General features: G+C 59.7%; 62 protein-coding genes and 1 tRNA gene (1 of these 63 only partly in view). 50 read left to right on the forward strand and 13 right to left on the reverse strand.

Features of this window, described 5'->3' with window-relative positions; translation table 11 throughout:
- Positions 1–164: 164 nt before the first annotated feature.
- Complete coding sequence (locus tag GZH79_RS03315; protein ID WP_211641948.1) at positions 165–665, reverse strand: DUF892 family protein; 501 nt, start codon at positions 663–665, stop codon at positions 165–167.
- A gap of 140 nt (positions 666–805) precedes the next feature.
- On the opposite strand from GZH79_RS03315, the gene GZH79_RS03320 reads away from it, so the two are divergent.
- The 11 genes from GZH79_RS03320 (at position 806) to rpoC (ending at position 15,130) form a co-directional block, all read left to right on the forward strand.
- Positions 806–1,774 carry a hypothetical protein gene (locus tag GZH79_RS03320; protein ID WP_211641819.1) on the forward strand — a complete coding sequence of 323 codons (969 nt, stop codon included), beginning with the start codon at positions 806–808 and terminating at the stop codon, positions 1,772–1,774.
- Between the two features lie 62 nt (positions 1,775–1,836).
- Positions 1,837–1,912 (forward strand) — tRNA-Trp (locus tag GZH79_RS03325).
- A gap of 22 nt (positions 1,913–1,934) precedes the next feature.
- Positions 1,935–2,846 carry a hypothetical protein gene (locus tag GZH79_RS03330; RefSeq protein ID WP_211641820.1) on the forward strand — a complete coding sequence of 304 codons (912 nt, stop codon included), beginning with the start codon at positions 1,935–1,937 and terminating at the stop codon, positions 2,844–2,846.
- Between the two features lie 55 nt (positions 2,847–2,901).
- Positions 2,902–3,099 carry a preprotein translocase subunit SecE gene (secE, locus tag GZH79_RS03335; protein WP_211641821.1) on the forward strand — a complete coding sequence of 66 codons (198 nt, stop codon included), beginning with the start codon at positions 2,902–2,904 and terminating at the stop codon, positions 3,097–3,099.
- Between the two features lie 203 nt (positions 3,100–3,302).
- Positions 3,303–3,836: a transcription termination/antitermination protein NusG gene (gene nusG, locus GZH79_RS03340; protein WP_211641822.1), complete on the forward strand. Its 534-nt coding sequence runs from the start codon at positions 3,303–3,305 to the stop codon at positions 3,834–3,836.
- A gap of 105 nt (positions 3,837–3,941) precedes the next feature.
- Positions 3,942–4,367 carry a 50S ribosomal protein L11 gene (gene rplK / locus GZH79_RS03345; protein ID WP_211641823.1) on the forward strand — a complete coding sequence of 142 codons (426 nt, stop codon included), beginning with the start codon at positions 3,942–3,944 and terminating at the stop codon, positions 4,365–4,367.
- Entirely contained in the window at positions 4,367–5,065 is a 699-nt protein-coding gene (gene rplA, locus GZH79_RS03350; RefSeq protein WP_211641826.1) for a 50S ribosomal protein L1, read from the forward strand. Before rplK ends, rplA begins: the two co-directional genes overlap by 1 nt.
- A 398-nt stretch (positions 5,066–5,463) precedes the next feature.
- Entirely contained in the window at positions 5,464–5,976 is a 513-nt protein-coding gene (gene rplJ / locus GZH79_RS03355; protein WP_211641828.1) for a 50S ribosomal protein L10, read from the forward strand.
- 71 nt (positions 5,977–6,047) lie between these two features.
- A complete protein-coding gene (gene rplL / locus GZH79_RS03360) occupies positions 6,048–6,422 on the forward strand; it encodes a 50S ribosomal protein L7/L12 (protein ID WP_211641830.1) in 375 nt (124 codons plus the stop codon).
- 238 nt (positions 6,423–6,660) lie between these two features.
- Positions 6,661–10,800, forward strand: a complete 4,140-nt coding sequence (gene rpoB / locus GZH79_RS03365) for a DNA-directed RNA polymerase subunit beta (protein ID WP_211641832.1) — start codon at positions 6,661–6,663, stop codon at positions 10,798–10,800.
- A gap of 70 nt (positions 10,801–10,870) precedes the next feature.
- Positions 10,871–15,130, forward strand: a complete 4,260-nt coding sequence (gene rpoC, locus GZH79_RS03370; RefSeq protein WP_211641833.1) for a DNA-directed RNA polymerase subunit beta' — start codon at positions 10,871–10,873, stop codon at positions 15,128–15,130.
- 243 nt (positions 15,131–15,373) lie between these two features.
- Here rpoC and GZH79_RS19185 read toward each other — a convergent pair whose 3' ends face one another.
- The 8 genes from GZH79_RS19185 to GZH79_RS03405 form a co-directional block, all read right to left on the reverse strand.
- Positions 15,374–15,499 carry a hypothetical protein gene (locus GZH79_RS19185; RefSeq protein WP_283094777.1) on the reverse strand — a complete coding sequence of 42 codons (126 nt, stop codon included), beginning with the start codon at positions 15,497–15,499 and terminating at the stop codon, positions 15,374–15,376.
- Positions 15,500–15,523: 24 nt separating this feature from the next.
- Positions 15,524–16,432: a DUF6692 family protein gene (locus GZH79_RS03375; RefSeq protein WP_211641835.1), complete on the reverse strand. Its 909-nt coding sequence runs from the start codon at positions 16,430–16,432 to the stop codon at positions 15,524–15,526.
- 296 nt (positions 16,433–16,728) lie between these two features.
- Positions 16,729–17,370, reverse strand: a complete 642-nt coding sequence (ribB, locus tag GZH79_RS03380; protein WP_211641838.1) for a 3,4-dihydroxy-2-butanone-4-phosphate synthase — start codon at positions 17,368–17,370, stop codon at positions 16,729–16,731.
- Positions 17,371–17,384: 14 nt separating this feature from the next.
- On the reverse strand, positions 17,385–17,870 hold the full coding sequence (locus GZH79_RS03385) for a flavin reductase family protein (protein ID WP_211641839.1): 486 nt from the start codon (positions 17,868–17,870) through the stop codon (positions 17,385–17,387).
- Complete coding sequence (locus tag GZH79_RS03390; RefSeq protein ID WP_211641841.1) at positions 17,857–19,134, reverse strand: amidase; 1,278 nt, start codon at positions 19,132–19,134, stop codon at positions 17,857–17,859. The genes GZH79_RS03385 and GZH79_RS03390 overlap by 14 nt, the downstream gene beginning before the upstream one ends.
- On the reverse strand, positions 19,131–20,561 hold the full coding sequence (locus tag GZH79_RS03395; RefSeq protein ID WP_211641843.1) for an amidase: 1,431 nt from the start codon (positions 20,559–20,561) through the stop codon (positions 19,131–19,133). Before GZH79_RS03395 ends, GZH79_RS03390 begins: the two co-directional genes overlap by 4 nt.
- Before the next feature lie 11 nt (positions 20,562–20,572).
- Positions 20,573–21,655, reverse strand: coding sequence for a pyrimidine utilization protein A (gene rutA, locus GZH79_RS03400; RefSeq protein WP_211641845.1), 1,083 nt, complete (start codon positions 21,653–21,655; stop codon positions 20,573–20,575).
- A gap of 157 nt (positions 21,656–21,812) precedes the next feature.
- Positions 21,813–22,562 (reverse strand): GntR family transcriptional regulator, encoded by a 750-nt coding sequence (locus tag GZH79_RS03405; protein ID WP_211641846.1) that lies wholly within the window; start codon positions 22,560–22,562, stop codon positions 21,813–21,815.
- Between the two features lie 74 nt (positions 22,563–22,636).
- Here GZH79_RS03405 and GZH79_RS03410 point away from each other — a divergent pair, with 74 nt between their 5' ends.
- The 6 genes from GZH79_RS03410 (at position 22,637) to GZH79_RS03435 (ending at position 29,791) form a co-directional block, all read left to right on the forward strand.
- Positions 22,637–23,881 carry an MFS transporter gene (locus tag GZH79_RS03410; RefSeq protein ID WP_211641847.1) on the forward strand — a complete coding sequence of 415 codons (1,245 nt, stop codon included), beginning with the start codon at positions 22,637–22,639 and terminating at the stop codon, positions 23,879–23,881.
- A gap of 140 nt (positions 23,882–24,021) precedes the next feature.
- Entirely contained in the window at positions 24,022–25,116 is a 1,095-nt protein-coding gene (locus tag GZH79_RS03415) for a substrate-binding domain-containing protein (protein WP_211641848.1), read from the forward strand.
- A gap of 3 nt (positions 25,117–25,119) precedes the next feature.
- A complete protein-coding gene (locus GZH79_RS03420) occupies positions 25,120–26,721 on the forward strand; it encodes a sugar ABC transporter ATP-binding protein (RefSeq protein WP_211641850.1) in 1,602 nt (533 codons plus the stop codon).
- On the forward strand, positions 26,718–27,716 hold the full coding sequence (locus GZH79_RS03425) for an ABC transporter permease (protein WP_249218960.1): 999 nt from the start codon (positions 26,718–26,720) through the stop codon (positions 27,714–27,716). The genes GZH79_RS03420 and GZH79_RS03425 overlap by 4 nt, the downstream gene beginning before the upstream one ends.
- A gap of 163 nt (positions 27,717–27,879) precedes the next feature.
- Positions 27,880–29,175 (forward strand): amidase, encoded by a 1,296-nt coding sequence (locus GZH79_RS03430; protein ID WP_211641852.1) that lies wholly within the window; start codon positions 27,880–27,882, stop codon positions 29,173–29,175.
- A 16-nt stretch (positions 29,176–29,191) separates the two neighbouring features.
- Complete coding sequence (locus tag GZH79_RS03435) at positions 29,192–29,791, forward strand: malonic semialdehyde reductase (RefSeq protein WP_211641853.1); 600 nt, start codon at positions 29,192–29,194, stop codon at positions 29,789–29,791.
- Positions 29,792–29,825: 34 nt separating this feature from the next.
- Here the strand turns inward: GZH79_RS03435 and GZH79_RS03440 are convergent, their stop codons facing one another.
- Entirely contained in the window at positions 29,826–30,452 is a 627-nt protein-coding gene (locus GZH79_RS03440) for an isochorismatase family protein (protein ID WP_211641855.1), read from the reverse strand.
- Positions 30,453–30,751: 299 nt separating this feature from the next.
- On the opposite strand from GZH79_RS03440, the gene GZH79_RS03445 reads away from it, so the two are divergent.
- Genes GZH79_RS03445 through GZH79_RS03480 form a run of 8 tightly spaced genes read left to right on the forward strand, consistent with a single transcriptional unit; the run spans position 30,752 to position 39,007 of the window.
- Positions 30,752–32,347: an ABC transporter substrate-binding protein gene (locus GZH79_RS03445; protein WP_249218961.1), complete on the forward strand. Its 1,596-nt coding sequence runs from the start codon at positions 30,752–30,754 to the stop codon at positions 32,345–32,347.
- Between the two features lie 40 nt (positions 32,348–32,387).
- Positions 32,388–33,341, forward strand: a complete 954-nt coding sequence (locus tag GZH79_RS03450; protein ID WP_211641857.1) for an ABC transporter permease — start codon at positions 32,388–32,390, stop codon at positions 33,339–33,341.
- Positions 33,338–34,231, forward strand: coding sequence for an ABC transporter permease (locus tag GZH79_RS03455; RefSeq protein WP_211641858.1), 894 nt, complete (start codon positions 33,338–33,340; stop codon positions 34,229–34,231). Before GZH79_RS03450 ends, GZH79_RS03455 begins: the two co-directional genes overlap by 4 nt.
- A complete protein-coding gene (locus GZH79_RS03460; protein ID WP_211641859.1) occupies positions 34,218–35,261 on the forward strand; it encodes an oligopeptide/dipeptide ABC transporter ATP-binding protein in 1,044 nt (347 codons plus the stop codon). The genes GZH79_RS03455 and GZH79_RS03460 overlap by 14 nt, the downstream gene beginning before the upstream one ends.
- Entirely contained in the window at positions 35,258–36,229 is a 972-nt protein-coding gene (locus tag GZH79_RS03465) for an ABC transporter ATP-binding protein (RefSeq protein ID WP_211641862.1), read from the forward strand. The genes GZH79_RS03460 and GZH79_RS03465 overlap by 4 nt, the downstream gene beginning before the upstream one ends.
- Positions 36,226–36,687 carry a RidA family protein gene (locus GZH79_RS03470; RefSeq protein WP_211641864.1) on the forward strand — a complete coding sequence of 154 codons (462 nt, stop codon included), beginning with the start codon at positions 36,226–36,228 and terminating at the stop codon, positions 36,685–36,687. The genes GZH79_RS03465 and GZH79_RS03470 overlap by 4 nt, the downstream gene beginning before the upstream one ends.
- Positions 36,688–36,741: 54 nt before the next feature.
- Positions 36,742–37,647, forward strand: coding sequence for an N-carbamoyl-D-amino-acid hydrolase (locus GZH79_RS03475; protein ID WP_211641865.1), 906 nt, complete (start codon positions 36,742–36,744; stop codon positions 37,645–37,647).
- Positions 37,648–37,651: 4 nt separating this feature from the next.
- Positions 37,652–39,007 carry an amidase gene (locus GZH79_RS03480; RefSeq protein ID WP_211641867.1) on the forward strand — a complete coding sequence of 452 codons (1,356 nt, stop codon included), beginning with the start codon at positions 37,652–37,654 and terminating at the stop codon, positions 39,005–39,007.
- Here the strand turns inward: GZH79_RS03480 and GZH79_RS03485 are convergent.
- Both GZH79_RS03485 and GZH79_RS03490 read right to left on the reverse strand, forming a co-directional pair.
- On the reverse strand, positions 38,967–39,719 hold the full coding sequence (locus GZH79_RS03485) for a hydratase (protein WP_211641868.1): 753 nt from the start codon (positions 39,717–39,719) through the stop codon (positions 38,967–38,969). The genes GZH79_RS03480 and GZH79_RS03485 overlap by 41 nt on opposite strands.
- Positions 39,703–40,356: an aspartate/glutamate racemase family protein gene (locus GZH79_RS03490; protein ID WP_249218962.1), complete on the reverse strand. Its 654-nt coding sequence runs from the start codon at positions 40,354–40,356 to the stop codon at positions 39,703–39,705. Before GZH79_RS03490 ends, GZH79_RS03485 begins: the two co-directional genes overlap by 17 nt.
- 508 nt (positions 40,357–40,864) lie before the next feature.
- Between GZH79_RS03490 and rplB the strand changes: the two genes are divergently transcribed.
- The 6 genes from rplB (at position 40,865) to GZH79_RS03520 (ending at position 44,397) form a co-directional block, all read left to right on the forward strand.
- On the forward strand, positions 40,865–41,707 hold the full coding sequence (rplB, locus tag GZH79_RS03495) for a 50S ribosomal protein L2 (protein ID WP_211641869.1): 843 nt from the start codon (positions 40,865–40,867) through the stop codon (positions 41,705–41,707).
- A gap of 1 nt (position 41,708) precedes the next feature.
- Entirely contained in the window at positions 41,709–41,987 is a 279-nt protein-coding gene (rpsS, locus tag GZH79_RS03500; protein ID WP_008236480.1) for a 30S ribosomal protein S19, read from the forward strand.
- A gap of 3 nt (positions 41,988–41,990) precedes the next feature.
- Positions 41,991–42,371: a 50S ribosomal protein L22 gene (rplV, locus tag GZH79_RS03505; RefSeq protein WP_211641870.1), complete on the forward strand. Its 381-nt coding sequence runs from the start codon at positions 41,991–41,993 to the stop codon at positions 42,369–42,371.
- Positions 42,371–43,087: a 30S ribosomal protein S3 gene (gene rpsC, locus GZH79_RS03510; RefSeq protein WP_211641871.1), complete on the forward strand. Its 717-nt coding sequence runs from the start codon at positions 42,371–42,373 to the stop codon at positions 43,085–43,087. The genes rplV and rpsC overlap by 1 nt, the downstream gene beginning before the upstream one ends.
- Before the next feature lie 12 nt (positions 43,088–43,099).
- Positions 43,100–43,513 carry a 50S ribosomal protein L16 gene (gene rplP / locus GZH79_RS03515; RefSeq protein ID WP_056038998.1) on the forward strand — a complete coding sequence of 138 codons (414 nt, stop codon included), beginning with the start codon at positions 43,100–43,102 and terminating at the stop codon, positions 43,511–43,513.
- A 263-nt stretch (positions 43,514–43,776) separates the two neighbouring features.
- Entirely contained in the window at positions 43,777–44,397 is a 621-nt protein-coding gene (locus GZH79_RS03520; RefSeq protein WP_211641872.1) for a TIGR02466 family protein, read from the forward strand.
- Here GZH79_RS03520 and GZH79_RS03525 read toward each other — a convergent pair.
- Positions 44,378–45,058, reverse strand: coding sequence for a hypothetical protein (locus tag GZH79_RS03525; protein WP_211641873.1), 681 nt, complete (start codon positions 45,056–45,058; stop codon positions 44,378–44,380). The genes GZH79_RS03520 and GZH79_RS03525 overlap by 20 nt on opposite strands.
- Before the next feature lie 210 nt (positions 45,059–45,268).
- On the opposite strand from GZH79_RS03525, the gene rpmC reads away from it, so the two are divergent.
- The 19 genes from rpmC to rplQ form a co-directional block, all read left to right on the forward strand.
- Complete coding sequence (gene rpmC / locus GZH79_RS03530; protein WP_211641874.1) at positions 45,269–45,478, forward strand: 50S ribosomal protein L29; 210 nt, start codon at positions 45,269–45,271, stop codon at positions 45,476–45,478.
- A gap of 3 nt (positions 45,479–45,481) precedes the next feature.
- Positions 45,482–45,712, forward strand: coding sequence for a 30S ribosomal protein S17 (gene rpsQ / locus GZH79_RS03535; protein WP_211641876.1), 231 nt, complete (start codon positions 45,482–45,484; stop codon positions 45,710–45,712).
- Positions 45,713–45,795: 83 nt separating this feature from the next.
- Positions 45,796–46,164 (forward strand): 50S ribosomal protein L14, encoded by a 369-nt coding sequence (gene rplN / locus GZH79_RS03540; RefSeq protein WP_056038981.1) that lies wholly within the window; start codon positions 45,796–45,798, stop codon positions 46,162–46,164.
- Positions 46,165–46,166: 2 nt separating this feature from the next.
- A complete protein-coding gene (rplX, locus tag GZH79_RS03545) occupies positions 46,167–46,472 on the forward strand; it encodes a 50S ribosomal protein L24 (protein WP_211641882.1) in 306 nt (101 codons plus the stop codon).
- The gene (rplE, locus tag GZH79_RS03550; RefSeq protein WP_211641885.1) at positions 46,472–47,035 is read left to right on the forward strand and encodes a 50S ribosomal protein L5; all 564 of its coding nucleotides are present in this window, start codon (positions 46,472–46,474) and stop codon (positions 47,033–47,035) included. The genes rplX and rplE overlap by 1 nt, the downstream gene beginning before the upstream one ends.
- Positions 47,036–47,056: 21 nt before the next feature.
- Complete coding sequence (rpsN, locus tag GZH79_RS03555) at positions 47,057–47,362, forward strand: 30S ribosomal protein S14 (RefSeq protein ID WP_211641887.1); 306 nt, start codon at positions 47,057–47,059, stop codon at positions 47,360–47,362.
- A gap of 18 nt (positions 47,363–47,380) precedes the next feature.
- A complete protein-coding gene (gene rpsH, locus GZH79_RS03560; RefSeq protein WP_211641954.1) occupies positions 47,381–47,773 on the forward strand; it encodes a 30S ribosomal protein S8 in 393 nt (130 codons plus the stop codon).
- A 10-nt stretch (positions 47,774–47,783) separates the two neighbouring features.
- Positions 47,784–48,317, forward strand: a complete 534-nt coding sequence (gene rplF, locus GZH79_RS03565) for a 50S ribosomal protein L6 (RefSeq protein ID WP_211641889.1) — start codon at positions 47,784–47,786, stop codon at positions 48,315–48,317.
- 1 nt (position 48,318) lies between these two features.
- Positions 48,319–48,678, forward strand: coding sequence for a 50S ribosomal protein L18 (gene rplR / locus GZH79_RS03570; protein WP_211641890.1), 360 nt, complete (start codon positions 48,319–48,321; stop codon positions 48,676–48,678).
- A 135-nt stretch (positions 48,679–48,813) separates the two neighbouring features.
- Positions 48,814–49,416 carry a 30S ribosomal protein S5 gene (gene rpsE / locus GZH79_RS03575; protein WP_211641891.1) on the forward strand — a complete coding sequence of 201 codons (603 nt, stop codon included), beginning with the start codon at positions 48,814–48,816 and terminating at the stop codon, positions 49,414–49,416.
- Between the two features lie 13 nt (positions 49,417–49,429).
- The gene (rpmD, locus tag GZH79_RS03580; RefSeq protein ID WP_211641894.1) at positions 49,430–49,618 is read left to right on the forward strand and encodes a 50S ribosomal protein L30; all 189 of its coding nucleotides are present in this window, start codon (positions 49,430–49,432) and stop codon (positions 49,616–49,618) included.
- A gap of 185 nt (positions 49,619–49,803) precedes the next feature.
- Complete coding sequence (locus tag GZH79_RS03585) at positions 49,804–50,016, forward strand: DUF1127 domain-containing protein (RefSeq protein WP_211641895.1); 213 nt, start codon at positions 49,804–49,806, stop codon at positions 50,014–50,016.
- 211 nt (positions 50,017–50,227) lie between these two features.
- Positions 50,228–50,710, forward strand: coding sequence for a 50S ribosomal protein L15 (gene rplO / locus GZH79_RS03590; RefSeq protein ID WP_211641896.1), 483 nt, complete (start codon positions 50,228–50,230; stop codon positions 50,708–50,710).
- A 127-nt stretch (positions 50,711–50,837) separates the two neighbouring features.
- The gene (secY, locus tag GZH79_RS03595) at positions 50,838–52,178 is read left to right on the forward strand and encodes a preprotein translocase subunit SecY (protein ID WP_211641956.1); all 1,341 of its coding nucleotides are present in this window, start codon (positions 50,838–50,840) and stop codon (positions 52,176–52,178) included.
- Complete coding sequence (locus GZH79_RS03600) at positions 52,175–52,822, forward strand: adenylate kinase (protein WP_211641897.1); 648 nt, start codon at positions 52,175–52,177, stop codon at positions 52,820–52,822. Before secY ends, GZH79_RS03600 begins: the two co-directional genes overlap by 4 nt.
- Before the next feature lie 206 nt (positions 52,823–53,028).
- On the forward strand, positions 53,029–53,397 hold the full coding sequence (rpsM, locus tag GZH79_RS03605; protein ID WP_211641901.1) for a 30S ribosomal protein S13: 369 nt from the start codon (positions 53,029–53,031) through the stop codon (positions 53,395–53,397).
- A 12-nt stretch (positions 53,398–53,409) separates the two neighbouring features.
- Positions 53,410–53,802 carry a 30S ribosomal protein S11 gene (gene rpsK, locus GZH79_RS03610; RefSeq protein WP_211641905.1) on the forward strand — a complete coding sequence of 131 codons (393 nt, stop codon included), beginning with the start codon at positions 53,410–53,412 and terminating at the stop codon, positions 53,800–53,802.
- A gap of 108 nt (positions 53,803–53,910) precedes the next feature.
- Positions 53,911–54,927, forward strand: a complete 1,017-nt coding sequence (locus tag GZH79_RS03615) for a DNA-directed RNA polymerase subunit alpha (protein ID WP_211641906.1) — start codon at positions 53,911–53,913, stop codon at positions 54,925–54,927.
- Between the two features lie 115 nt (positions 54,928–55,042).
- A protein-coding gene (gene rplQ / locus GZH79_RS03620) for a 50S ribosomal protein L17 (protein WP_211641907.1) crosses the window boundary here: on the forward strand, positions 55,043–55,413 show its 5' portion. The gene runs 49 nt beyond the window's last position; the window shows 371 of its 420 coding nt (coding positions 1–371); it begins with the start codon at positions 55,043–55,045; the stop codon falls past the right edge of the window.

Consider the following 55,413-nt stretch of genomic DNA (forward strand, 5'->3'; position numbering starts at 1 on the left):
ACTGCTTGCCTAGGGCCTGGCTCAGGCCACGCCCCAGACACGCTGACAACACAAAAGGCCGCTTCCCAAAAGGAAGCGGCCTTTTTGCGAAAAGGTGCGCGGACATAAAACAGGGCCGCACAGTGATGTGCGGCCCCATGCCGTCGGTCAGTCGGTCAGATCGCTTAGCTGGCGGCGGCCTTGTTCACGCCGCCTTTTGTCGCGATTTTGGTCATGTGGCGGTCGCCGTCGTACGTGTTGTCGAGGCATTTTTCCAGAACCGCAGCGTCACCATCCAGACCAAGACGATTGGCAAAGGCCACCAGCGTGCCATAGCCAGCCAGCGCATAGTGAACCATGCGCTGATATTGTGGGATGATCGCCGCATCGCGCACGTCATCATCGGCGATGTCGTCCGACAGGCCATGCGCGCGGGCTTCTTTGACCAGGCCTTCCATGCCCTTGCAGTGTTCGGCGCTGGGGTTGATTCCATGATCGTTGCAGAGCTTTTCCAGTTCTGCGATTCCGTCTGAAATGCCTTTGCCGCCTGCAATCAATGCTTCTGAAAGCTCTTGATCAGTTGCAGCGCGGCCCAGTTCGTTCACAACGGAAAGCGACTGTGTGTTCGCGCTCCACATATCTTGAAGTTGATCGAGGTAAATATCCTTGAGGCTGGTCATTGCCATGTCAGTCGTCCTTTTATTGTTCGGCTTACAACTGTCGTGCTGCGATGATGTTCCACCCGGCGGAAAAGTCGTTCCAATTTTGTCTGTCTTTCGCCGCATTGGCCGATTAGCGTTTGTGCAACGCAAGGTGGAGCAAACTGTTGACGCATCCGGTGCAAACCCCGGTCGCCGCCGTTTTCATGGTGGAACCTGGACATTATGAATGGCCAGCGGTTCTGTTGGCGGCATCTTTGCGTGCCTTTGCTTTGGATGATATCCACCTGTACGGCTACTGTCGGGCTGAATTGATCGACCAGCTGCATCCCCGTACGCTGAAGTTCTTTGACGCAAATGGTGTGACGCTTCGGCCGATTTCCCCCCAGTTCGCGGTTCCGTATCCTCAGGGCAACAAACTATACGCTTGCGCCGATGATCGACCGCAGCCTGCAACCATGTTGTTCGATACGGACATGTTCATGCTGCAACCCGCACGGTTGTCCGAAACACTGGTGCCGGGTTACGTATCTGGACGACCGACGGGCAACTGGATGTGGGGCACCGGACCGCAGGATTGGGCACCCGCCTATGCCAGCGTTGATCTGCCACTGCCCCGCACCCGTATGTCACGCCCCGATGGGACGTTCACCTGCCCGTCGATTTCTGCGGGGTTCGTCGCCTATTCTGACAGTGAATTCGGCGCGATCTGGCGCGATGTGGCGCTGGTGATCGAAAACAAGCGTCTGGCGCGCGGGATCTATCCAACGCTGGACCAGATCAGCCTGCCGGTCGCTGCCGAACTGATCGGCCTGCGGCTGAATATGATCGACGTCAAATGGAACAAGGCTGGCAAGATTACAGCGCAGGCCATTCGCGGCGTTATCAGTTATCATTATCAAAAGGCTGAAACGCTGCTAAACCTGCCGGTCAAATGGCTGGCGGACAGACTGCTGGTCGAATTTTCAGATTTCCAGAATGTCGAGGAATTGCTTGATTTTTATGGGCGCGAGGCGGCGCGACCTGCCGCTGTGGTCCACAATGATGGGTGGAAGAAAACCATCCTTGCCGCACAGCAGCGGGCTGACAGCGTGACCCACGCGCAGGCCATCGGTCTTCATAAGCAGGATGTGTGACGATGCGGGTCAAACCCCCCTTGATCCCGCTGCGGTCCTCGGTTACCTCGTGCCTTGGACGTAGGGGTATAGCTCAGTTGGTAGAGCGGCGGTCTCCAAAACCGTAGGTCGAGGGTTCAAGTCCTTCTGCCCCTGCCAGTCCAATCAAAGGTGACACGATATGTCCCATCCCCCGTTTCAAGTTGTTTTCCATATCGGCGCGCACAAAACAGCGACGACGCATTTGCAGCATTCGATTGGCAATGTCAGCGACAAACTGGCCGAAGCGGGCGTGCAGTTTTTTGGTCCACAGTCCCTGCGCGCGCCCGGTAAGCGGCTGGAAGCGCGGTTCGATCTGCCGTTCAACCCGCGCAAATTCAACGCTGATCCGCGGCCATCTGATGTGGTGCTGGACGAAATGTTGCAGGGCGGCGACCGTCTGGTGCTGTCAGAAGAAAACTATATCGGCGTGCTGTTTGACAAATCGACCGATGGACCGATGCACCGTATCGGTTATCCGCTGTATGCGACGGCGGGTGAACGGCTGATGGCGCTGGCGCAAAAGATCGCGCCGGACGGCATAGATGTTTGTCTGGGCGTGCGTGAACCGGCTGGATTCCTTAATTCGGCCTATGGTCAGGCGTTTCTGGCGGGACATTTCATCCCCGTGGAAAAGTTCAAGAATCAGAACCCGCTAAGTGCCGTGGACTGGGCAGAGCTGGTCGCGCGCCTGCGTCTGACGCCGGGTGTGCGGACCATCACGGTCTGGCGTCAGGAAGATTACCATCTGTGCTATGACCAGATTTTGAACGTCATGCTGGGCGATGCCGCGCGCCATGTGGTGCCGATCCGACGGTTGGTTAATCCGGGCCTGTCGGCAGCGGCTGTCGCACGGGTGCTGGAAATGCGGCGCGCCGGTCTGGATGGACCGCTGGCGCATCAGGCCCGGACCGAATTTCCGATCGGCCCGACGCACCCCGCCTATCAGGCATTTGACGCCGAAGAACGGGCGTTGTCGGTCGAATTCTATCAGGCACAGATCAATACGCTTGACGCGATGAACGGCGTAACGCTGCTGCGTCCGCAGGGTTGAACTGGATCGCGTCACGGCGTATGTCGCACAGGTCTGACATGCAGGAACAACGTTCATGGCCACGAACCCCGTCAAGTTCATCAATGAAACGCGCGCCGAAATCGCCAAGGTCGTATGGCCGACACGCCGCGAAGTCGTATTGACCACGATCATGGTGTTCATCATGGCGGCGTTGCTGGCGACGTTCTTTAGCCTTGTGGATCTGGGCATCCGTCAGGGACTGCAAGTCGTTCTGACCTACTTCGGCAGTTGAACCTAAGGGCGCGCTATAAACTGCGCCCCGGCCCTTGAATTCAACGCAAGCGGGCGGTAATAGCCGCGAAGCGACCGGGATGGCGTGCGGCGAATCGAGTTGCACGCCAAAATTTATTGTCCCGGCGGGTGGCGCGGATCATCCGAAGTTTTTGACCATTGGCGGCGGGTGCGCGACGCCGCGAACACGAGGTGACGAGGAACATGGCGAAACGTTGGTATTCGGTTAGCGTTCTTTCGAACTTCGAAAAGAAGATCGCAGAACAGATTCGTCAAAAAGCTGCCGAGCAGGGTCTTGAAGATCAGATCGACGAAGTGTTGGTCCCGACCGAAGAGGTCATCGAGATCCGCCGCAACAAAAAAGTAACGACCGAACGTCGTTTCATGCCCGGTTACGTGCTGGTGCATATGGAACTGTCGGACGAAGCTTATCATCTGGTGAACTCGATCAACCGGGTCACCGGTTTCCTGGGGCCGCAGGGCCGCCCGATGCCGATGCGCGATGCCGAAGTGCAGGCGATCCTTGGTCGCGTGCAGGAGGGCGAAGACAGCCCGCGCACGCTGATCCACTTCGAGATCGGTGAAAAGGTCAAGGTCAACGACGGTCCGTTCGAAGACTTCGACGGCATGGTCGAAGAAGTCGATGAAGAACATCAGCGCCTGAAGGTGACGGTGTCGATCTTTGGCCGGGCGACCCCGGTCGAGTTGGAATTCACTCAGGTCTCTAAACAGGGCTGAGTGCGTCAGACGTGGGAGCCGCAGCGCGGCGAACCACGGCAAGTCGCCCCGCAGGGGGCATTGTAGGGCGGGACTGGTCCCGCCGCTGAAAAAAGGAGAGGCCAGATGGCCAAGAAAGTAGTCGGCACGCTGAAGCTGCAAGTGCCCGCAGGCAACGCAAAGCCAAGCCCGCCCGTCGGTCCGGCATTGGGTCAGCGCGGCATCAACATCATGGAATTCTGCAAGGCGTTCAACGCCAAGACAGCGGACATGGAAAAAGACGCACCTTGCCCCACCGTGATCACGTATTACGCGGACAAGTCGTTCTCGATGGAAATCAAGACGCCCCCCGCGTCCTATTACATCAAGAAAGCCGCAAAGCTGACATCCGGGTCCAAAACCCCCGGCAAGGCGACTGCGGGTTCCATCTCTGGCAAGCAGGTGCGTGAAATCGCCGAAGCCAAGATGAAAGACCTGAACGCAACGTCCATCGAGGGCGCAATGCTGATCATCGCGGGTTCCGCCCGCTCCATGGGCATCGAGGTGAAGTAATGGCAAAAGTCGGTAAGCGCACTGCGGCAGCTCGCAGCCAGTTCGAAGGCAAATCCAACGTAACGGTCGAAGAGGCCGTGTCGCTGGTCAAATCCAACGCCAAGGCAAAATTCGACGAAACCATCGAAATCTCGATGGTTCTGGGTGTCGATCCGCGTCACGCAGACCAGATGGTCCGTGGCACCGTGACCCTGCCCAACGGCACAGGCAAGACAGTCCGCGTCGCCGTGTTCGCCCGTGGCGAAAAGGCTGACGAAGCCACCGCAGCCGGTGCAGACATTGTCGGCGCCGAAGATCTGATGGAACAGGTTCAGGCCGGTAACATCAATTTCGATCGCTGCATCGCGACGCCCGACATGATGGGCATCGTCGGTCGTCTGGGCAAGATTCTGGGCCCACGCAACCTGATGCCGAACCCGCGCGTCGGCACTGTCACGCCGGACGTGAAGCAGGCCGTCGAAGACGCCAAGGGCGGTCAGGTCCAGTTCAAGGCCGAAAAAGCCGGTGTCGTCCATGCCGGAATCGGCAAGGCCAGCTTTGATGCCAAGCAGCTCGAAGAAAACCTGAAGGCTTTCGTCGACGCAGTATCCAAGGCACGTCCGTCCGGTGCCAAGGGCACCTATATGAAAAAGGTCTCGCTGACCTCGACCATGGGTCCGGGCGTGTCCGTCGATATCGCATCGGCCACGGGCAACTGATCATCGTCTGAACTGATCGCAGGGGCGGTTCCGAAAGGGGCCGCCCTTTTGCGTACCGGGTATTGGGGTGTTTTCGATCCTTTGTGTCAGCCGGTTGACGTTTTGCCGGGCCTGCCATGCGCGATATTCCGCGCGGTGGGGTTTTCTTTTCCCGATCTCCACCCTAAAGAGACTCTTGCAAGTCAGCGCATGATTCGTCGTGCGCTGTTTTGTTTCGTCCGAGACGGTGGGTTGGCCTATGGCCGTTAATTCCTGCCCGAGGCGGGTTACGACCGGATCGGCTGAGGCTCTCCTCGGTTTTACCCGGCTCATCCCGTGATTGCGGACCTCGACTGTCGGGCGGTTCGCCGCACGGCAAAATTGAGCCGGGGGGAAACCCCCAAATTTGGAGTGAAACTGTGGATAGAGCACAAAAAGAAAAACTGGTCGAAGAGCTCGGCCAGATCTTTGAAAGCTCTGGCGTCGTTGTGGTTGCCCACTACGAAGGCATGACAGTTGCCGAAATGCAGGACCTGCGCGCTTCGATGCGTGAAGCAGGCGGGTCCGTACGCGTTGCCAAGAACAAGCTCGCCAAGATCGCCCTTGAAGGCAAACCCAGCGCTTCCATTGCTGAGTACCTGACGGGGATGACGGTTCTTGCCTATTCCGAAGACCCTGTCGCTGCGGCGAAAGTGGTCGATGGATACGCCAAAAAGAATGACAAGCTGGTCATTCTTGGTGGTGCCATGGGCGAAACCGCACTGGACCTAGAAGGTGTGAAAGCCGTTGCCGGGATGCCAAGCCGCGAGGAGCTTATCGCTTCCATCGTGGGTTGTATCGCAGCACCTGCCAGCAACATCGCCGGGGCCATTGGCGCACCTGCTTCGAACATCGCGAGCATTCTTTCGACCATCGAAGAGAAAGCTGCATAAGCAACCTGAACCGCCTTGGGGCTTGAATGCCCTGACGTTGGAACACACTTAAGAAAACGGAAAGAAGTCAAATGGCTGATCTGAAGAAACTGGCAGAAGACATCGTTGGTCTGACCCTGCTGGAAGCACAAGAACTGAAAACCATCCTCAAGGACGAGTATGGCATCGAGCCCGCCGCTGGTGGCGCTGTGATGATGGCTGGCCCCGCTGCCGGTGCTGGCGAAGCTGCCGAAGAAAAGACCGAATTCGACGTCGTTCTGAAGAACGCCGGCGCACAGAAGATCAATGTGATCAAAGAAGTGCGCGGCATCACCGGTCTGGGCCTGAAAGAAGCCAAGGATCTGGTCGAAGCCGGTGGCAAGGTCAAAGAAGGCGCGTCCAAAGCGGAAGCCGAAGAGATCAAGGCAAAGCTGGAAGCAGCTGGCGCCGAAGTCGAACTGGCCTAAGCCGCGTTGCGGGTTTTCCCGCACTGATAAACAAGGCTGGACCTGCCGCGTGCAGGTCCAGCCGCACCTGTCTTAAAGGTTGGTCAGCGTAAATGACCCCCCTTTTGGGTAGGTGAGGTGATCGAGAGGCCTTCGGTGGGACGAAGGCCGGGAATAGATCGCTTGCTCCCGGTCATAAGCATCCGTTTCGCAGCCCGGGCGAAACGAGAGGCGACAGACAGATAAGGTGACACCACACATGGCTTCCTCCTTCCTCGGCCAGAAGCGCCTGCGTAAGTACTACGGCAAAATCCGCGAAGTCCTTGAAATGCCGAACCTCATCGAGGTTCAGAAATCTTCCTATGATCTCTTCCTGCGCTCTGGCGAGGGTGAAGCGCCGCTCGACGGCGAAGGCATCATGGGCGTGTTCCAGTCGGTTTTCCCGATCAAGGATTTCAACGAAACAGCCGTTCTTGAATTCGTCAAGTACGAGCTGGAAAAGCCGAAGTACGACGTCGAAGAGTGTCAGCAGCGTGACATGACCTACAGCGCACCGCTGAAGGTGACATTGCGTCTGATCGTGTTCGATATGGACGAAGATACCGGTGCGAAGTCCGTCAAGGACATCAAGGAACAGGACGTGTTCATGGGCGACATGCCCCTGATGACGCAGAATGGCACATTCATCGTGAATGGCACCGAACGTGTGATCGTGTCGCAGATGCACCGCTCTCCCGGCGTGTTCTTCGACCACGACAAGGGCAAGACGCACAGCTCGGGCAAGCTGTTGTTCGCCTGCCGGATCATCCCCTATCGCGGATCGTGGCTCGATTTCGAATTCGATGCAAAAGACCTGGTGTTCTGCCGGATCGACCGTCGCCGCAAACTGCCGGTGACGACGCTGCTGTATTCGCTGGGCCTTGATCAAGAAGCGATCATGGATGCCTATTACAACACCGTCGATTTCAACCTCGACAAAAAAGCGAATGCCTGGACGACCAAGTTCTTCCCGGAACGCGTCCGCGGCACCCGTCCGACCTATGACCTGATCGACGCCAAAACCGGCGAAGTGATTGCAAAGGCAGGTGAAAAGGTCACACCCCGCACGGTCAAGAAACTGATCGAAGACGGCAACGTGTCCGAACTGCTGGTCCCCTATGACCACATCGTGGGCAAATTCGTGGCCCGCGACATCATCGACGAAGACACGGGCGCGATTTTTGTCGAAGCCGGTGACGAACTGACGCTGGAAATGGACAAGGCGGGCGATGTCATCGGTGGCACGCTCAAGGATCTGGTCGACGCTGGCGTCACCACGATCCCCGTTCTGGACATCGATAACATCAATGTCGGCGCCTACATGCGCAACACGATGGCGGCAGACAAGAACATGAACCGCGAAACCGCGCTCATGGATATCTACCGCGTCATGCGTCCGGGCGAACCGCCAACCGTGGACGCCGCATCGGCCCTGTTCGATACGTTGTTCTTTGACAGCGAACGCTATGACCTGTCCGCCGTTGGCCGCGTGAAAATGAACATGCGTCTGGACCTGGACGCCGAAGACACGCAGCGCACGCTGCGCCGCGAAGACATCGTCGCCTGCATCAAGGCGTTGGTGGAACTGCGCGACGGCAAGGGCGACATCGACGACATCGACCACTTGGGTAACCGCCGCGTGCGGTCCGTGGGCGAACTGATGGAAAATCAGTATCGCGTCGGTCTGCTGCGCATGGAACGCGCGATCAAGGAACGCATGTCATCGGTCGAAATCGACACCGTCATGCCGCAGGACCTGATCAACGCAAAACCTGCTGCCGCTGCCGTGCGTGAATTCTTTGGTTCGTCCCAGCTGTCGCAGTTCATGGACCAGACGAACCCGCTGTCCGAAGTGACGCACAAGCGTCGCCTGTCGGCGCTTGGGCCGGGCGGTCTGACCCGCGAACGTGCCGGTTTCGAAGTGCGCGACGTCCACCCGACCCACTATGGCCGGATGTGTCCGATTGAAACGCCCGAAGGACCGAACATCGGTCTGATCAACTCGCTTGCGACGTTCGCACGGGTGAACAAGTACGGCTTTATCGAAACGCCCTACCGCAAGGTGACGGACGGCAAGGTGACGGACGAAGTGTCCTATATGTCCGCAACCGAAGAAATGCGGCACACCGTGGCGCAGGCCAACGCGAACCTGACTGCAGAAGGCGGTTTCGAAAACGAACTCGTTTCGACACGCAAGAACGGCGATTACACCCTGTCGCCGCGTGAAAACGTCGACCTGATCGACGTGTCGCCGAAACAGCTGGTGTCTGTTGCGGCTTCTTTGATCCCGTTCCTGGAAAACGACGACGCCAACCGCGCGCTGATGGGGTCCAACATGCAGCGTCAGGCCGTGCCGCTGCTGCAAGCAGAGGCGCCGCTGGTCGGCACCGGTATCGAAGAAGTGGTGGCGCGCGATTCGGGTGCCGCCATCATGGCGCGCCGGGCTGGCATCATCGACCAGGTCGATGCTGCCCGTATCGTGGTCCGGGCGACGTCCGATCTGGAACTGGGCGACGCAGGCGTTGACATCTACCGCATGCGCAAATTCCAGCGGTCGAACCAGAACACCTGCATCAACCAGCGTCCGCTGGTAAAAGTGGGCGATCACGTCCAGAAGGGCGAAGTCATCGCAGATGGCCCGTCCACCGACATGGGGGAACTGGCGCTTGGCAAGAACGTCGTCGTCGCCTTCATGCCGTGGAATGGCTACAACTACGAAGACTCTATCCTGATTTCCGAACGCATCACGCGTGACGACGTCTTTACCTCGATCCATATCGAGGAATTCGAAGTCGCCGCCCGTGACACCAAGCTTGGGCCAGAAGAAATCACGCGCGACATTCCGAACGTCGGCGAGGAAGCCCTGCGCAACCTTGACGAAGCCGGTGTCGTTTATATCGGTGCAGAAGTCGGACCGGCAGACATTCTGGTGGGCAAGATCACCCCCAAGGGTGAAAGCCCGATGACCCCCGAAGAAAAGCTGCTGCGCGCGATCTTTGGTGAAAAGGCATCCGATGTCCGTGACACGTCGCTGCGTCTGCCGCCGGGTGATTTCGGTACGGTCGTCGAAGTGCGTGTGTTCAACCGCCACGGTGTGGAAAAGGACGAACGTGCGTTGCAGATCGAACGTGAAGAGGTCGAACGCCTGTCCCGCGACCGCGACGACGAACTCGCGATCCTGGACCGCAACATCTATGCCCGTCTGCACGACATGATCATGGGCAAAGAAGTCGTCAAAGGCCCCAAGGGGATCAAGGCTGGCACAATTGTCAGCGATGAAACGCTGGACGGTCTGTCCCGTGGCCAGTGGTGGCAGCTTGCCCTGAAAGACGAAGCAGACGCCCAGATCGTCGAAGCCCTGAACGAGCAATACGAGGTGCAGAAGCGCACGCTCGACGCCCGTTTCGAGGACAAGGTCGAAAAGGTCCGTCGTGGCGACGATCTGCCGCCGGGCGTCATGAAGATGGTCAAGGTGTTCGTCGCGGTAAAGCGCAAGCTGCAGCCGGGCGACAAGATGGCCGGACGTCACGGCAACAAGGGTGTGATTTCCAAGGTGGTCCCGATGGAGGACATGCCGTTCCTTGCGGACGGTACGCCGGTCGATTTCTGTCTGAACCCGCTGGGCGTGCCGTCGCGCATGAACGTCGGTCAGATCCTTGAAACCCACATGGGTTGGGCCGCACGCGGTCTGGGTATCCAGATTGATGAGGCACTGGGCGATTATCGCCGCAGCGGCGACATGACCCCGGTCAAGGAAGCGCTGCGCATCGCCTATGGTGACGACGTCTATGACGAAGGTTTCGAGGGGATGTCCGAACAGGACATGCTGGAAGCCGCCGGCAACGTCACACGCGGCGTCCCGATCGCGACACCCGTCTTTGACGGCGCGAAAGAGGCGGACGTGAACGACAGCCTGAAACGGGCCGGGTTCGACACGTCGGGTCAGTCGATCCTGTTCGACGGCCGCACCGGTGAACAGTTCAGCCGCAAGGTGACGGTGGGTGTGAAATACCTGCTGAAACTGCACCACCTGGTCGACGACAAGATCCACGCCCGTTCGACGGGGCCGTACTCGCTTGTCACGCAGCAGCCGCTGGGTGGTAAGGCACAGTTCGGTGGTCAGCGCTTCGGCGAGATGGAAGTCTGGGCACTCGAAGCTTACGGCGCGGCCTACACCCTGCAGGAAATGCTGACGGTGAAATCCGATGACGTCGCGGGCCGGACCAAGGTCTACGAAAGCATCGTCAAGGGCGAGGACAACTTTGAGGCCGGTGTGCCCGAGTCGTTCAACGTGCTTGTCAAAGAAGTCCGGGGCCTCGGCCTCAACATGGAACTCCTGGATGCGGAAGACGGGGAATAGGCCCTTGCCCTAGGGGCGGCGACACGCCGCCCCATCCCACCTTACCGCACCCCAATTCAAGGAATTGAAGATGAACCAGGAACTGACAAATAACCCGTTCAACCCGGTCGCTCCGGTGAAAACGTTTGACGAAATCAAGGTGTCATTGGCATCGCCCGAACGGATCCTGTCGTGGTCCTTTGGCGAGATCAAGAAGCCGGAAACCATCAACTACCGCACGTTCAAACCCGAACGTGACGGTCTGTTCTGCGCGCGGATCTTTGGCCCGATCAAAGATTACGAATGCCTGTGCGGCAAATACAAGCGCATGAAATACCGCGGCGTCGTCTGCGAAAAATGCGGCGTCGAAGTCACGCTGCAAAAGGTGCGCCGCGAGCGGATGGGCCATATCGAACTGGCAGCACCCGTCGCGCACATCTGGTTTCTGAAATCGCTGCCCAGCCGCATCGGTCTGATGCTGGACATGACGCTGCGCGATCTGGAACGCATCCTGTATTTCGAAAACTACGTCGTGATCGAACCCGGTCTGACGGACCTGACCTACGGCCAGTTGATGACCGAGGAAGAGTTCAACGATGCGCAGGACGCTTATGGCGTTGACGCGTTTCAGGCGAACATCGGTGCCGAAGCCATCCGCGAAATGCTGGCGCAGATCGACCTTGAAGCAGAGGCAGAGCAACTGCGCGCCGATCTGAAAGAAGCGACAGGCGAACTGAAGCCGAAAAAGATCATCAAGCGGTTGAAAATCGTCGAAAACTTCATCGATTCCGGCAACCGTCCGGAATGGATGGTGCTGACCGTGATCCCCGTCATTCCGCCAGAACTGCGCCCGCTGGTGCCGCTGGATGGCGGTCGTTTCGCGACGTCCGACCTGAACGATCTGTATCGCCGCGTCATCAACCGCAACAACCGTCTGAAGCGGCTGATCGAATTGCGCGCACCTGACATCATCGTCCGCAACGAAAAGCGGATGCTGCAGGAATCCGTCGATGCGCTGTTCGACAACGGTCGTCGTGGCCGGGTCATCACGGGGGCCAACAAGCGTCCGCTGAAATCGCTGTCTGACATGCTCAAAGGCAAGCAGGGCCGTTTCCGTCAGAACCTTTTGGGCAAGCGCGTCGACTTTTCGGGCCGGTCCGTCATCGTGACAGGTCCGGAACTGAAACTGCACCAGTGCGGCCTGCCGAAAAAGATGGCGCTCGAACTGTTCAAGCCGTTCATCTATTCGCGGCTCGAAGCCAAGGGTTTGTCGTCCACCGTCAAGCAGGCCAAAAAGCTGGTCGAAAAGGAACGTCCCGAGGTTTGGGATATTCTGGATGAAGTGATCCGCGAACACCCCGTCATGCTGAACCGTGCGCCGACGCTGCACCGTCTTGGCATTCAGGCGTTCGAACCAGTCCTGATCGAAGGCAAGGCAATCCAGCTTCACCCGCTGGTCTGTTCGGCCTTCAACGCTGACTTTGACGGCGACCAGATGGCTGTTCACGTCCCGCTGAGCCTTGAGGCGCAGCTGGAAGCCCGCGTTCTGATGATGTCCACGAACAACGTGCTGTCGCCCGCCAATGGCGCGCCGATTATCGTGCCGTCGCAGGATATGATTCTGGGTCTGTACTACACCACGATCATGCGGCAGGGCATGAAGGGCGAAGGCATGTCCTTTAGCGATATCGACGAAGTCGAACACGCCCTGACCTCTGGTGAGGTGCATCTGCACGCCAAGATCGAAGCGCGGATGTCCCAGATTGATGACGAAGGTAACGAAGTCGTCCAGCGGTTCGAAACCACGCCCGGCCGTCTGCGTCTGGGCGCGTTGCTGCCGCTGAACGCCAAGGCGCCGTTCAGCCTGGTCAACCGTCTGCTGCGCAAGAAAGAAGTGCAGCAGATCATCGATACCGTCTATCGCTACTGCGGTCAGAAGGAATCGGTCATCTTCTGCGACCAGATCATGACGATGGGCTTCCGCGAGGCATTTAAGGCCGGCATCAGCTTTGGCAAGGACGACATGGTCGTGCCGGATACCAAATGGGCGCTGGTCGACGAGACCCGCAACCTGGTCAAGGATTTCGAACAGCAGTACATGGACGGTCTGATCACCCAAGGTGAAAAGTACAACAAGGTCGTGGATGCCTGGTCGAAAGCCAACGACAAGGTCACCGACGCCATGATGTCCACCATCAGCCAAGCCGGCACAGACGCCGACGGGTCCGAAGCGGAACCCAACAGCGTTTACATGATGGCGCACTCCGGTGCCCGTGGGTCGGTCACGCAGATGAAACAGCTGGGCGGGATGCGCGGTCTGATGGCCAAACCGTCGGGCGAGATCATCGAAACGCCGATCATCTCGAACTTCAAGGAAGGCCTGACCGTTCTTGAATACTTCAACTCGACCCACGGTGCCCGTAAGGGTCTGTCGGATACGGCGTTGAAGACTGCGAACTCTGGTTATCTGACGCGGCGTCTGGTGGACGTCGCACAGGATTGCATCATTCGCGAAATCGACTGCGGCACCGAACGCGCGATCACGGCAGAAGCCGCCGTGAACGACGGCGAGGTCGTATCGTCGCTGGCGGAACGTGTACTGGGCCGTGTCAGTGCCGACGACGTCCTGCGTCCGGGCACGGACGAGGTTCTGGTCGAAGCCGGTGAACTGATCGACGAACGCAAGGCGGACATGATCGACGTTGCTGCCATCGCCAAGATGCGCATCCGGTCGCCCCTGACCTGCGAAGCCGAAGACGGTGTCTGCGCAACTTGCTACGGGCGTGACCTTGCACGTGGCACGCGTGTGAACATCGGTGAAGCTGTCGGCATCATCGCCGCGCAGTCAATCGGTGAACCCGGCACCCAGTTGACGATGCGGACGTTCCACATCGGCGGTGTGGCGCAGGGTGGCCAGCAGTCCTTCCTCGAAGCAAGCCAGCCCGGCAAGATCGAATTCCGCAACGCCGCATTGCTGGCGAACACGGCAGGCGATCTGGTCGTGATGGGGCGGAACATGGTCATTGCGATCGTGGACAGCAACGGTGTCGAACGCGCGACGCACAAGGTGGGTTACGGGTCAAAGGTGTTCGTCACCGAAGGCCAGGACATTCACCGTGGCGACAAACTGTTCGAATGGGATCCATACACCCTGCCGATCATTGCCGAAAAAGCCGGTCGCGTGAAATACGTCGATCTGGTCAACGGGATCGCGGTTCGCGAAGACACCGATGATGCGACGGGCATGACCCAGCGCATCGTGTCCGACTGGCGCGCGGCCCCCAAGGGTAACGAACTGGCACCGAAAATCATCATCGCCGACAGCAACGGCGAACCGGTGATGAAGGATGACGGGAACCCCGTCAGCTATGCCATGTCGGTTGATGCTGTTCTGTCCGTCGAAGACGGCGAAGACATCCAGGCCGGTGACGTCGTCGCGCGCATTCCGCGCGAAGGCGCCAAGACCAAGGACATTACCGGTGGTCTGCCGCGTGTGGCCGAATTGTTCGAGGCACGTCGCCCGAAGGATCACGCCATCATCGCGGAAATCGACGGCTATGTCCGGTTCGGCAAGGACTACAAGAACAAGCGCCGCATCGCGATTGAATCGTCCGACGATCCGGACGTAAAGGTCGAATACATGGTGCCCAAGGGCAAGCACATCCCGGTGGCCGAAGGCGACTTCGTCCAGAAGGGTGACTACATCATGGACGGCAACCCGGCCCCGCACGATATTCTTGCGGTCATGGGCGTCGAAGCGCTGGCAGACTACATGATCGACGAGGTGCAGGACGTGTATCGCCTGCAGGGTGTGCGCATCAACGACAAGCACATCGAAGTCATCGTGCGTCAGATGCTGCAAAAGTGGGAAATTCAGGACAGCGGTGACACCGTTCTTCTGAAAGGCGAAACCGTCGACAAGGCGGAATTCGACGAAGCCAACGAAAAGGCGATTTCCCGCAACGGCCGTCCGGCAACGGGCGAACCGATCCTGCTGGGCATCACCAAGGCGTCGCTGCAAACCCGCAGCTTTATCTCTGCCGCGTCGTTCCAGGAAACCACGCGCGTGCTGACCGAAGCATCGGTCATGGGCAAGCGTGACAAACTGGTCGGCCTGAAAGAGAACGTCATCGTGGGTCGTCTGATCCCCGCCGGGACCGGCGGTGCGACCAGCCGGATGCGCAAGATCGCATCCGACCGCGACAACGTCGTGATCGAAGCGCGCCGGGAAGAGGCCGAACAGGCCGCAGCCCTTGCAGCACCGGTGCAGGAACCCGTGGCTGACGACGTGGTCGGTGGGGACGAGTTCGACACCATGATCGTCGATACGCCCGAAAGCCGTGACGAATAAACGATATTGGCGATGCGCCAATGGGCCCCCGGATCATGTCCGGGGGCCCTTTTCGTTTGGGTGCCATGACGATCCGCGCGCGGCTAACCGCACCGCCGCAGTGGGCCGCTGCCTGACACGCCCCGACGCGGCTGGCAGACTTTCGCGGTGTCTGTTCATGCCCGCGATGGCGCTGATCGTGCCCGTGCGTCGGCCGATGCAGCGATAGCCATGTAGCAACTCGTGACGCCGGTACGTTGCGCTCTACCGACGCGAGTTGCGGACGAAATAGATGATCCCAGCGATCAGGAAGATGATCACAAGGACTGCAATCAGCCCCATGCCGCTCATCATCCAGCCCATTCCGTCCATCATCTCCATGTGTTGCATCCTGTCGATCCTTTGGTGTTTCAATCAGGTCGTGCAGTCGTAGAAACCGCGGTACCCCGCCCGCAATCCTGCATCGAGCGAAAGCACAAGATTTGTGTCCTGTCGCCCGGCAACGGCGTCCAGCGCAGGCTCTTGGCCCGGTGCGCTGAGGTCGATGGTCATGCCATCTGTGGTCAAGGTCGGACCGCTTGAAAGTGCGGCGGCGTCTGTAGCGTCGAGACGGATCAGATTGCCGCCAAGCTTGACCAAGGCCGCGCCGTCGGCGCCAATCGCCAGAACCGGGGGGCTGCTCTGCGTGTAGACAAAGGTGCAGGTAGGCCCGTCGGGAAGGACTTTCGCGATATCCTCATCCGTCAGAAAGCCGGGATCAAGGACGGCGACATGCGCATATGACAGGGCTTCGTCCAGCGAAACGACAGACGCAGGTTCATCCTGCTGTCCCGCTGCGTCGTCGCCTGACTCCAGTTCGGCAATAAGATAGCGCATCTCTGCGATTTCCTTGTCCTGCGCATAGATGATCTCGTCCGCCAGTTTGCGGACCCGCGGATCAGAGATATTGGCCCGGCTTGATGTCATGACTGCAATGGAATGGTGCGGGATCATCGCACGCATGTAGCTGGTGTCAGCCACGGTGACCTGACTGCGCACCAGCCAGAGCGTCAGCGCAAAGGTGACGGCTGCGCCCGCAAAGATGGCGACGTTCACGGTGCGGCTGGGATACATCTTTAACATATAGGCAAGCATGATGATCGCCATTGTCGCGCCCATCAGCAGCGCCATGTAGAACCGCGTTTCCGACCAGAAAATATGCGAAATGAGGTATGTGTTCAGATACATCAACCCGAACATGACGATCGTGGATGTTGCGATCATTGCAGCGAAACGTCCGTAGCCCCTGCCGCCGCCCTCGTGTTTTCCGTCGTCGTTTGCCATTGTGAACGCGCCTTTAGTTAGTGATGGTTGTGCATACCCAGTGTGGGTATACCAACCAGCTGTTCTTATGGCGGTTCCGAAGAAAGTGCATGAAACTGATGGTCGTGTCTGATCGCTGCGTGATGGGACACCCGTGGTCGAAAAAAACCGATCTTCGAAAATCATGCATGGCAGGTCCGCGACGGGTCACGGCGGTCTTGGCCACGACTGGCAAGGTATCACGCGAAAACGCCGCGGCCTTTGCAGGGGCGCGCGGTGTTCTGGGTCTGCAACATCGTGCGATGGTAACGGCGTCGTCAGTCAGGATCGCCAATGCAGGTCATGATGTCGTCAATCGTGATAAGCGGCATGTCCCGCGCCGCATCAAGGCCCGCAATGTCGGCATAGGTGGCCATGCGACCGTCGTCCGTCATCGCTTCACACAGGACCCCCGTTTCTGGCAGGCCCGCAAGCTGCATCAGGGCCAGTGTGGCCTCTGTATGTCCCCGACGGACACGCAAGCCTGCTGATCGTGCGACCAGCGGGAAAACATGGCCGGGGCTGCGCAAGTCGCCGGGACTGGCGGTGTCGGCGCACAGGGCGGCGACGGTCCGTGTCCTGTCACGGGCCGACACGCCGGTCGTGACACCGGTTGCAGCCTCGACCGAGACGGTGAACGGCGTTTGGTAGGGAGAGGCGTTGTCCGCCACCATCGGGGGCAGACCCATGTGGCGGGCGTGATCCTCTGTGATGACGGCGCAGACAATGCCCGACCCGTGGCGGATCATCAGGGACATCTGCGCCTCTGTCAGGGTTTGGGCCGCAAAGACAAAATCACACTCGTTCTCGCGGTCCGGATCGTCGGCAACGATCACGCCCTCACCCCGTTGCAGGGCCGCGATGGCATCGGCCATCGCAGGCGACATGGTGCTTCGGGTCATTTCCTTCAGGTGTTGCATGGGCAAGTCTCCTTTCATGCAATCTTGGCCAGGGTGCCAAAGCATCCCTCGTGATACGTCAGTGGCGCGGCGGCGTCCTGAAGCCAGACGTCGACGATTTCTCCGAACAGGACAGTATGGGTGCCTTGTGTCATCTGATGTGTCGTGCGGCAGTCAAAGCTGACACATGCCCCCTGCAGCGCGGGCGATCCGGTTTCGCGGGTCGTCCAAGTGCCAGTTTCAAAACGCGTGTCACGATCCACCGGCGTGGCAAATCGGGTTGCGATGTCCGATTGCATGACCGACAGCACGTTGACGCAAAACGCCCCCGCCTGCGTCAGGTGTGCGTGGATCGACGCTGTCCGGTTGACGCAGATCAGCAGGGTTGGCGGTTCGGCACAAACTGATGTGACGGCGGTCGCGATCAGGCCATAGCGTCGCCCGTCCCCTTCCGTGGTGATCAGGCTGACACCGGCGGCAAGTCGGCGCATGCCGGCCTTGAAATCTTCAGACTGTGTCAAGCGACATCTCCTTTAACGCAAGCAAGGGTGCAATTTTGCCCGCGACCTGCAGCAGCAGCCCGTCGGACGCACGGGGACCAACGACCTGCAGGCCGATCGGCAAACCGTCGTGGTGACCGGCGGGAAGCGCGATGCAGGGCACCTGCAGCGCCGTCCAGAGCGAATTGAACACAGGATCACCCGGCGTACGGCCAAGCGGTGCCGTGCCCGGTGCGGCCGGCGCAATAAGTGCGTCTATGCCGGCTGATTTCATCAGATTTTCCAGCTCACCTGCAAGCCGCGCCAGACGGTCGCGGGCGGTAAAGGCATCGCGCATCGTGGCAGGTGTGCGGCTTGCGATGCGCGCCTGAAAATCGGTGTGAAGGTCGTCGCCGTTGGTACGCAAAAGCGGCAGAAAGGCTGCGGCACCTTCGGCGAACATCACGGCGCGGTGCAGATCGTCGATCTCTTGAAAGGCAGGTGGCAAATCAAAGACTATCCAGTCGGGATGACGATCGGACAGCGCATCCATCAGCGCGATCATCGGGGTAGTCAGCTGATCGGCGTATGGGGTGCGACATATGCCGATCCTGACATGGCCGGATGCAGGGGCCGTCGGCAGATCGAACACACGGGACACAAGTGCGAGATCGTCGACATCGCGCGCGTGAAAGCCCACGGTGTCGAAACTGGGTGCGTAGCGTTTCATGCCTTCGGTCGAAATCAGGCCAAAGCTGGGTTTCATCGCGGTGACGCCGCAATAGCTTGCGGGTCTGATCGTCGATCCGCCTGTCTGGGTCGATAATGCCAGCGGCACGTGAAAGTCGGCCACGGCGGCGGCCGATCCGGCAGATGATCCACCCGGCGTGTGCCGCAGGTTTGCCGGATTGCCCGTCGCCGCGTTCCGGCCCGCAGCTGCGAATTCGGTTGTATCGGTCTTGCCGATGACGATGGCGCCCGCCGCACGCAGCAGGGCGACCGCCGCTGCATCACGGGCAGGCTGGTACCCGTCAAATAGCGGAGAGTTGTAGGTCGTCGGCATCCCGGCGGTGTCAAATACATCCTTGATCCCGACGGGCAGTCCAGCCAAGGGGCGCGGATCATCGGCCCGTATCGTGGCGGCCTGGGCTTCGGCCTGCGGGTTCAAACACAGCCACGCCTGCAGTTCACCGTCGCGGGCTGCGATCCGGGCCAGACAGGCGCGTGTCAGGTCAAGCGCCGAAAACGCACCGCGCCGCATTCCAGCCAGGGCGTCTACGGCTGTCAACCGGGTCAGATCAGTCATGGCTGCATCAGATGATGGTCGGTCACGGACTGGAACGCAGCCCCCAGCGCAAGCACCAGCGCGTCATCGCAAGGCCGCCCCACGATCTGGATGCCAAGCGGCAGACCACCGCGCCCTTTGCCAGAGGGCAGCATCAAGGCGGGAAATCCAGTCAGATCCCAGATCATCGTATTGCGTGAGATGATGTCGAACCCAAACGTCTGGTCGTCCACATCAATCCGAAGCCCGTCCAGATGACCAGCTTCGCCGCCGAGTCCCGGCGTCAGCAAAAGATCGACATCCCAGCGATTTAGAAGCCTGTCGATCAGCATCGTCCGATGCGACAGCGCCAGCAGGTAATCGGTGGCCATCACTGCATCACCACGCGCGATGCGCGCCTGCAAGCCTGCATCCTGTTCGGACCGGCGAGGGGCGTTGTGGCGTTGAGTTGCCGACAGCTCTGCCGCAAGGATCGTCCAGCCAATCTCATGATTCATGGCCATGTCGCCGAACAGTTCGGCGGTTTTGACGGGAACACAGTGCGCGCCAAGGTTTTGGATCACCGACAACGCTTCCGTCCATGCGGTCAGGACGGACGCATCGACCAGTTCCGTAAACCACCCGTCGGGCACGCCAATCCGCAGCGGGCGCAGGGGAACAGGTTCTAGATCGGTCATCGCCTGCATGACCCGTGACAGGTCAGTGGCCGACAAACCCATCGGGCCCAGATGGTCGAGCGTCCAGCTAAGCGGCGCGACACCGTCGGTTGATACCAGACCCCGCGTCGGTTTCAGTCCTGTCACCCCACACCAGCACGATGGCACACGGATCGATCCGCCAGTGTCGGTCCCAAGGGCAAAGGGCAGCATGCGGCGGGCCACGGCAGCACCAGAGCCTGTAGAGGACCCGCCGGTCCAACGGCTGGCGTCATACGGGTTCGTCACGGCACCGTGGCGCGGGTTAAAGGGCGACCCGGCTGCAAATTCGGTTGTCGCCAACATTGCGACGGGGATCGCACCCGCCGCGCACAGGCGTGCCACACTGGCTGCATCCCGTTCGGCAATCCGTGTCCCGGTCAAAACGGAACCGCAGGTCACTTCACCATTGGCAACATCCACGATGCCCTTCACGCCGAATGGCACGCCTTCCAATGGTCGCGGTGTGCCGTTGGCCCATCGGCGCGTGGCTTCTGCGATGCCGTCTTGCGCATCAAGGATCGACAGGACCGCCTCTGACGCGGGTGCGATGCCACACCGTTCTACGGCATTTTCGATTTCTGCCTGCGGGCTGGTCTGGTTGGCTGCATAGCGTTCCAGCAACGCACCGATCCCGCAGGGTACGTTCTGCTGATCGACGACCGCAGCTGGATCGCCTTGTCGCGGACCAAGATGAAGATCGAACCGCGCAAATGGATCGGCGGGTTGGACCTGATCCTGGCCGCCTTGCACTGCGCCATCCATCATTCAGCGGCGATTGCGAGCTTGTCCTGACGACACTTCATCAGGGGCTGGACCTTTTGGCCGAATGTATCAAGACCGCCAAGGAAGTCGTCAAAGGTCATCATGATACCCTTCACGCCGTCGATGCTTGCCACATCGTCCAGCATGGCAGCGACGGTGGCATAAGAGCCGACCAACGTCCCCATGTTGAAATTCACAGCACCCTCCGGCAGGTTGATATGCTTGGCGGTCGATGTTTCGTCCGCCGTCGTATCTTTAGACCCCTGATCGGCCATCCATGCCAATGCGTCGGCATCCACGCCCGACCGCAGGTGTTCCCAGCGCGCCATCGCCTTTTCATCGGTCTCGTCCGCGATGATCATGAACAGGACATAGGCGCCCACGTCCCGCCCGGTGATTTCCGCAGCGGCCACAAGGTTTGCCGCAGCATCCGAGAACGCCAGCGGCGTGTTGATGCCCACCCCCATGACAAAGTTGTAATCGGCGTGTTCAGCGGCAAAGGCCATCCCCTTGGCGGATTGCCCGGCGGCTACGATCTCGACCTTTTCGGGGCGCGGTGACAGCTTGCAGTCGTCCATGGTGAAATGCTCACCCTTGAAGTCGGACGAACCGTTTTCCCACAGATCGCGCATGACCTGCACGTATTCGCCCCCATACGCATAGCGGTAGCCAAAGTAGGCATCGCCCGGCCAGATATCCATTTGGGTGTATTCGTTTTTGGCCCAGCCTGTGACGATGTTGATGCCGAACCGACCCGGCGCGATGCTGTCGACCGTGCTGGCCATGCGCGCGACGATCGCAGGCGGCAGGGTCAGGATCGCGGTGGACGCAAACAGCTTGATCTTGCTTGTGACGGCGGCAAGTCCCGCCATCAGCGTAAAGCTTTCAAGGTTGTGATCCCAGAACTCCGTCTTGCCGCCGAAGCCGCGCAGCTTGATCATGGAAAGCGCGAATTCAAGACCGTAACCTTCGGCTTTTTGCACGACCTGTTTGTTCAGTTCAAAAGACGGCTTGTACTGCGGCGCGGTCTCCGAGATCAGCCAGCCGTTGTTCCCGATCGGGATGAATACACCCATGTCCATAACAAAACCCTCTGTGTTGTGTTTGTATGGACATACTTTTCATCGAGCGACGGATCTCCAGAGCATTCCATTAAATTTGTCCGGACATACGCTTGATTTGTCGTTGCGCTGGAAAATTTTGCGCTGTTTGCGCTGTGATGGTCAATTGTTGGGCGCTTCAGGTTTTGGGTTCGCCTGCGGACAGGATCGTGCGGTAGCGGAATCGGTCGCCGGGCAGCGTTTGGATCGCATATTCCAGCAATCGTCCACGCGATGACAGATATCTACGGGTCATGCGCAACGCGAGCGTGCCTGCCGGCAGATCCAGTTTCTGCGCGATGTGCTCGTCGATGTGGACGGGGGTCAGTTCCTGATGGATCGACGCGATCCGTTCGCCCGTGTAGCTTTCGACCATATGAAAAAGCGCCTTTCGCAACACGTCGACGCCCTGCAGCACCTCGGCCACGCTTTCATCCAGATAGACCTCGTTCCAGCAGAACGGTATGTCTTCGCCTTTGAAATAACGCAGGCCTGCAGCATACGTAAATTTGCGGCCGGGCTGGATACCCATTTCTGCGGCGATTTCGCTGCGTGCCGTCACCTCTGACTTCGTCTGAAAATGCAGTTCTGAATCGCGCGAAAAGTCGAACAGATCGTGACGGGACTGGCCGCGAAACTGCGTGCGCCAGTCGGTTCCGCGACTTTCGACCTTGGTGCCGATCCCCTTGCGTGCGGACAGCGTGCCGTTGCGTTTAAGCTGTTCGATCGCCTGCCGGATCGTGTGGCGGGACACCTGAAATGCAGTAACCAGCTCTGCCTCTGTCGGCAGCAGCGTTCCGACAGGGTAAATGTCGTCGCGGATGCGTTGTTCCAGCTTGTGCGCGATCTGAAGATAAAGCGGTGATACTCGATCAGGATGTGTGGACATGAACGTGGGGACTGCCTCTTGCTATTTGTCCGGACATATGTGCAATTTGGGCCACAAGAATGTGGAGTTTGCAGGTGACACAGCGTATTATGTCAATTCACACGGCCTTTGGCGAGACAAAGCAGGCCGGGGCGCTTCTGTGGCTGACATTGGCACGCATGACGGCGGTCCAGATCGCTGCAACATCCAGTGTGCTGGCGCTGACGGCGCTGGCGCCCGTCGTGGCCGAAACCCTGAATGTGGGCGCTTACTGGATCGGATATCAGGTCAGTTTCATCTATTTCGCAGGGCTCTTCGCGTCACTGAGTGCCGGCAGCCTTGTCGCGCGGCTTAGTGGCGAGGCGATCATCGCGTCGGAACTTGTCCTGCTGATCGCGGGGCTGATCCTGCTTGCCACGGCCATCCCGGTGCTGATGATATTGGCATCGGTGTTATTTGGCGTGGCCTACGGCATCAACAACCCCGCATCTTCCGTCATCCTGCAAGAAGTGACGCCAGCAAAACGGCGCAGTCTCGTCTTTTCGCTTAAGCAAAGCGGTGTCCCGCTGGGGGCTGTGGTTGCAAATGCCCTTTTGCCGCTGGTGGCGCTTTGGTTGTCGGGGTGGCAAGCGGCTGTGCTGGTGCTGGCGGTGGTGCCGCTGGTGCTTTTGATCATCACGCTGCGCCATCTTGGCCGCACGCCGCAACCCGTGCGCAGGCCGGGGCCGGGCATTCTGGCGACTGCGATCGCAGAACAGCGGGCGGTTATGGCTGACCCTTCGCTGCGCACCTTGGCAGCGCTTGGTTGTCTGTTTTCCGCGATGCAGCTGACAGTGACAGCCTTTGCCGTCGTTTCACTGGTCGAAATCGGTTGGACGATCCCCGAGGCTGGCATGCTTGGCGCGGCTTTGCAGATCGCAGGCGCAACCGGGCGGGTCGGCTGGGGTATCGTCGCAGACCGTTTTGGGCCATTCCGCGTTCTTTCGCTTCTTGGGTTTGTCGGCGGTGCGCTGTCCTTGTTCCTTTATTTCCAGCCTGTCTTACCTTCGTCAGTGCTGTCGATCATGTTGATCTGCCTTGGGGCCTGCGCGTCAGGCTGGAACGGCGTATTTCTTGCCGCGATTGCGCGGACGGCACCGCCGGGGCGGGTGGGGGCCGCGACGGGTGCCATCCTGTCCTACACGTTCATCGGTGTGATCGTGGGGCCGTCGATCTTTGCCGCAATCTACTATGCTTTGGGCAGCTACCCGCTGTGCTTTGCGATCTTTTCGATTCCAGGTCTGGCTGGTGGCATTCTCGGGGCACGTCGGCACATGCTGGAAAAGTATGTACGGACATAATAAATGTGCAAACGCATCGTCTGGCTGCCTTAAATTTTTGCAAACATTAAAATTACACCACCAAACAGCGAATCCCGCTTTCAAATCCCGCATGAATGTCCGGACATATTAATCACAATGTCACACACAGGGGATTGAGAATGAAAAATAGTAATGCCATCTGGCTGCTGCCACTGCTGCTGCCACTGCTGCTGCCAACACTTGCACAGGCGGATGCCATGTCCGATGCGCAGGATCTGATCGCTCAGCACCGCATTATCCCGGACTTTGTCCCGCAAGGCGAACCCTTTGATGCCAGGGCCTGCATGGCGGACAAAAAGGTGTTTTCGATCCCTGTCACAATGACCGTTCCCTTTGCCGTCGCACTCGAAGACGCGATGAGCCGGGCAGCCGCCGACGTCGGTTTCGAATATACGGTCTGGGAAACGCAGGGCGGGATGGATTCCTATATTCAGGGTGTCGATCAGGCGGTGACGCAAGGCTACGATCTGATCGACCTTGCAGGTGGTCTGAACCCCGAAGTGATTGGCCCGCAATTGATGCAGGCAAAGGACGCCGGTGCGATGATCACGACCACGCACCTGTATGACGAAACACAGGAACAGGCGGATTTTGTCGACGCATCGGCCAAGGTGCCGTTCTCTTCCGTTGGCAAAGTGCTCGCCGCGTGGGCCTACGTCCAGACCGAGGGTGCGCCAAATGTCCTGATCATCGGATCGGACGATGTTCTGCCATCGCTGCCTTTCGTCGAAAGCATTCAGACGCAGTTGACAGAATATTGCCCCGATTGCGCGCAGCAGTATCTGAACGTGCCGCTGGCAGAGTGGGGAACGCGCATCCAGTCCGGCGTGCAGTCGGCGCTGCTGGCCAATCCGGACATCAACTATATCATTCCGATCTACGACAGCATGACCCAATTCGTGACGCCCGCCCTGCGGATCGCCGGGGCCGACGTCCCGATGGCCAGCTTTAACGGGACGCCCTTTGTGCTGGACATGGTGCGCGAAGGCACGGTCGAAATGGATATCGGTGAAAGCCTTGGCTGGGCGGGCTATGCGGCGGTCGATGCGCAGATGCGCGTGTTGTGCGGTCTGCCGGTTCCAGAGGATCTGGGGGTGCCGCTGGTGATTTTCGACAAGTCGAACGTCGAGACGACAGGCATTCCCGCGAACTTTGATGATGGCTACGGCGACGCCCATATCGCCGGGTTTCGCGCACTTTGGATGCTGGAATAAGCCATGACAGTAAAACCCCTTGCATCCCCCGGAACGGGCCCGCACGACGCTGATATTCTGCGCATGTCGCAGATCCGGATGAAGTTCGGTTCTGTCGAGGTTCTGCGCGACGTCAACCTGACCTTGCGCCGCAAAGAGATCGTGGGGTTGCTTGGGGCAAACGGGTCGGGCAAATCAACCCTGATCAAGGTGCTGGCTGGGTTCAATTCCCCCCAGCCGGGCAGCGTCGTGCGGCTGTGGGGCGAAGATTTGCCGCTACCGCTGAATGCCGCGCGCATCCGCCAGATGGGTGTCGCCTTTGTCCATCAGCATCTGGCGCTGATTCCCAGCCTGTCTGTCGTCGACAACATGCTGATTTCGGACACATCGCGCAGGCCATATGGCATCAAATGGCGGGCAGAGCGGCGCAAGATCGCAGCGCTGATGGCGGAATTCGATCTGGATATCGACCCGGACGCCATGGTGGAAACTCTGTCGCCGGTGGAACGCGCCTTTGTTGCCATCGTGCGGGCTTTCGCTGAACTGCGGCGGTCGGACGCGGGCCGGGCGGGCGAGGGCATTTTGGTGCTGGATGAACCCACGCCGTTCCTGTCGGTAGCCGACGTCGAAAAGCTGTTCACCGTGTTGCGCAACATTCGGTCGACCGGCGCGTCGGTCATCATCGTGACCCATGACATCGACGAGGTGTTGGCCCTGACTGACCGCGTGGCGGTCATGCGGGACGGCCGCCTTGCTGCGATGATGAAAACGAAGGACACCAGCCGCCAGCAGATCCTTGATACCATCGTCGGGCGCGCAATTGCCGCCTATGTGCGTGCGCCCCGCCCCGCCCCGACAAAACGCAATGTCACCATCGAAGCCCTGACGGGTGGGCGGTGCAAAGGGTTCGACGCGGACCTGAAAGCGGGCGAGATTCTGGGCGTCACCGGTCTGATCGGATCGGGATTTGCCGATGTGCCCTATCTTTTGTTCGGGGCGATGCAGGGGTCGGGCCATATCAAGATTGGCGACACCTATCTGGACGCCGAAAACCTGCCACCGGCCACGGCACATGCGGCGGGCATCGCGTTGCTGCCCGGCGACCGGATGGGGCAGGGCGGTGTCGGGTCATTGTCGGTCACGGAAAACGCAACTTTTCTAGCGCTGCCGCGGATGCGTCGCGGTCCGGGGCTCAGTCATGGCATGATGCGCCGGGCAACGGCTGGTCTGATTGCAGATCACGACGTGCGGCCTGCGAACCCCGATGCGGACCTTGGCAACCTGTCGGGCGGCAATCAGCAAAAGGTGCTTTTGGGCAAATGGCTGGCCGAAGCACCCAAACTGCTGTGTCTGGACGAGCCGACACAGGGCGTCGATTACGGGGCACGGCAACAGATTTTTGCGGCCCTCGATCACGCGGCGGCGCAGGGCATGTCGATTCTGGTCGCGTCGACAGATCACGAACAGCTTGCACAGCTTTGCGACCGGGTTGTCGTGTTCTGGCGCGGGCGTCCTGTGATGACATTGGCCGGCAAGGATGTCGAAAAGGACCGCATCGCGCGCGTCTGCCTTGGTAGCGGTCTGCCCGATACGGAAACACCACATCAGACGGAGGTCTTTGCATGACCGCACAAACCACTCATCCCCCGATGGCCCGGACGCCACGTGCCTGGAAAAAGGATATCGAGCGTTTCGCCCTGCTTGGGGCGTGGGCCGTGCTGATCGCGATCTTTGCGGTCGCCGTTCCGGACACATTCCTGACATGGCGCACATTCAGTTCGATGTTCGGGTCGCAGGCCGTGCTGGTCGTGCTGGCCCTTGCCGTTCTCGTGCCGCTCACGGCTGGGGATTTCGATCTGTCTGCGGCGAACGTGCTTGTATTTTCGGCCATGCTGATCGCCGTGACCAATGTGCAGCTTGGCCTTCCGATCGGACTGTCCATCGTGCTGGCCATCGGGATCGGGGCGCTGATCGGGGCGGTCAACGCATTTTTCATCCTGTTTTTTCGCATCCATTCACTGATCATCACACTGGGCGTGGGCACGTTCCTGCAGGGCCTGACACTTTGGATGTCGCAAAGCCGTACAATTTCGGGCATTTCGATGGATCTGGTCGAGGTCGTGGTGATCCAGCGACTTTTCGGCATCCCGCTTGCCTTCTACTACGGGCTCGCCTTGGCGCTGATCATGTGGTGGGTGCTGGAATACACCATCGCGGGCCGCAAGCTGCTGTTCGTTGGCCGTGGCCGAGAGGTCGCACGCCTGAACGGGGTCAAGGTCGATCGGGTGCGGGTCATGTCTTTGGTGACATCATCGACGCTCGCTGCGATTGCGGGCGTGCTTTACGCGGGGATGACGGGGTCGGCAGATCCGAACTCTGGTTCCGGGTTGCTTCTGCCTGCTTTCGCGGCGGCGTTTCTGGGGGCGACAACGCTGTATCCAGGGCGGTTTAATCCGCTGGGTACGCTTTTGTCGGTGTATTTCCTGATTACCGGGATCACGGGGCTGACGATGCTGGGGGCGGATGCCTTTGTGCAAAGCCTGTTCTACGGTGGGGCACTGGTGGTCGCGGTATCGCTGTCGCAACTTGTCCGTGGCCGTCAACCGCAGAGCTTCGGATGATGTCGGACGCCGTGTTGACAGCTTTTCTGGGTCGCGCTCCGACGGACGAGGATCGCGCCATTCATGCGGACCAGACTGCGCGTCTGGCCGCTGTTCGGAACAATCCGCTGCTGCCCGTCACGGATGGGCTTCAGCGTCAACAGCCTTTCCCGCCGGAGCCAGCATGACACTTCCCCCATTACCGACCATCGCAGCACTGCGCGCGGCGCTGGATGCGGGCCGCGTGACCGCAAATGAACTGACACAGGCAGCCGTGGATCAGGCGCGCGTCAGCACCGCCTTTGCCAGCGTCCGCGTCGTCGAAAATACGGCCGGTCCGCTTGCCGGCATTCCGTTGGCGCACAAGGACATGTTCGACCGACCGCAAGAGCGGGTCGGGATGGGCGCGCATCCATCTGCTGCGATCACGGCAGGGGGGCTGGCCACGGTCCTGTCGCGGCTGGACGCCGCCGGACAGGTCGATATCGGGCGCCTCGCCATGAGCGAATTTGCAATGGGGCCGTCCGGGCACAACGCGCACCACGGCATGCCTGATAACCCTTTGGTGCCGGGGGCAATCACCGGGGGATCTTCGTCCGGGTCTGGCGTCGCGGTGGGTGCGGGTATCGTGCCAGCGGCGCTTGGTTCTGACACAGGTGGATCAATACGGATTCCGGCGGCGTGCAGCGGCGTCGTCGGGTTCAAGCCGACCCAGGGTCTTGTTCCGGTTGACGGCGCGATGCCGCTGTCATGGACGCAGGACTGCGTCGGACCTTTGGCCGCATCGGTCGATTGCGCCGCAACCATCCTGTCGATCATCGCGGGACAGCCGATTGATGACGCTGGCGGGCCGCTGCGGATCGGACTGCTGGCCGGCCCCCTGCAACAGGCCGCGTCTGATCGGATGCAGGCGGCGATGGCAGATGTGGCCCGTCTGCTTGAACACGCGGGCCACGGCCTGACTGATATACCGTTGGCCTTCTTTGACGATTTGACAGAGCCTGCAAACATCATCGCGATCAGCGAAGCCGCAACCGTTCATGCCGACCGCCTGCAACGCCATGCGGAAACCTATGGCCCGCAGGTGCGGGCGCGGCTGGTGCAAGCGGCGGCGATCCCGGCACAGTCCTACCTGCGGGCCGGTCAGATCAGGCAGGCCGCGCGGCAACGCATGGTCGATGTCTTTGGCGATGTTGACATCATACTGATGCCGACGCTTGCGGATGTGCCCCCGCAAGGGGCTTTGGTCGATATCGGCAACGATCCGGAACTGAACCGCGTCATCGCTGGCCTGACCCGTTTCACGCGGCCCGCTTCGATCCTCGGCTTGCCGTCGCTTAGCCTGCCTGTCACGATGACATCTGACGGCCCGCTATCCTTGCAGGTTATGGGCCCGGCCTTTGCCGATGGGCGCGTCGCGCGCGTTGCCAATGCCATCGAAACCGCGCTCGCACTGCGTGCCGCGCCGCCTTCTTTTTAATCATAAGGGATAAAATATGCTTGATGCCGACGCCGCAATGTCCGAGGCGACCGTCGCCCGGCTTTTCACCGAAGCCCGCAGCCAGAACGGCTGGCAGGACCGCAATGTGCCCGACCAGACATTGCGCGACCTGTGGGATATCCTGAAATTTGGACCGACCTCGGCCAACTGCTCGCCCGGGCGGTTCGTTTTCGTGACAAGTGACGAAGCAAAATCGAAGCTGCGCCCGGCGCTGTCGGGTGGCAACCTCGACAAAACGATGTCGGCCCCGGTCTGCGCGATCATCGCCTGGGACCCGGCGTTTTACGACAAGCTGCCAGAACTTTTCCCACACACGGACGCACGCCCCTGGTTTACCGGATCCGAAGCGGTCGCGCACGAAACGGCATTTCGCAACGGCACGCTGATGGGCGGCTACCTGATGCTTGCCGCGCGGACGCTGGGGCTGGACGTGGGACCCATGTCAGGTTTCGATACCGAAAAGGTCGAAGAGGCGTTTTTGGCAGACCGTGGCTGGAAGGTTAATTTCCTGTGCAACATCGGCTATGGTGATCCGTCAAAGGTCTATGACCGTCTGCCGCGACTGGATTTTGACGACGCCTGCGCGATCGTCTGAAAACGGGCGGGGCCGATTGGTCCCGCCCACCGTTTCATTCGACGAAAGCGCCCAGATATTCGGTCGCCGCATCCTCTGAAATCACATCTGCATATTTTGCGTTCATGTCGAACAGGTTCGCGCGGTGCGGGTCGTCGTGCCGGTCGCCGCAGGCTTCTGCCACGACCAGCGTACGAAAACCGTGGCTCATCGCATCGACGCATGTGGCGCGCACGCAACCGGATGTCGTCAGCCCGGTCAACAGAACGCTGTCGCAGCCAAGGCTGGTCAGGGTCGATGCCAGCGACGTGGCGAAGAAGGCGCTGGGATACTGCTTGGTTACGATGATTTCGTCGTCGTGTGGCACAAGGCCCGCCGCGAAGTTGCCTGTTGGCGCATCGGGCAGGAACGCCCGGAGCGGCGCCGCCTTTTCAAAGAAGCGTCCGCCGGTGATGCCCTTGGGATCATAGGACACGCGCGTCAGCACGATCGGAATACCGGCCGCACGAGCGGCGATACGCAGACGCAAGGCGGATGCCAGCGCGTCGTCGACCCCTGCATAAAGTGGGCAATCGCGGTCAAAATAGGCCTGCGCAAAGTCGATCAGCAGCAGGCAGGGTCGTTTACCGAAACCGACGGTCCTGTTGTAGACCCCGGCATAGTTGTCGGACAGATCGTTCATCGCGGGCTCTCTTGTGATCAAGAATTTTAATATGTCCGTACATTTTGTGAAATTTACAGGGGTCTCTCCAGTCCCGGCCGACAGGATGGCTGCAGAACCGTCGAGAAATTACAAAATTGACGTCTAATCCGCATCATTCCGTGAATTTAGATTAAATCTGAGGCACTCATAGGACTTCGTTGCAATCCTTCCCGCAGCAAGCATCGGCTGTTTGACTCGGCCATGGCTTGATCTCCGAATGATTTCAGAGACAGGACCACCTGTCCTGGGACGTAAAAAACGGGGAAAGACCAGACATGATGAAACGGATCAGAACGACACTTCTCGGCTCGGCTGTCGGCCTTGCCCTTATGGCGCTGCCTGCGTGGGCAGACGGGACACTGCGCATCGGGATGACCGCGTCGGACATCCCGCTGACCACAGGCCAGACCGATCAGGGTGGCGAGGGCATGCGGTTCATCGGCTATACAGTCTACGACGCACTCATAAACTGGGATCTTACGTCGGCGGATAAACCGTCAGGGCTGATTCCGGGGCTCGCGACCGAATGGTCGGTGGGTGAGGACGATCTGACATGGACGTTCAAGATGCGTGAAGGCGTGAAATTCCACGACGGGTCCGATTTTACGGCGGACGCGGTGGTCTGGAACTTTGACAAGTTGCTGGACGATACATCCGAACAATATGACCCGCGCCAGTCCGCGCAGGGCAAATCCCGTATGCCTGCTGTCGCCAGCTACCGCGCCATCGACCCGCTGACGCTGGAGATCACCACCAACGTGCCCGACGCCACGCTGCCCTATCAGTTGGCATGGATCCTGATGTCGTCACCTGCCCAGTGGGAAGCTTTGGATAAAAGCTGGGACGCCTTTGCCGAGGATCCATCGGGCACCGGCCCTTGGATCTTGGACAGCTTTGTGCCGCGTGAACGTGCCGAACTTTTACCGAACGAAGCGTATTGGGACACGACCCGGGTGCCGCAACTGGACAAGCTGATCCTTATTCCGTTGCCCGAACCCAATGCGCGGTCCGCCGCCCTGATGTCCGGTCAGGTCGACTGGATCGAGGCACCTGCCCCCGACGTGATCCCGGCCTTGCAGGGCAATGGTTTCAGCGTCGTGTCCAATACATTGCCGCACAACTGGACATGGCACCTGTCGCGGCTGGACGGGTCGCCGTGGAATGACATCAACGTGCGCAAAGCGGCCAATCTGGCCATCGACCGTGAAGGCATGTCGACGCTGCTGGGCGGCATGATGGTTCCCGCCGAAGGCTTTCTGCCACCGGGGTCGCAATGGTTCGGCACGCCGGAATTCAAGGTGTCCTACGACGTGGACGCGGCAAAGGCGCTGATGGAGGAATCAGGCTATGGGCCGGACAACCGGCTGGCAGTCAAAGCGTTGATCTCGCCCTCTGGTTCAGGGCAGATGCTGCCGCTGCCGATGAATGAATATATCCAGCAAAATCTGGCCGAGGTCTGGATCGACGTGGAATTCGAGGTCGTCGAATGGAACACGATGATCAACATCTGGCGTGCCGGTGCAGCGGACGAAAGCAGTCAGGACACGCAATCGATCAACTTTACCTATTTCATCCAGGACCCGTTCACCGGCCTGATCCGCCACCTGTCCTGCGATTTGATCGCTCCGAACGGTACCAACTGGGGTCATTACTGCGACCCAGAGATGGAAGAGCTGTTCAATGAGATCCGCACCACTTTCGATCCCGATGAGCAGATCAAGGTCCTGCAACGAACGCACGAAAAATTCGTGAATGATGCGCTGTTCCTGATGGTTACCCACGACGTGGCACCGCGCGCCATGGCGGCCAACGTAAAGGGCTTCGTGCAGGCGCAGAACTGGTACCAGAACTTCAGCTCAATCACGATGGAGTAAAAGGGCAGGGGCGGCCACCGCGCCGCCCCGTCCGATTGTCATGCTTGGATATCTTTTCAGCCGTTTGGTCTCTGTGATCCCTGTCGCCCTTGGCGTCAGCCTGATCTGTTTCCTGCTCGTGCACATTGCCCCCGGTGACCCGCTGGTCGCCATCATGCCCATCGATGCCACCGCCGAGCAGGAGGCGGAAATGCGTGCTGTCTACGGCTTTGACAAACCATTGCCGGTGCAGTTCGGCATCTGGCTGTCCAACGCTGTGCAGGGCGATCTGGGGCGGTCCATCGCCACGGGCCGCCCGGTCGGACCGGAAGTGACACGCGCCGTCGGAAACACGTTGCTTCTGGCCGCCGCTGCAAGCGTCATCGGCTTTCCGCTGGGCATCTTCTTTGGTTTCATGGCGGGTTACCTGCGCGATACGGTCTGGGACCGCATCATCACCGCATCTGCGATTGCTGGCGTATCCACGCCGAATTACTGGCTGGGGATGGTGCTGGTCATCATCTTCTCGATCACCTGGCCGTTGCTGCCGTCGATGGGGGCCGGGCCGGGTGGGTCGGGCGCCTGGGTCTGGGACTGGCAACACATGCGCCACCTTGTCCTGCCCGCGATCACACTGGCCGTGGTGCCGATGGGAATCGTCATGCGCACGACGCGGGCGTTGGTGTCGGACATTCTGGATCAGGACTTTGTTCAAGCGCTTTATGCCAAGGGCATGACGCGAACCGGCGTGCTGCGCCACGTCGCGCGAAATGCAGCCCCCACGGCGCTGTCCGTTATCGGCCTTCAGCTGGGCTATCTGCTGGGTGGATCAATCCTGATCGAGACGGTCTTCAATTGGCCGGGCTCCGGCTACCTGCTGTCCGTCGCGATCCTGCAAAGGGACCTGCCAATGCTGCAAGGTACGATCCTTGTGCTGGCGATGTTCTTTGTCACGCTGAACCTGTTGGTGGACATCGCCCAATCCATGATCGACCCAAGGATCTCGCGCGCATGACCTTTACCACCACACCCGCATCCGTCGTAATCGAAGTCCCGGCCGCGCCTACTGTCAGTTATTGGGCCGGGGTCTGGCACCGCTTGCGGCGAGATCCTGCGGCACTGATTTGTGCCGCGATCCTTCTGGCGCTTATCTTTTCCGCGACTTTCGCGCCGTGGCTTGGTTTTGCCGATCCTTACACCGGGTCGATGATCAACCGGCTGAAACCGATCGGGACCGAAGGGCACATCCTCGGGACTGATGAACTGGGCCGGGACATGCTGTCGCGGCTGATCTATGGCGGGCGGCTGACGCTGTTTCTTGGCATCACGCCGGTCGTCACGGCCTTTGTCATCGGCACCACCCTTGGGCTGATCGCCGGCTATGTCGGCGGCTGGATCAATGCGCTGATCATGCGGGTGACGGACGTTTTCTTTGCGTTTCCTTCTGTTTTGCTGGCCATCGCGATTTCCGGTGCGTTGGGCGCGGGGATCGTCAACTCTTTGGTGTCGTTGACCATTGTCTTTATCCCGCCGATTACGCGGGTCGCGGAAAGCGTTACCGCTTCGGTGCGCAAGCTGGACTACGTCGATGCGGCACGGGCCAGCGGGGCAGGCAATTTCACGATCGTCCGCGTTCAGGTGCTGGGCAATGTGCTGGGGCCGATTTTCGTCTATGCGACCAGCCTGACCAGCGTGTGCATGATCATTTCTGCCGGTCTGTCGTTTCTGGGACTTGGCGTCAAACCACCAGAGCCGGAATGGGGCCTGATGCTGAATACCCTGCGCACCGCGATCTACATCAATCCGTGGGTGGCGGCCCTGCCGGGGATGATGATCTTTATCACGTCGCTCTGCCTGAACCTGCTGTCCGACGGCCTGAGGAGTGCGATGAATGTCCGCCAGTAATACCCTAAGCATTGCGCCGTCGCTGGCCGACGTCGGCGGCCCGGCGCAGCCGCTGATCACCGCCCGCGACCTGACCTGCCATTTCCCGGTCAGATCGGGCACCTTCGCCCCCAAAAAAGTTGTCCGTGCCGTAGACGGGATCGATTTTACAATTCGAAAAGGCGAGACGCTGGGCGTGGTCGGCGAATCCGGTTGCGGCAAATCCACGACCGCGCGCCTGTTAATCGGGCTGGTACCGGTCACCGGGGGCAAGATCATCTACGACGGGCAGGAATTGGGCGCAGACCTTAGCCTGCGCAACCTGCGTCGCGGCGTGCAGATGGTGTTTCAGGACAGCTTTGCGTCTCTCAACCCCCGCCTTACCATTGAGGAAACCATTGCCTTTGGCCCAAAGGTCAACGGCGTCCCACAAGCCGAGGCGCTGGCGATTGCGCGCGATCTGCTGGACCGTATCGGTCTGGACCCCGCGCGCTTTGCCGGTCGCTACCCGCACGAATTGTCGGGCGGCCAGCGGCAGCGTGTCAACATCGGACGTGCCTTGGCGATGCGTCCGCGTCTGCTGATCCTGGACGAGGCCGTTTCGGCGCTCGACAAATCGGTCGAGGCGCAGGTGCTGAACCTGCTCGATGACTTGCGGCGGGATTTTGACCTGACGTACATGTTCATAAGTCATGATCTGAACGTCGTACGCTTCATTTCTGACAGGCTGATGGTGATGTATCTGGGCGAGATCGTAGAGGTCGGACCTGCAGAGGCACTTTATCATAAGCAGGCGCATCCCTACACGGCGGCGCTGTTTGCCGCGATGCCGTCGATGGACCCCGATGCGCGCACGCAGGTGCCACCGCTTGCGGGTGATCCACCCAATCCGATCGACCCGCCGTCCGGCTGTCGTTTTCACACCCGCTGCCCGCAGGCCAGTGCCGTCTGCGGCATGACCCGGCCCAAGGTCACGACGCTGGGACCGGGGCATCAGGTCGCCTGCCACCTGCATGATCCCAATTCCGGCCATCCAGAGGCCACGACATGACAGCACTTGTTGAGATAGAAGACCTCACCGTCCGTTTTTCCGGCGAACGCACCGTCCACGCGATCAACGGCGTCAGCCTGTCGGTCGCCAAAGGAGAGGTCTTGGCCCTGCTGGGCGAAAGCGGATCGGGCAAGAGTGTCACGCTCAAATCCATCATGCAGTTGCTGCCCGGACGCCGGACGCAGATTGGCGGCAGGATCAGGTTCGACGGGCGCGACGTGCTGGCGCTGAAAGGTCGTGCGCTGGCTGATTTTCGTGGGCGCGATGTTGCGATGATCTTTCAGGATCCGTCGCTTGCGCTGGACCCGGTCTATTCCATTGGCACCCAGATCGCAGAAACCGTGATCCGCCACGAAGGCGTTTCCCGCGTCGCGGCGCGATCACGGGCGCTGGACATGCTCAAACGCGTGCGCATCCCATCTGCGGAACGCCGTCTGGACAACTACCCGCATGAGATGTCGGGCGGCATGCGGCAGCGGGCAATGATCGCGCTGGCGCTGGCCTGCGGACCACGTCTTCTGTTGGCCGATGAGCCGACGACGGCGCTGGACGCGACCGTGCAGATGCAGGTGCTGTTGTTGTTAAGAGAGTTGCAGCAAGAGATGGACATGTCCGTGATTTTCGTGACCCACGACATCGGCGTGGCTGTGGAAATCGCGGACCGGGTGGCCGTGATGTATGCGGGCACAATCGTGGAAACCGGGACCATATCACAGATCATCAAGGACCCGCGCCACCCCTATACAAAGGGGCTGCTGGCCGCGAACCTGCACGGTGCGGTCAAGGGCTCGCGCCTTGATGCGATTCCTGGTGCGCCACCGACGCTGGAAGAACCGCCGACGTCATGCCCTTTTGCCCCGCGTTGCCCGTCTGCGCTGCCGGTCTGCCGCGAGGCGCGTCCGCCGCTGGTGAACAGGGGACCGGGCCGCGCCGTTGCCTGCGTGCTGGAACAGGAACCGGCCATATGAGCGGTATCGAGCGTCGATTGGCGGACCTGGGTTTGGCGCTGCCGTCCACCTGTCCGCCACGTGCCAGTTTTGTAAAGGCGCGCACGTGGAACGGACTGCTGATGTTGTCTGGTCAAATATGCGAATGGAATGGCGAGCCGCGCTGGTTCGGCCCGGTGACAGACGCCTCGGACATGGAAGAGACCCGCAAGGCCGCGCAGATGTGCGCCCTCAACCTGCTGTTCTGCGCAAAGGAGGCGCTGGGATCGTTGGATCGCATTGATGCGATCTTGCGCCTTGGCGGATTCGTCAACGCCGCGCCGGGGTTTGGCGCTGGGCCTGCGGTGATCGATGGGGCGTCCGATCTTTTCATTGCGCTGTTCGGCGACGCGGGCCGCCATGCGCGCACCGCCGTCTGTGTGTCAAGCTTGCCGGTCAACGCAGCGGTCGAGGTCGATGCCATGATCGCGTACACATGAGCGTGGTCCGCAACGCTCGGGCTGGCCGGGCTGCGCGACGGTCAGAAGCGCAGCATGCGTAGCCTGATCGCCGCTGTTGCGCAGATGGGTCCGATTGCGCGCGATGAACCGCGCAGCAGTGCAGTAAAACGGATGTGCGCGATGATGTCCGAGTCTGCCGACCGTGGGGCCACGCTGGTCGTATTTCCTGAACTTGCCCTGACGACGTTTTTCCCGCGCTGGTATATGAAAGGCGCCGCGCTGGACCATTGGTTCGAAACCGAGATGCCAAATCCCGCCGTGCAACCGCTGTTCGATCTGTCGGTGCGCCTGAACCTGACATTTCACCTTGGCTATGCGGAACTGACACCGGACGGACACCGTTTTAATACCGCGATCATGGTCGAATGTGGCAGGATCGTCGGTAAATACCGCAAGATTCACCTGCCCGGACATCGCGAACCCGAAGATTGGCGGCCCTTTCAGCATCTCGAAAAACGCTACTTCGCAACAGGCGATCTGGGATTTCCTGTTTTTGACGCGGTGGGCGGCAAGGTGGGGATGTGTATTTGCAACGACCGGCGGTGGCCTGAAACTTGGCGAATGTTGGGCCTGCAGGGTGCGGAACTGGTTGCGCTTGGATACAATACACCGCTGCACTATCCACCCGCACCGGAACACGATCACCTGCAATATTTCCACAACGCGTTGTCGATACAGGCGGGCTGCTATCAAAACGGACTTTGGGCGCTGGCGTCGGCCAAGGCAGGGTGCGAGGAAGGCTGCGATCTGATCGGCGGCAGCATGATCGTGGCTCCGACGGGTGAAATCGTAGCGCAGGCGCAGGGTGTGGCGGACGAAGTCATCACCAGTCGCATCGACCTTGATCGTTGCGCTGAAATCCGCCGCAATATCTTTGACCTTGCCCAGCATCGCGAACCCCAGACCTATGGTTTGCTGACCGCACCGACGGCAGGCTGACGCTGTGGCGGACCGTCTCGCCCATGCTGACGTCACTGATTTGCTGGAATCATTTGCTGCCGGGACTGCCACGCCGCATGACGCCGTGAACCTTGTGCTTGACCGTATCGCACAATGGGACCCTTTGCTGAACGCCTATTCTGCACGATCCAAAACCCTGCAGACGGACGCTCAGGCCGCCACGGACCGCTGGGCCAAAGGGCTGGCGATGGGTCCTCTCGACGGGGTACCCGTTGTGATAAAAGACAACCTTGTGTCGCGGGGGCTGCCTGCGGCGTGGGGGAACGCGTCGCTGGCAGGCCGGATCGCAGACCATGACGAACTGCCGGTCGCGCGTCTGCGGGCCGCCGGTGCGCTGGTGATTGGCAAAGGCAATACGCCAGAATTTGCAATCGATGGATATACCGCCAATACAACCTTTGGCGTGACGCGAAACCCGTTTGATCCCACACTTACACCCGGCGGTTCATCAGGCGGAGTCGTCGCGGCGGTAGCTTCTGGGATGGCTTTCGCGGGGCTTGCGACGGACGGCGGCGGGTCGATCCGCAGACCCGCAGGGTACACAGGGCTCGTTGGCCTGAAACCGGGTCTTGGCCATGTGCCCCGGCGCGACGGGCTGACGCAGCTGCTGCTTGATTTCGAAGTCGCGGGTCCAGTCGCCCGGTCGTTACGCGATCTGCGGTTGCTGGATTCGGTACTGTCGGGGCGCAGACATGATCCGGCCCCTGTTGGTGCCTGCCGAATACTTGCTGTTCCCATCCTTGCAGGTTCGCCGTGCGATCCGGCCATCCTGCAGGCCTTTGCGACCGCAGTCGACGCTCTGGCGGCTCAGGGACACGACGTCAGAACGGGGCGATTGCCCTATGATCTTGCAGATCTGAATACCGTCTGGGGTCAGGTCGTGGACGTGGGGCTGTCCGCATATTTTCGCAACGACCCCGACGTCGCGCAAAGCGCCGCACCCAAATACCGAGCGATGGCGGCCCGCGGCGACGCGATCTTGGCCACTACATTTCAGTCCGCCCTTACCCAGATCAATGCTCTGCGTGCCGCTGCGCGCGATCTTTGGGGGTTTGACGCAATCCTGATGCCGACCTCTGCGGCGCAACCTTGGCCCGCCGCGGACAGTCACCCGCCCGTGATAGCGGGCAAAAGCGTCGGACCACGCGGGCATGCGGTCTATACCGGTTGGGTCAACGCCGCGGGCCTGCCCGCGATCGCCTTTCCGGCGCCTGTCGCCAGTGGCCTTCCCATCGGCATGCAACTGATTGGCAAGATCGGTGACGAAGGCCGGCTGATGGATTTGATCGCCCCGATCCTTAGCCCGTTTCGCTGGCCGCATTTGCCGTTTTCAGGTTGATCGAAACTGCGCCAAAGCCTTTTATCCAGCCGGTCACGACGGCTTCCGGCCCGAACCACGGCAAGCCGCACAATGACCCGGTGATGACCGTTTGCCCGACGTGAAGACCGCCACAATAATCACCAAGGTGCGCCACCAGCAATGCGAGGTTCGCAAGCGCTGATCCGCCTGGCACCGTCGCGGGTCTGTCAAGGACAACCTGCGTTTCCGACGCAAGCCGTGCCGGCAAGGTCCCGAAATCCGCGCCGTCCCAGTGCATGACACAGGGGCCGTTCACCATACCGGCGTTGATCTGAAAATCTGCGAACTTCAGATCGGGACGTGCGGCGTTTTCACCAGTCATGCGTGATCCGACCAGTTCCAGCACGATGCAGGGCCGGAAATAATCCTGAACGCGGTCCGGCAATGACGCCGTGGGCAGCGCGCGGGTCAGCGTAAATCCGATCTCGAGTTCGATCCCGACCGGGTCGGTCGTCTGCCTGACGCCACCATCGCGTTCTTGGTATCGGGCCTGAATGGGTGCGATCACCGGCGGGCCCCCGTCGGGGTCAGCGCCCACCTTGAAACCCGCCACCGGGCCCAGTGCCGCGCTGACGCCGGACTGGATCGACATGATCTGGGCGCGGGACAGGACCGCGCCGGTTTCCAAGACCCTGCTGCCGGATCGGTGCGCCGCGACTAGGGCCGCGATGATGTCATCTGTTCTGGACATGTTTATTTTCGATGGTGCGTTGCACCGCGCGCGCGGCGCTCAGGATCGGATTGATCAATGGTACGGGTGACACGTCGCGCAAACGTTCTGCCGCGGCGCCAAGTGGGCCACCGCCGATGATGACATGTTGTGCGCCCGCATCCGCGGCGCGTGCGATTTGCACGAGAAGTGCCGCATCAAGTGCTTGCGCGTCCAGCATCAGCACGTCCGGATCGTCATTCGCACAAAAACAGCCCACATAAGTTGCGCCCTGTGCATGTGACATCATCAAGCCATCAATCGACGGGACAAGCGAGGGCGTTGTCGTGGCGACCGCAAAGGCCGCACCAGTGGATGCGACCTCCCTTGCGGCGGCTGCACCAATCCCGATCACTGGACAGGGCGCACGTCGGGCGAGCCGCAGCGCCCCCGGATCACCGAACGCCGCGACAATGATCATATCCGGCCAATCGTGTATCTCCGCCTTGGCGATGATATCCGCTGCGGCACACAGCGCCTTTGCCGTTGTGATCATCTTCGGCCCCACCGGCGCGGTCCACGGCACCGGCGCGTTCAGCAGGCAGGTGGCTGCGATACGGCACATCACATCCGTTGTCGCCGCGTTGGAATTCGGATTCATCAGCAGGGTGGTCGTCATTGTGCCTCGCCGCAAAGCCTGACTACAGCCACTGATAGTCATGGTAGGCCGCGCATGTTGCAAGGAACATTCACAAAACTGATGAACGAGGGTCCGTTTGCGCAGGTTGACACGCAGCTGCGGCTTGACGCGCGGTTTGGCGATGACATCCGTAGTCATGGTGCCACGGCAGAGGTGCGTTTCCACTTCTGATCCAATGTTTTAATTCTGCGGCGCCCGGATGAAACCGGGCGCCGCAGTGCTTTTCACGTGTCTGTAATTCTGCGGGTATGGGCTGCGGATAGGGGCCATCGCAGATTCTTGTGCTGCCGTCTTGCCACGCCAGCGGCACGTCCCTATAAGCCGCCCATCCACCCAGCCTCGGATTCGTCCGGGGCTTTGTGTTTATGCCGATCAGGTTGCGGGAAACCGGGGCTGATCGAACCAACCGGGCACCTACGGGGGCCTATCACATCAGGATCGGGGTGCCTTGCGCCTTCGGTCCGCCAAGCAAACGGAAGAAGCTAACATGGCACTCAAGTCGTACAAGCCGACGACGCCGGGCCAGCGTGGGCTGGTGCTAATCGACCGTTCGGAGCTTTGGAAAGGACGTCCCGTCAAATCCCTTACAGAGGGTCTGACGAAATCGGGCGGCCGGAACAACACCGGACGGATCACCTCGCGTCGTATTGGTGGGGGCGCAAAGCGTCTTTATCGCATCGTCGATTTCAAGCGTAACAAGCTGGACATGTCCGCTGTTATCGTGCGGATCGAATATGACCCGAACCGCACCGCATTCATCGCGCTGATCCAGTACGAAGACGGCACCCAGAATTACATCCTCGCGCCGCAGCGCGTGTCCATCGGTGACAAGGTGATCGCGTCCGCGCGCGCCGACATCAAGCCGGGCAACGCAATGCCGTTTTCCGGTATGCCCATCGGTACGATCGTTCACAACATCGAACTGAAGGCAGGCAAGGGCGGCCAGATCGCACGGTCCGCCGGCACCTATGCCCAGTTCGTCGGTCGTGACGGCGGTTATGCCCAGATCCGTTTGTCTTCGGGCGAACTGCGTCTGGTGCGTCAGGAATGCATGGCCACCATCGGTGCCGTGTCCAACCCCGACAACTCCAACCAGAACTTCGGCAAGGCTGGCCGCACCCGTCACCAGGGCAAGCGCCCGTCGGTCCGCGGTGTCGCCATGAACCCGATTGACCACCCGCACGGCGGTGGTGAAGGCCGGACCTCTGGTGGTCGTCACCCTGTCACGCCCTGGGGTAAACCCACCAAGGGCGCCAAGACGCGTAACCGCAAGAAGGCATCCAGCAGCCTGATCGTCCGCACGCGTCACCAAAAGAAGAAAGGCCGCTAATATGGCTCGTTCCGTCTGGAAAGGCCCGTTCGTCGACGCTTATGTGCTGAAAAAAGCCGAAGCATCGCGCGAAAGCGGCCGCAACGAAGTGATCAAGATCTGGTCGCGTCGTTCCACTATCCTGCCTCAGTTCGTTGGCCTGACCTTTGGGGTCTACAACGGCAAGAAGCACATCCCCGTCAACGTCAGCGAAGACATGATCGGTCAGAAGTTCGGTGAATATTCACCGACGCGGACCTATTACGGTCACGCCGCCGACAAAAAAGCGAAGCGGAAGTAAGCCATGAGCAAGGACAAAAATCCCCGCCGCGTGGCCGACAACGAAGCCCGTGCAAAGCTGCGGATGCTGCGTACCAGCCCGCAAAAGCTGAACCTTGTCGCAGAACTGATCCGCGGCAAAAAGGTCGAACGCGCCTTGACCGATCTGACCTTCTCGAAGAAGCGGATCGCGCAGGACGTGAAGAAGTGTCTTCAGTCGGCCATCGCCAACGCAGAGAACAACCACAACCTTGACGTCGACGAACTGGTCGTCGCAGAGGCCTATGTGGGCAAGAACCTGTTGATGAAGCGCGGACGCCCCCGGGCCCGCGGCCGTTTCGGCAAGATCGTCAAGCCGTTCTCTGAAATCACCATTCTGGTGCGCCAAGTTGAGGAGCAAGCGTAATGGGTAACAAAGTTAATCCTATCGGCATGCGTCTTCAGGTCAACCGCACCTGGGACAGCCGCTGGTTCGCGAACACCAAGGATTACGGCGATCTTCTGCTTGAAGACCTCGCGATCAAGGCGTTCATCCGCAAGGAATGCAAGCAGGCCGGCATCAGCCGCGTGATCATCGAACGTCCGCACCGCAAGTGCCGCGTCACTATCCACGCAGCCCGTCCGGGCGTCATCATCGGCAAGAAAGGTGCAGACATCGAAGGTCTGCGTCAGAAGCTGGCGAAACTGACCGCATCCGAACTGCACCTGAACATCGTCGAAGTCCGCAAGCCGGAACTGGACGCTGCTTTGGTGGCCGAAAATATCGGACAGCAGCTGGAACGCCGCGTGTCCTTCCGTCGCGCGATGAAGCGTGCGGTGCAGAACACGATGCGCATGGGTGGCCTGGGTATCCGGGTGAACCTGGCCGGTCGTCTGGGCGGCGCCGAAATCGCACGGACCGAATGGTACCGCGAGGGCCGCGTGCCCCTGCATACCCTGCGGGCCGACATCGATTACGCGCTGTACGAAGCCATGACCCCCTATGGTATCATCGGGATCAAGGTCTGGATCTTCAAAGGCGAGATCATGGAACACGATCCGCAAGCGCACGATCGCAAACATGCCGAGCTTCAGGAAGGCGCTATCCCGCGCGGTCCTGGTGGCCCGCGTCGCGACCGGTAAGGAGTAGAACACATGCTACAGCCGAAACGCACAAAATTCCGCAAGATGCACAAGGGCCGCATCAAGGGTGAAGCAAAGGGCGGGTTTGACCTGAACTTTGGCACCTTTGGCCTGAAAGCGTTGGAACCGGAACGTATCACCGCGCGCCAGATCGAAGCTGCACGTCGTGCCATGACGCGTCACATGAAACGTCAGGGCCGCGTCTGGATCCGGATTTTCCCGGATCTGCCCGTCACCTCCAAGCCGGTCGAAGTCCGGATGGGTAAAGGTAAGGGGTCGGTCGACTTCTGGGCAGCCAAGGTCAAGCCGGGCCGTGTGATGTTTGAAATCGACGGCGTCGACGAAGTCACCGCACGCGAGGCCCTGCGCCTGGCCGCGATGAAACTGCCGATCAAGACCCGCACCGTGGTCCGCGAAGACTGGTAACCCCGGTTCTGTGTTAACTGTCGAAGGGCCCCTGCCAGATGGTGGGGGCCTTTTGCATTGCGATTGCCAATTGGCAATCGGTCGGAAAAGCGCACTGGCCCAAACGCTTGTGGCACTGGAAATAATTGGTTTACCCCATCGTCCTGCGGCGCAATGATCGGGGTTGAACTCAGGCCCGAACAGTGGCGACAAGACCCGACATTTTACAAAAACGCTGCCGCCGACGTGGCCGCAGTTCCGCCCTGACACGAAAGATGACAGCCATGACCCAGACCCGATCCCTGTTCGTGACCCGCCTGTATCAGGCGCCGCTGTCCGCGCATGGCAAACCCATTGACCCGGCAGAGCTGGAAGCGACCTGCCTGTCGATTGCCGAGGATGACGAGGCCGGGCAGGACTGGTGCGAAGAAAACGACTTTCCTGGGTACACGTCCTATGCCTCGCTGACGGACCTGCCGTGGCGGATGCCGATCTTCAAGACGCTGAAAAAGGCGCTTGATAAACATGTGAAAACCTTTGCCGCCGACCTGTCGTTCGATCTGGGCGACAAGAAGCTGAAGCTGGAAGACCTGTGGATCAACATTCTGCCCGAAGGCGGGATTCACACGGCCCACATCCACCCACATTCGGTGATTTCCGGAACGACCTATGTGGCGATGCCCACCGGCACATCCGCGATCAAGTTCGAAGACCCGCGCCTGCCCATGATGATGGCCGCCCCCGCCCGCACCAAGGACGCCGACGAGGCGCTGCGCCAGTTCATCTATGTCGCACCAGAGGTCGGCGACGTGCTACTGTGGGAAAGCTGGCTGCGCCACGAGGTCCCGATGAACATGGCCGAAGAGGACCGGATCAGCGTCAGTTTCAATTATCGGTGGGGGTGATATTACCCACACTGGCATCGGCGCGACCGGCTCTTGTGTTTTCAAAGGTCTCCGCGGCCTCGCTGGCGATCTTTCGGTAGTTGGCCGCAGCCCTCTGAAGTGTAAGCACGCGTTTCTTCCCAATAACGCGCTTCGCCCATAGGTGGTGCCTGTAAGCCTCAGTTACACTTAGCAAAAGATAAATGGGTTCGCCAAAATCGTCTTTGCCCTCAGCTGACTTTTCCTCAATCGCCGCTCTAAGCGCTGTCGGGAGTAACCCTAGAAAGTTAAACTTATCCTCGTCCGAAACTTCGAAATCGAGATCGTGTGCAAGCTTGTTACGGATTCCCGATAAAAATCGAATTGAGGCAATATAGCTACGTGGTAGTAAGCCCATTGCGCTGATCAACTGCAGCTTTTGCTGAAATGCAATTCTAGCAAGCTTGATTTCCTCTGGGTAAGCAAGTTGCCCCCGGAGGATTTCTGACAAAACTTTCTCGAAGTATAGATGACCTTTGATAAGCTTTTGCCAGTCGTCTCCAAACTTGAGGCATCGTATGCACTCCGCTTGGTCAAAACAATGGATGACGAGCGAAGCAGCAACTTCTTCTTCTGGTGTCACTAACAGTATTTCGTCGTCAGTTAGGAACTCTGGAAGGCTATCTTCTTGATTGATCGTCATGGATTTGTCCATACAAGCGCCAATTCGCTATCCCCATACCTTCATTTCGCTGGAAGTAATACTCTCCACATCAAAGTAGATCTCGTGGCGCTGCTTTAGATCGACCCTTGCCAACCCATGCCATTCCCGCTATTGGGCGCCTTCATCATGAACTCCACTGGATGACGGGTGACCTCTCGGGGCCCTCCAGTGATGTGGAAAGGAAATGGCATGAGCGCCAACGAACTACGCGACAAGACGCCCGATCAGCTACGGGAAGAGCTTGTAAACCTTAAGAAAGAATCGTTCAACCTGCGGTTCCAGCAAGCCACCGGCCAGCTGGAAAACACGGCTGCGATCCGCAATGCGCGCCGTGGTGCGGCCCGCGTGAAAACGATTCTCAACCAGAAAGCCGCTGACGCGGCCAAGTCGGAGGCCTAATCAATGCCAAAGCGTATCCTGTCCGGTGTTGTCACCTCTAACCAGAACGAACAGACCGTCACCGTGTCGGTCGAGCGTCGCTTCAAGCATCCGCTGCTGCACAAGACCGTGCGGAAGTCGAAGAAGTACCGCGCCCACGACGAGAACAACGCGTTCAACGTCGGCGATCAGGTCCGCATTCAGGAATGCGCGCCGAAATCGAAAACCAAACGCTGGGAAGTGATCGCGTCCTAAGGACGTCCACCCCCAATTCAACGAAACCCTGGGGCCCCGGTCGGAAATCGGGACATACCCCATAGGTCGAAAAAGGACATCACATGATCCAGATGCAGACCAACCTGGATGTTGCTGACAACAGCGGCGCGCGCCGTGTTCAGTGCATCAAGGTGCTCGGCGGTTCGCACCGTCGTTACGCATCGGTCGGCGATATCATCGTCGTCTCGGTGAAAGAGGCCATCCCCCGCGGCCGCGTGAAAAAGGGCGACGTGCGTAAAGCTGTCGTCGTGCGCACCGCCAAGGAAGTGTTCCGTGAAGACGGCACCGCGATCCGTTTTGATCGTAACGCCGCCGTCATTCTGAACAACAACAACGAACCCGTCGGCACCCGTATCTTTGGGCCGGTGGTGCGCGAGTTGCGTGCGAAGAACTTTATGAAGATCATCTCTCTTGCGCCGGAGGTGCTGTAACCATGGCTGCAAAACTCCGCAAAGGTGACAAGGTCATCGTTCTGGCTGGTAAAGACAAAGGTCTGACCGGCGAGATCAAAAGCGTCGATCCCAAGGCTGGCAAGGCCGTGGTCGACGGCGTGAACATGGCCGTGCGCCATGTGAAGCAAAGCCAGTCCAGCGAAGGTGGCCGCACGCCCAAGGCGATGCCGATCCAGCTGAGCAATCTGGCGATTGTGGATGCCAACGGCAAAGCGAGCCGCGTCGGTTTCCGTATGGACGGCGACAACAAGGTCCGTTTCGCCAAGACGACAGGGGATGCAATCTGATGCTTGATACAGCAAACTACACCCCGCGCCTGAAGCAGCAGTACCGTGACACCGTCCGCGCTGCGCTGAAGGAAGAGTTTGGCTATACCAACGACATGCAGATCCCGCGTCTGGACAAGATCGTCCTGAACATCGGCTGCGGTGCCGAGGCTGTCCGCGATTCCAAAAAAGCGAAGACGGCGCAGGAAGACCTGACGACGATCGCTGGCCAGAAGGCAATGACAACACGTGCCAAGAAGTCGATCGCCGGCTTCCGCGTCCGTGAAGACATGCCCCTGGGTGCAAAGGTGACCCTGCGCGGTGACCGGATGTACGAATTCCTGGACCGCCTGATCACCGTCGCAATGCCCCGCATCCGTGACTTTCGCGGTGTGTCCGGTAAATCCTTTGACGGTCGCGGCAACTATGCCACGGGCATCAAGGAACACCTCATTTTCCCCGAGATCAATTTCGACAAGATCGACGAGAACTGGGGCATGGACATTGTGATCTGCACCACCGCCGCAACCGATGCCGAAGCCAAGAGCCTGTTGAAAGCCTTCAACATGCCCTTCAACAGCTGATCGCGTCAGGGAGATATAGATATGGCTAAGAAATCCATGATCGAGCGCGAGAAAAAGCGCGAACGCCTGGTGGCGCAGTATGCTGATAAGCGTGCAGCCCTGAAGGCAATCATCAACGACCGTGAAAAGCCCGTCGAAGAACGCTTCAAGGCGTCCTTGAAACTGGCCGAACTGCCCCGCAACTCCAGCAAGGTGCGTCTGCACAACCGCTGCCAGCTGACGGGCCGTCCGCACGCATATTATCGCAAACTGAAGATCAGCCGGATCGCGCTGCGGGACCTTGGGTCCAACGGCGAGATCCCCGGCATGGTCAAGTCGAGCTGGTAAGGGAGAGATATCATGGCAATGAACGATCCCATCGGTGATATGCTGACGCGTATCCGTAACGGTCAGATGCGCGGCAAATCCGTCGTCGAGACACCAGCGTCCAAGCTGCGTGGCTGGGTGCTGGATGTGCTGGCTGACGAAGGTTACATCCGCGGTTACGCAAAGAAAGACGGCAAGGACGGTCACCCGGCCTTTTCGATCGAGCTGAAGTACTACGAAGGTACGCCCGTCATCCAAGAGGTGAAGCGCGTATCCAAGCCCGGTCGGCGTGTTTACATGGCCGTCAATGACCTGCCCAGCGTCCGTCAGGGCCTGGGTGTGTCGATTGTCTCCACCCCAAAGGGTGTGATGTCTGATGCAAATGCACGCGCGGCCAATGTTGGCGGCGAAGTGCTTTGCACCGTATTCTAAGGAGGGACTGATGTCTCGTATTGGTAAAAAACCGGTCGAGCTGCCCTCCGGGGTTGAGGCGAAAGTCTCCGGCCAGACCGTCGAAGTGAAGGGCCCGAAAGGGACCCGCAGCTTTAAGGCAACTGACGATGTAACGCTGACCGTCGAAGACGGTGCTGTCAGCGTCACACCGCGCGGCAAGTCCAAGCGCGCACGCCAGCAGTGGGGCATGGCCCGTACCCAGGTGGCAAACCTGGTGCAGGGCGTGACCACCGGTTTCCGAAAGGAACTGGAAATCAACGGCGTGGGTTACCGGGCACAGATGCAGGGCAATGTCCTGAAGCTGGCCTTGGGTTACAGCCATGACGTGAACTTCGAAGTGCCGGAGGGCGTCACAGTGACCGCCCCGAAGCAGACCGAAATCATTGTCGAAGGTATCGACCAGCAGCTTGTGGGCCAGGTCGCGGCGAACATCCGCGAATGGCGCAAGCCGGAGCCCTATAAGGGCAAGGGCATCAAGTACAAGGACGAGTACATCTTCCGCAAGGAAGGGAAGAAGAAGTAACATGGCAAACAGCAAAAGATCCCTGTTCCTCAAGCGCCGTATGCGCGTCCGGAACAAGCTGCGCAGTGTCAACGCTGGCCGCATGCGTCTGAGCGTGCACCGCAGCAACAAGAACATCAGCGTGCAGCTGATCGATGATGTGAACGGCGTTACGCTCGCCTCTGCCTCCACGCTGGAGAAAGATCTGGGCGTCCTTGGCCAGAACAACATCGAAGCAGCCAAGAAGGTAGGCGCGGCGATTGCCGAGCGTGCCAAGAAGGCTGGCGTCGAAGAAGCCTATTTTGACCGTGGCGGTTTCCTGTTCCACGGCAAGGTCAAGGCCGTTGCCGATGCTGCCCGCGAAGCTGGTCTGAAGATCTAAGGCATCGGGCGGGGATTTCCCCGCCCGTGTCAAACCTGAAGGACGTGATTTGATCCGTCCTCGATGACCGGGGCGCGCCTGCGCACTGCGGTCGGACCAACGGGCGCGATTGCCCATGCAGAAAGGACGCCAGACATGGCAGAACGTGACAACCGGGGTGGCCGTGGCCGCCGTGAAGAACAAGCACCGGAATTTGCCGACCGTCTGGTCGCCATCAACCGCGTGTCCAAGACCGTCAAGGGTGGTAAGCGCTTTGGCTTTGCCGCACTCGTCGTTGTCGGCGACCAGAAGGGCCGCGTCGGTTTCGGCAAGGGCAAGGCAAAAGAAGTTCCCGAGGCAATCCGCAAGGCAACTGAATCCGCCAAGCGCAACATGATCCGCGTCGCCCTGAAGGACGCCCGGACGCTGCACCACGACATGGAAGGCCGTCATGGCGCCGGTCGCGTCGTGATGCGTCAGGCCCCCGCAGGTACCGGGATCATCGCCGGTGGTCCGATGCGTGCCGTGTTCGAAATGCTGGGCGTGCAGGACGTTGTGTCCAAGTCGCTGGGTTCCCAGAACCCGTACAACATGATCCGCGCCACGCTGGACGGTCTGCGCAAAGAGCAGTCGCCCCGCAATGTCGCACAGCGTCGCGGCAAGAAAGTCGCGGACATCATGCCAAAGCACAACACCGTCGATCAGCAGTCTGACGTGGCCCACAACGCCACCGAAGCCGACGCAACCGTCGACGCGTAAGGAGTAGATGACAATGGCTAAAACAATCGTCGTCAAACAGGTGGGTTCGCCCATTCGTCGCCCCGAAAAGCAGCGCAAGACCCTGATCGGTCTGGGACTGAACAAGATGAACCGCACCCGCGAACTGGAAGACACGCCTTCGGTCCGCGGCATGGTCAACGCGATCCCGCATCTGGTGCAGATCGTCGAAGAAAAAGGCTAAGCCTTTCTTTACCTCGCTTTTTGAACGCCCGCAGTCATCCGCTGCGGGCGTTCTGCGTTGCAGCATATGCATAGCGGCTTTCCCTTGCTGTGCGTTGTGCAATGGGGTGGTCGATCGTATCTGAAGGTCACGAGAGAGATAACCGGCCTGCACAGAACGCGGGCACTAACCCGAAGGACGTACAGATGACCACGACCACCACAAACACCGCAATCCGCAACGAAACACTGATGGCACGCGTTGCCACCAGCCTGCGTAATGCTCGCGCGCGCCGGAACGCCTATCGGCGCACCCGCGACGAGCTTTCGGCGATGACCGATTACGAACTGGCCGATATCGGCGTGACGCGCGGCATGATTACCGCTGTCGCCCGCGAAGCAGCCGAACGCGCCGTCTGAACCGACGGCCACAGCCGTGATGAAGCGCCCTGTCCGGATGGACGGGGCGTTTTGCGTTGGGGCGGGCCTAAACGTGCCCGGTATTCTTGACGCGCCACGGGTGTGGGGCTATACGCCGCCAGTCGGCGCACCTGCGACCGATTCAATGCAATGCCGCGTGCCCCGTTTCCGTCGCTTCGGTGGGGTTTTCCGGCCAAGGAGAGAGCGACACATGTTTAAACTGAATGAACTGTCCGATAACGCAGGCGCCAACCACCGCAGAAAGCGTGTCGGTCGCGGTGCAGGTTCCGGCAAGGGTAAGACCGGTGGCCGTGGTATCAAAGGTCAGAAGTCACGTTCCGGTGTGGCCATCAAGGGCTACGAGGGCGGCCAGATGCCGATCTACCAGCGTCTGCCCAAGCGTGGTTTCAACAACATCAACGCCAAGACATTCTCTGTCGTGAATCTGGGCCTGATCCAGAAATTCATCGACGCTGGCAAGATTGATATCAAATCCGACCTGACCGAAGACGCACTGATCGAATCCGGTCTGGTGCGCCGCAAAAAGGACGGTATCCGTGTTCTTGCAAAGGGCGACCTGACGTCCAAGATCACGCTGAACGTCACCGGCGCATCCAAGGGCGCGATTGAAGCCGTCGAAAAGGCTGGCGGTTCCGTGACCGTCGCAGCCCCGAAAGCGGCCGCAGACGCCTGATCGCTTGTGAGACGGGGCAACCTGTCTTAAGTAAGGTCAACGTTTTCCAAACGCCGCCGACCGGGGAACCGATTGGCGGCGTTTTTCTTATCCCAAGAGGCCTGATATGGCATCCGCAGCAGAACAAATGGCAGCTAACATGAGCTGGGGCGCCTTCGGTAAGGCGACAGAGCTTCGTAGCCGCATCTTATTCACGATCGGCCTTTTGTGCGTCTATCGCCTTGGCACCTATATTCCGGTTCCGGGCATCGACGGCGTGCAATTGCGCGCCTTCATGGATGACGCCGCGGCTGGCATCGGTGGTATCCTGTCCATGTTCACGGGCGGTGCGCTGGCCCGGATGGGCATTTTCGCGCTGGGAATCATGCCGTATATTTCGGCGTCGATTATCGTGCAGCTGCTAGGCGCCATGTGGGAGCCGCTGAAGAACCTCAAGAAAGAGGGCGAGCAGGGACGCCGCAAGCTGAACCAATACACCCGATATGGCACGGTGGTGCTGGCAACTGCGCAGGCCTACGGGCTTGCCAAATCGCTGGAGGCGGGCGGTCTAGCCGCCGACCCTGGCCTGTTCTTTGTTGCAAGCTGCGTCATCACGATTGTCGGGGGCACGATGTTCCTGATGTGGTTGGGCGAACAGATTACCGCGCGTGGTATCGGGAACGGTATTTCGCTGATCATCTTTGTCGGCATTATCGCCGAAGTGCCCGCAGCGCTGGCGCAGTTCCTGTCGCAGGGACGGTCCGGTGCAATCAGCCCGTTCGTGATTGTCGGCGTGATCATCATGGTGATCGCCGTGCTGACGTTCGTGGTGTTCATGGAACGCAGCCTGCGCAAGATTCACATCCAGTATCCGCGCCAACAGCGTGGCATGAAGGTCTATGACGGATCGTCCAGCCACCTGCCGATCAAGGTGAACCCGGCTGGCGTGATCCCCGCGATTTTCGCAAGCGCACTACTGTTGTTGCCGACGACGATCAGCACCTTTTCGGGCGGGTCCACGAACCCGATCATGTCCACGGTGCTGGCTTATTTCGGGCCGGGGCAGCCGCTTTATCTGTTGTTCTTTACCGTCATGATCGTGTTCTTCACCTACTTCTACACCCGTGAAGTTGCGTTCAAGACCGAAGAAGTCGCTGAAAACCTGAAAAACCAGAACGGTTTCGTGCCCGGCATCCGGCCCGGCAAAAAGACCAAGGAATACCTTGATTACGTGGTGACACGTGTTCTGGTCTTGGGTTCCGGGTATCTGGCTTTGGTCGCACTGCTGCCGGAAATCATCCGCAGCCAGTTCGCCATTCCGTTCTACTTTGGCGGAACTTCTGTCCTGATCATTGTTTCGGTAGGGATGGATACGATCCAGCAGATCCAGTCACATCTGTTGGCGCATCAGTATGAGGGACTGATCGAAAAATCACAGTTACGCGGCAAGCGTGGCGGCACGAAGCGGAGGGGACCAGCGCGCCGATGAACATTATCTTGTTAGGACCGCCGGGGGCGGGCAAAGGAACCCAGGCGCGTCGCCTGGTCGAAGAACGAAACCTGGCGCAGTTGTCGACCGGCGACATGCTGCGCGCCGCCCGCACATCGGGCACCGAACTGGGAAAGATGGTCGCCGGAGTCATGGACCGTGGTGAGCTGGTCACCGATGAGATCGTTATTGGCCTGATCCGTGAGCAACTGACCAACGATGACGGCGCCAACGGCTATATCTTTGATGGCTTTCCGCGCACTTTGGCCCAAGCGGATGCGCTGGGAAATCTGCTGGCAGAGCTTGGGGAAAAGCTGGACCGCGTAATCTTGATGGAAGTCGACGACGAAGCGCTTGTCGCACGCATCACCGCGCGTTCGACCTGTGCGAACTGCGGCGAGGTCTATAACGACCAGACAAAACCAATTCCATCCGACGGTGTCTGTTCGAACTGCGGTGAAAAGGCGGAATTTACCCGCCGTGCCGACGATAACGAAGAAAGCCTGAAAACCCGGCTGTTGGCCTATTACAAGCAGACCAGCCCGCTGGTCGGTTACTACTATGCCAAAGGCGATCTGAGCACGGTTGACGGGCTGCAATCCATGGATGACGTGGCTGCATCGATCAAGGTGGCTTTGCCCTGATCTTTGGCGGGTTGACAGGGGGTTGACCCTTTGTCGTCACGCTCTTAATAACGCGCATCCCGAAAGGGAATGATTCTGGCCAAAGGGGTCGCACCCCGGATGTCCCGAAGATTAGATATGACACCGGCCTGCCTTGAAAATCGGTAGGCCCGCGTTGTGAAAAAAGGGTCTGGCACCACGGACCCGCAACGAAAAGGATTGCTATTTTGGCACGTATTGCTGGGGTCAACATCCCCTCTGGAAAGCGCGTTCCCATCGCCCTGACCTACATCACCGGTATCGGCAACACGACTGCAGAAGCCATCTGCGAAGCCGTCGGGATTGATCGCGCACGTCGCATCAACGACCTGTCAGATTCCGAAGTGCTGAAGGTTCGTGAATACATCGACGAACATCTGACAGTCGAAGGCGACCTGCGCCGCGAGACACAGATGAACATCAAGCGTCTGATGGATCTGGGTTCCTATCGTGGCCTGCGTCACCGTCGTAACCTGCCGGTGCGCGGTCAGCGGACCCACACCAACGCACGCACGCGCAAGGGCCCCGCAAAGGCCATCGCTGGCAAGAAGAAATAAGGAGGCTCCATCATGGCACGTGATACTCGTCGTGGGGGCAAGAAGAAGGTCTCCAAGAACATCGCCGCTGGTGTGGCGCATGTGAACTCTTCGTTCAACAATACGAAGATTCTGATTTCCGACGTTCAGGGCAACGCGATTGCGTGGTCCTCTGCCGGTACAATGGGCTTTAAGGGATCGCGTAAATCGACCCCTTATGCCGCCCAGATGGCCGCTGAAGACGCCGGCAAGAAAGCACAGGACCATGGCGTGAAGACGCTGGAAGTCGAAGTGCAAGGCCCCGGTTCCGGTCGTGAAAGCGCGCTGCGTGCGCTGGCCGCCGCTGGTTTCAACATCACCTCGATCCGTGATGTGACCCCGATGGCCCACAACGGCTGCCGCCCGCCAAAGCGCCGCCGCGTCTAAGCCCGATTGTTGCGATGGGGCCGTGCGTTCGCACGGCCCCGTTGCGCCGTTTTGAAACCTCGAGCGTCAACCCTTCGGACATAGGGGATGGCAAGGATGGAGGGACATATGATCCACAAAAACTGGGCTGAACTGATCAAGCCGTCGCAACTGGACGTCAAGCCGGGTAACGACCCGGCACGTCAGGCGACCGTGATCGCAGAACCGCTGGAACGCGGTTTTGGTCTGACATTGGGTAACGCGCTGCGTCGCATCCTGATGTCGTCGCTGCAAGGTGCCGCCATCACCGCCGTGCAGATCGATAACGTGCTGCACGAATTTTCCAGCGTCTCCGGGGTGCGCGAGGACGTCACAGACATCGTGCTGAACCTGAAGGGCGTCGCCATCCGTATGGACGTTGACGGTCCCAAGCGTCTGAGCGTTCAGGCCAAAGGTCCGGGCATCGTGACGGCAGGCGACATTTCGGAAACCGCCGGCATCGAAATCCTGAACAAGGATCACGTGATCTGCCACCTTGACGACGGTGCAGACCTGTACATGGAACTGACGGTCAACACCGGCAAAGGTTACGTGTCCGCTGACAAGAACAAGCCAGAGGATGCGCCGATCGGCATGATTGCAATCGACGCGATCTATTCCCCGGTCAAAAAGGTCAGCTATGACGTGCAGCCCACCCGTGAGGGTCAGGTGCTGGACTATGACAAGCTGACCATGAAGATCGAAACCGATGGTTCGCTGTCACCTGATGATGCCGTTGCCTATGCCGCGCGCATCTTGCAGGATCAGCTTCAGGTCTTCGTCAACTTTGATGAACCTGAGTCGGCCAACGCTGGTGGCGACGATGACGGTCTGGAATTCAACCCGCTGTTGTTGAAGAAGGTCGACGAACTGGAACTTTCTGTCCGGTCCGCCAACTGCCTGAAGAACGACAACATTGTCTATATCGGTGATCTGATTCAGAAAACCGAAGCTGAAATGCTGCGCACGCCGAACTTTGGCCGCAAGTCCTTGAATGAAATCAAGGAAGTGCTGTCAGGCATGGGTCTGCACCTTGGCATGGATGTCGAGGATTGGCCGCCAGACAACATCGAAGATCTGGCAAAGAAGTACGAAGACCAGTTCTAAAAAATTCGGGGGCGGGATATGCCCGCCCCTATGACGACCCTGGGCATGGTGCCCCAATAACGGAGCCCGCGTCACCGCAGCGTAGGCCCATCATAAAACGAAATGGAGACTTAACATGCGTCACGCACGTGGATACCGCCGCCTGAACCGCACACACGAACACCGCAAAGCGCTGTTCGCGAACATGGCTGGCTCGCTCATTGAACATGAGCAGATCAAAACGACTTTGCCGAAAGCCAAAGAACTCAAGCGCGTCATCGACAAGCTGATCACGCTGGGCAAGCGGGGCGATCTGCACGCCCGCCGGATGGCCAACGCACAGCTGAAGCAGGACATTCACACGGCCAAGCTGTTCGAAATCCTTGGCCCGCGTTATGCGGATCGTCAGGGCGGTTACTGCCGGGTTCTGAAAGCCGGCTTCCGTTACGGTGATATGGCCCCGATGGCGATCATCGAATTGGTCGACCGCGACCGCGATGCAAAGGG

The organism is Loktanella sp. SALINAS62, from assembly GCF_018263905.1.
Classification (GTDB): domain Bacteria; phylum Pseudomonadota; class Alphaproteobacteria; order Rhodobacterales; family Rhodobacteraceae; genus Loktanella.

What these genes read in the sequence shown, in the direction of transcription:
- GZH79_RS03315 (WP_211641948.1), bottom strand. Translation starts at nt 665, where the DNA reads ATGGCAATGACCAGCCTCAAGGATATTTACCTCGATCAACTTCAAGAT.
- GZH79_RS03330 (WP_211641820.1), top strand. Translation starts at nt 1,935, where the DNA reads ATGTCCCATCCCCCGTTTCAAGTTGTTTTCCATATCGGCGCGCACAAA.
- secE (WP_211641821.1), top strand. Translation starts at nt 2,902, where the DNA reads ATGGCCACGAACCCCGTCAAGTTCATCAATGAAACGCGCGCCGAAATC.
- nusG (WP_211641822.1), top strand. Translation starts at nt 3,303, where the DNA reads ATGGCGAAACGTTGGTATTCGGTTAGCGTTCTTTCGAACTTCGAAAAG.
- rplK (WP_211641823.1), top strand. Translation starts at nt 3,942, where the DNA reads ATGGCCAAGAAAGTAGTCGGCACGCTGAAGCTGCAAGTGCCCGCAGGC.
- rplA (WP_211641826.1), top strand. Translation starts at nt 4,367, where the DNA reads ATGGCAAAAGTCGGTAAGCGCACTGCGGCAGCTCGCAGCCAGTTCGAA.
- rplL (WP_211641830.1), top strand. Translation starts at nt 6,048, where the DNA reads ATGGCTGATCTGAAGAAACTGGCAGAAGACATCGTTGGTCTGACCCTG.
- rpoB (WP_211641832.1), top strand. Translation starts at nt 6,661, where the DNA reads ATGGCTTCCTCCTTCCTCGGCCAGAAGCGCCTGCGTAAGTACTACGGC.
- rpoC (WP_211641833.1), top strand. Translation starts at nt 10,871, where the DNA reads ATGAACCAGGAACTGACAAATAACCCGTTCAACCCGGTCGCTCCGGTG.
- GZH79_RS19185 (WP_283094777.1), bottom strand. Translation starts at nt 15,499, where the DNA reads ATGCAACACATGGAGATGATGGACGGAATGGGCTGGATGATGAGCGGC.
- GZH79_RS03375 (WP_211641835.1), bottom strand. Translation starts at nt 16,432, where the DNA reads ATGGCAAACGACGACGGAAAACACGAGGGCGGCGGCAGGGGCTACGGA.
- ribB (WP_211641838.1), bottom strand. Translation starts at nt 17,370, where the DNA reads ATGCAACACCTGAAGGAAATGACCCGAAGCACCATGTCGCCTGCGATG.
- GZH79_RS03390 (WP_211641841.1), bottom strand. Translation starts at nt 19,134, where the DNA reads ATGACTGATCTGACCCGGTTGACAGCCGTAGACGCCCTGGCTGGAATG.
- rutA (WP_211641845.1), bottom strand. Translation starts at nt 21,655, where the DNA reads ATGGACATGGGTGTATTCATCCCGATCGGGAACAACGGCTGGCTGATC.
- GZH79_RS03405 (WP_211641846.1), bottom strand. Translation starts at nt 22,562, where the DNA reads ATGTCCACACATCCTGATCGAGTATCACCGCTTTATCTTCAGATCGCG.
- GZH79_RS03415 (WP_211641848.1), top strand. Translation starts at nt 24,022, where the DNA reads ATGAAAAATAGTAATGCCATCTGGCTGCTGCCACTGCTGCTGCCACTG.
- GZH79_RS03420 (WP_211641850.1), top strand. Translation starts at nt 25,120, where the DNA reads ATGACAGTAAAACCCCTTGCATCCCCCGGAACGGGCCCGCACGACGCT.
- GZH79_RS03425 (WP_249218960.1), top strand. Translation starts at nt 26,718, where the DNA reads ATGACCGCACAAACCACTCATCCCCCGATGGCCCGGACGCCACGTGCC.
- GZH79_RS03430 (WP_211641852.1), top strand. Translation starts at nt 27,880, where the DNA reads ATGACACTTCCCCCATTACCGACCATCGCAGCACTGCGCGCGGCGCTG.
- GZH79_RS03435 (WP_211641853.1), top strand. Translation starts at nt 29,192, where the DNA reads ATGCTTGATGCCGACGCCGCAATGTCCGAGGCGACCGTCGCCCGGCTT.
- GZH79_RS03440 (WP_211641855.1), bottom strand. Translation starts at nt 30,452, where the DNA reads ATGAACGATCTGTCCGACAACTATGCCGGGGTCTACAACAGGACCGTC.
- GZH79_RS03445 (WP_249218961.1), top strand. Translation starts at nt 30,752, where the DNA reads ATGAAACGGATCAGAACGACACTTCTCGGCTCGGCTGTCGGCCTTGCC.
- GZH79_RS03450 (WP_211641857.1), top strand. Translation starts at nt 32,388, where the DNA reads ATGCTTGGATATCTTTTCAGCCGTTTGGTCTCTGTGATCCCTGTCGCC.
- GZH79_RS03455 (WP_211641858.1), top strand. Translation starts at nt 33,338, where the DNA reads ATGACCTTTACCACCACACCCGCATCCGTCGTAATCGAAGTCCCGGCC.
- GZH79_RS03460 (WP_211641859.1), top strand. Translation starts at nt 34,218, where the DNA reads ATGTCCGCCAGTAATACCCTAAGCATTGCGCCGTCGCTGGCCGACGTC.
- GZH79_RS03465 (WP_211641862.1), top strand. Translation starts at nt 35,258, where the DNA reads ATGACAGCACTTGTTGAGATAGAAGACCTCACCGTCCGTTTTTCCGGC.
- GZH79_RS03470 (WP_211641864.1), top strand. Translation starts at nt 36,226, where the DNA reads ATGAGCGGTATCGAGCGTCGATTGGCGGACCTGGGTTTGGCGCTGCCG.
- GZH79_RS03475 (WP_211641865.1), top strand. Translation starts at nt 36,742, where the DNA reads ATGCGTAGCCTGATCGCCGCTGTTGCGCAGATGGGTCCGATTGCGCGC.
- GZH79_RS03485 (WP_211641868.1), bottom strand. Translation starts at nt 39,719, where the DNA reads ATGTCCAGAACAGATGACATCATCGCGGCCCTAGTCGCGGCGCACCGA.
- GZH79_RS03490 (WP_249218962.1), bottom strand. Translation starts at nt 40,356, where the DNA reads ATGACGACCACCCTGCTGATGAATCCGAATTCCAACGCGGCGACAACG.
- rplB (WP_211641869.1), top strand. Translation starts at nt 40,865, where the DNA reads ATGGCACTCAAGTCGTACAAGCCGACGACGCCGGGCCAGCGTGGGCTG.
- rpsS (WP_008236480.1), top strand. Translation starts at nt 41,709, where the DNA reads ATGGCTCGTTCCGTCTGGAAAGGCCCGTTCGTCGACGCTTATGTGCTG.
- rplV (WP_211641870.1), top strand. Translation starts at nt 41,991, where the DNA reads ATGAGCAAGGACAAAAATCCCCGCCGCGTGGCCGACAACGAAGCCCGT.
- rpsC (WP_211641871.1), top strand. Translation starts at nt 42,371, where the DNA reads ATGGGTAACAAAGTTAATCCTATCGGCATGCGTCTTCAGGTCAACCGC.
- rplP (WP_056038998.1), top strand. Translation starts at nt 43,100, where the DNA reads ATGCTACAGCCGAAACGCACAAAATTCCGCAAGATGCACAAGGGCCGC.
- GZH79_RS03520 (WP_211641872.1), top strand. Translation starts at nt 43,777, where the DNA reads ATGACCCAGACCCGATCCCTGTTCGTGACCCGCCTGTATCAGGCGCCG.
- GZH79_RS03525 (WP_211641873.1), bottom strand. Translation starts at nt 45,058, where the DNA reads ATGACGATCAATCAAGAAGATAGCCTTCCAGAGTTCCTAACTGACGAC.
- rpmC (WP_211641874.1), top strand. Translation starts at nt 45,269, where the DNA reads ATGAGCGCCAACGAACTACGCGACAAGACGCCCGATCAGCTACGGGAA.
- rpsQ (WP_211641876.1), top strand. Translation starts at nt 45,482, where the DNA reads ATGCCAAAGCGTATCCTGTCCGGTGTTGTCACCTCTAACCAGAACGAA.
- rplN (WP_056038981.1), top strand. Translation starts at nt 45,796, where the DNA reads ATGATCCAGATGCAGACCAACCTGGATGTTGCTGACAACAGCGGCGCG.
- rplX (WP_211641882.1), top strand. Translation starts at nt 46,167, where the DNA reads ATGGCTGCAAAACTCCGCAAAGGTGACAAGGTCATCGTTCTGGCTGGT.
- rplE (WP_211641885.1), top strand. Translation starts at nt 46,472, where the DNA reads ATGCTTGATACAGCAAACTACACCCCGCGCCTGAAGCAGCAGTACCGT.
- rpsN (WP_211641887.1), top strand. Translation starts at nt 47,057, where the DNA reads ATGGCTAAGAAATCCATGATCGAGCGCGAGAAAAAGCGCGAACGCCTG.
- rpsH (WP_211641954.1), top strand. Translation starts at nt 47,381, where the DNA reads ATGAACGATCCCATCGGTGATATGCTGACGCGTATCCGTAACGGTCAG.
- rplF (WP_211641889.1), top strand. Translation starts at nt 47,784, where the DNA reads ATGTCTCGTATTGGTAAAAAACCGGTCGAGCTGCCCTCCGGGGTTGAG.
- rplR (WP_211641890.1), top strand. Translation starts at nt 48,319, where the DNA reads ATGGCAAACAGCAAAAGATCCCTGTTCCTCAAGCGCCGTATGCGCGTC.
- rpsE (WP_211641891.1), top strand. Translation starts at nt 48,814, where the DNA reads ATGGCAGAACGTGACAACCGGGGTGGCCGTGGCCGCCGTGAAGAACAA.
- rpmD (WP_211641894.1), top strand. Translation starts at nt 49,430, where the DNA reads ATGGCTAAAACAATCGTCGTCAAACAGGTGGGTTCGCCCATTCGTCGC.
- GZH79_RS03585 (WP_211641895.1), top strand. Translation starts at nt 49,804, where the DNA reads ATGACCACGACCACCACAAACACCGCAATCCGCAACGAAACACTGATG.
- rplO (WP_211641896.1), top strand. Translation starts at nt 50,228, where the DNA reads ATGTTTAAACTGAATGAACTGTCCGATAACGCAGGCGCCAACCACCGC.
- secY (WP_211641956.1), top strand. Translation starts at nt 50,838, where the DNA reads ATGGCAGCTAACATGAGCTGGGGCGCCTTCGGTAAGGCGACAGAGCTT.
- GZH79_RS03600 (WP_211641897.1), top strand. Translation starts at nt 52,175, where the DNA reads ATGAACATTATCTTGTTAGGACCGCCGGGGGCGGGCAAAGGAACCCAG.
- rpsK (WP_211641905.1), top strand. Translation starts at nt 53,410, where the DNA reads ATGGCACGTGATACTCGTCGTGGGGGCAAGAAGAAGGTCTCCAAGAAC.
- GZH79_RS03615 (WP_211641906.1), top strand. Translation starts at nt 53,911, where the DNA reads ATGATCCACAAAAACTGGGCTGAACTGATCAAGCCGTCGCAACTGGAC.